Genomic DNA, 57,671 nt, shown 5'->3' on the forward strand with positions numbered 1-57,671 from the left:
GCGTTTGCCACCCATTTGCTGAACCATGGTGCCGATCTCCGTGTCGTACAGATGTTATTGGGGCATAGCGACCTCTCAACAACACAAATTTATACGCATGTAGCGACTGAAAGACTGAAACAGCTACATCAACAGCACCACCCGCGTGCCTGACACGCCGGGTTCAAAAGGATTGGAAGAATGAAGAAAGGTTTAATGCTGCTCTCCCTGCTGGTGGCGTCTGTGACTGGCGCGGCCCATGCTGACGATGCGGCAATCCAAAAAGCACTCGGCAGCCTGGGTATTCAGCAGGCAGACGTACAGCCTTCACCGGTCAATGGCCTGAAAACCGTGCTGACCGATAACGGCGTATTGTACGTGACAGAAGACGGCAAACACATTCTGCAAGGCCCGCTGTACGACGTTAGTGGCAAAGAGCCAGTGAACGTCACCAACCAGTTGCTGACCACCAAGCTGGAAGCGTTGAAAGATCAAATGATCGTTTACAAAGCGCCGAAGCAAAAACACGTGATCACCGTGTTTACCGACATCACTTGCGGCTACTGCCACAAGCTGCATCAACAGATTAAAGAGTATAACGATCTGGGTATCACCGTTCGTTATCTGGCCTTCCCGCGCCAGGGACTGAATTCCCAGGCTGAGAAAGACATGCAATCTATCTGGTGTACCGCTGACAAAGCCAAGGCCTTTGACTTGGCAATGAAAGGCGACGCAGTTTCACCTGCGACCTGTAAGACCGACATTAGCAAACACTATGCGCTTGGCGTGCAGTTCGGTATTCAGGGCACCCCCGCCATCATTCTGGAAAATGGCATGATGATCCCTGGCTATCAGGGGCCGAAAGAGATGGCCGCTATGCTGGACGCACATCAGACTGCAACCAAAACCGGTGGTTAATCGCCGGTGAGCATCAAAACACAACTACGCCGCCGTGCGGTGACGGACGATAGCCATTTGCCTGCCAGCCTGCACCCGCTGCTGCGCCGTTTATATGCGCTGCGCGGCGTTCAGGCCGAGCAGGAGTTGGAGCGCAGCGTGAAAGGTATGCTGCCCTGGCAGCAGTTGGATGGCATTGATGACGCTGTTGGCATTCTGCAGCAGGCGCTGGCTGATCATCGCCGCATCATGGTGGTAGGCGATTTCGATGCTGATGGTGCCACCAGTACCGCGCTGACAGTGCTGGCATTACGCAGTATGGGTGGCAGTGCGGTCGACTACCTGGTACCGAACCGTTTCGAAGATGGCTACGGCCTGAGCCCTGAAGTCGTGGAGCAGGCGGATGCACGTGGTGCGGAATTGATCTTGACCGTGGATAACGGCATCTCTTCTCATGCGGGCGTCGATGTGGCACACGCCAAGGGCATGCAGGTGCTGGTGACAGATCACCACCTGCCAGGGGAAACCCTGCCGGCGGCGGAAGCGATCGTCAACCCTAACCTACGTGGCTGCGCATTCCCGTCCAAGTCTTTGGCGGGGGTCGGTGTGGCTTTCTATTTGATGCTGGCACTGCGTGCACGGCTACGTGAAAGTGGCTGGTTTGAACAACGTGCACTGGCGATGCCGAATTTGGCTGAGCTGTTGGATCTGGTGGCGCTCGGTACGGTTGCTGACGTGGTACCGCTCGACGCAAACAACCGCATTTTGGTGTATCAGGGCCTGAACCGTATTCGCGCCGGCAAGTGTCGGCCTGGCATCCGGGCACTGTTGGAAGTGGCTAATCGCGACGCGCGTCAATTGGCGGCTAACGATCTCGGCTTTGCGCTGGGGCCGCGCCTCAATGCTGCCGGACGATTGGATGATATGTCGATCGGTGTAGCGTTATTGCTGAGCGATGACATTGCGCAGGCACGTATGCTGGCCAATGATCTTGATGCGCTCAATCTGACGCGACGTGAGATTGAACAGGGTATGCAGGTTGAAGCGCTGCAACTGTGTGACGAGCTTGAACGCAGCAGCACCACGTTGCCGTATGGGTTGGCAATGTATCACCCTGAGTGGCATCAGGGGGTCGTGGGTATTCTGGCGTCGCGTATTAAAGAACGTTTCCACCGACCGGTGATCGCATTTGCGCCTGCAGGCGATGGCATACTGAAAGGCTCCGGGCGTTCGATAGCCGGTTTGCACATGCGTGATGCGCTGGAACGGCTGGATACGCTGAATCCGGGATTGATGATGAAGTTTGGTGGCCATGCGATGGCCGCTGGCCTGTCGCTGGAAGAGGCAAAATTCGACGAGTTTCGCCAGCGCTTTGGCGAACTGGTGGGCGAATGGCTCGATCCGGCGATGCTGGAAGGGGTAATTTGGTCTGACGGCGAATTGGCGCAGCAGGAACTCTCATTGGAAACGGCTGAACTGTTGCGGGAAGGCGGGCCCTGGGGACAAGCATTCCCTGAGCCGACGTTTGACGGAACATTCCGTATTTTACAGCAGCGGCTGGTGGGTGAGAAACACCTGAAGCTGATGGTGGAACCGCTCGGTGGCGGCCCGCTGTTGGACGGCATCGCTTTCAATGTAGATACCACTCTGTGGCCCGACAGCAGCGTGCGTGAAGTGGAACTGGCATACAAACTGGACGTTAACGAGTTCCGCGGTAACCGCAACGTGCAGTTACTGATCCAACACCTCTGGCCACGTTAATATACGGCGGTCCTAATCCGGGGTTTGCTCTGCCAAACCCCGGCATGTTTTCTTCCCCCACAAAAACTAACCAACTCGCTATAAACTGACGGCTGGATCCGCTAGAATTACCGGTTCTAATGGCATTTCGCCATCGACGCCATCAACGAAAAAGAACGCTAAAAACATGTTTGAAATTAACCCGGTAAAAAACCGAATTCAGGACCTGTCCGCGCGGACTGCCGTTCTTAGGGGGTATCTTTGACTATGATGCCAAGAAAGAACGCCTAGAAGAAGTCAACGCAGAACTGGAACAGCCTGACGTTTGGAACGAACCTGAGCGCGCACAGGCGCTGGGTAAAGAGCGCGCTGCGCTCGAAGCCATCGTTGAAACCATTGACCAACTGGTACAGGGCGGCGAAGACGTCACTGGCCTATTGGAATTGGCGATTGAAGCCGACGATGAAGAAACCTTTAACGAAGCGGTCGTTGAGCTTGATCAACTGTCTGCCAAGCTGGAGCAATTAGAATTTCGTCGTATGTTCTCTGGTGAATACGACAGTGCTGATTGCTACCTGGATATCCAGGCCGGTTCCGGCGGTACAGAGGCACAGGACTGGGCGAGCATGTTGCTGCGCATGTACCTGCGCTGGGCCGAAGCCAAAGGCTTCAAGACCGAAGTCATTGAAGAGTCCGACGGCGATGTGGCTGGGCTGAAATCCGCCACCATCAAGATCATCGGCGACTACGCGTTTGGCTGGTTGCGTACTGAAACCGGCGTACATCGCCTGGTGCGCAAGAGCCCATTCGACTCCGGCGGTCGTCGTCATACTTCGTTCAGTTCGGTGTTTATCTACCCGGAAGTGGACGATGATATTGATATCGATATCAACCCGGCGGACCTGCGTATCGACGTTTACCGCGCCTCGGGTGCGGGTGGTCAGCACGTGAACAAAACTGAGTCGGCGGTGCGTATTACCCACTTACCGACCAACATCGTAGTGCAGTGCCAGAACGACCGTTCTCAGCATAAGAACAAGGATCAAGCGTTTAAACAGCTGCGAGCCAAGCTGTACGAGTTTGAGATGCAAAAGAAAAATGCTGATAAACAGATGATGGAAGACAACAAGTCCGATATCGGTTGGGGCAGCCAAATCCGCTCTTACGTGCTGGATGACTCCCGTATCAAGGATTTGCGCACTAACGTTGAAACGCGCAACACGCAGGCCGTATTAGATGGCGACCTGGATAAATTCATTGAGGCAAGTTTGAAAGCCGGGTTATAAGGAACAGAAATGTCTGAGCAACAACCACAAGGCGCCGATCAGGCGCTGGATCTCAATAACGAGTTGCAGTCACGCCGTGAGAAATTGGCCGCGCTGCGCGAGAACGGTATTGCGTTCCCGAATGATTTCCGTCGTGACACCACGTCCGACAAGCTGCACGCTGCATACGGCGATAAAGACAATGAAGAGCTGGAAGCGCTGGGTGTAGAAGTCACCGTTGCCGGCCGTATGATGACCCGCCGTATCATGGGTAAAGCGTCATTTGTTACGCTGCAGGACGTTGGCGGCCGTATTCAGCTGTACGTTGCGCGCGACGATCTGGCGGAAGGCGTTTATAACGAAGAATTCAAGAAGTGGGACCTGGGTGACATCCTGGGTGCACGCGGTAAGCTGTTCAAAACCAAGACCGGCGAATTGTCTATCCACTGTACCGAACTGCGTCTGCTGACCAAGGCTCTGCGCCCGTTGCCGGACAAGTTCCACGGTCTGGCGGATCAGGAAACCCGTTATCGTCAGCGCTACCTGGATTTGATCGCTAACGAAGAATCGCGCAAGACTTTTAAAGTGCGTTCTCAGATCATGGCGGCAATGCGTAACTTCATGGTAGAACGCGGCTTCATGGAAGTCGAAACACCAATGATGCAGGTGATTCCGGGTGGGGCTTCCGCGCGTCCATTCGTGACTCACCACAATGCGCTGGACATTGATATGTACCTGCGTATTGCCCCAGAGCTGTACCTGAAGCGTCTGGTCGTTGGTGGGTTCGAGCGTGTGTTCGAAATCAACCGTAACTTCCGTAACGAAGGCGTTTCTCCGCGTCATAACCCAGAGTTCACCATGATGGAACTCTATATGGCTTACGCGGATTACAAAGACCTGATTGAACTGACCGAGTCACTGTTCCGCACCCTGACCCAGAACGTACTGGGCAATACTCAGGTGCAGTACGGTGATGAAGTGTTCGATTTCGGCAAGCCGTTTGTGAAGCTGACCATGACCGAGGCGATCAAAAAGTATCGTCCTGAAACCGATCTGGCCGATCTGGCTGATATGGATAAAGCGGTTGCGATCGCTGAATCCATCGGTATCAAGATTGAGAAGAGCTGGGGTCTGGGCCGTGTAGTGACCGAGATCTTCGAAGAAGTGGCCGAAAGTCATCTGATTCAGCCGACCTTCATTACTGAATATCCGGCGGAAGTATCTCCACTGGCGCGCCGCAACGACGTTAACCCAGAGATCACTGACCGCTTCGAGTTCTTCATCGGTGGTCGCGAAATCGGTAACGGCTTCTCCGAGCTGAATGATGCAGAAGACCAGGCACAGCGCTTTGCTGACCAGGCTAATGCGAAAGACGCTGGCGATGACGAAGCGATGTTCTACGACGAAGACTACGTGACTGCACTGGAACACGGTCTGCCACCGACCGCAGGTCTGGGTATCGGTATCGACCGTATGGTCATGCTGTTCACCAACAGCCATACTATTCGTGATGTGATCCTGTTCCCGGCAATGCGCCCGCAGAAATAAGATCACATACCGAAGAAACTTCCAACCGCAGGAAGGCATAACCAACGCCCCTGTGGCTTGAAAGAGAAAGGGTATTCATATCAACCGGCACAGGTCACTGTGCCGGTTTTTTTTTGTCTGATGGGTCAGCAGAGAGGAAAGCGATAGCTAACTGCCTAAAACATCAGCAGTTACACGTTATCTCCGCTTGCCCAGCGGGGATAACCGGTTATAATGACAGCCGCACACCGATGCGGGTGTAGTTCAATGGTAGAACGGCAGCTTCCCAAGCTGCATACGAGGGTTCGATTCCCTTCACCCGCTCCAATCCAATCTGTTCCAAACCAAACCAAACCAAACCAAACCAAACCAAACCAAACTGTTCCTTAAGTACCTTTCGCTAACACATCACAAGTCACGACGTATTTGAACGTGTATATGCCGACAACAGCATTGTGGGAAAGACCGTCCGTCTTGCGGTTTGGTATTTTTTCGCCTTCATACTGCTATGAAGGCGTTTTTGGTTACTTGGATAGGTGCCGTTTGCCTGGCAGGGGGGGTTATTCCTGAAGACATTCCCGCTGATTGGGCACAGAGACCAGCACGATGGTGTTAGCGATGCTGGAAAACAGCAGCAGGATAATCAGCATATTCACTGCGCTTACACCGAGCATCCCCATTATCCAGATATAACCGGCAGAGAACGCGATCTGGCAAATGGCAAGCACGGAACTTGCCAAGCCGGCATTTTGCTTAAACGGGTTCAAGGCTTGGCTCATCAGTATCCCGAACCCCATAGCAAAACCAACACCTATCATAGCGAACCCTACGAGGTTTAAATACGCATTTAGGCCCAGCGTTTGTGTGAGTGCAAATATAATTGCGCAGGATAAAAATAGAATCTGTGATAACAGGAGAACCGTTTTTTGCCCAAGTTTTGACAGGAGGTAGGGCGTTAAAAATGAAGTAATCATGCTAAAACTAGCCAGTCCGGTCATCGATATTGAATACTGTCCCGTAGATAACCCCATTTGACTCATTAAGATGATTGGCGAGGTATTTACATAGGTCAATATTGCTGTGATAGACAAACAGGTAATGAATAAGCGGCTGATGAATAATGGTGAGAGTAAACTTTCATTGTCGCTTATTTCTCTATTTGGATGTGTCTCTTTATTATTATGGTACGTTTCATCAAGCCAGAATATGCAAACTAAGCATGAAATTCCTGCGAAGATAGCCATGCCGGTGAAGAGGCTTGGCCATTCAAACCTCATTAATAGTAAATAGCCAAGAACTGGCGCAATAACAGGAACGATGCAGGTAATACCATTAATCACTGATAACACTTTTGAGCGTTTATCGTCATCCAGAGTATCCCTCAGAATGGCAAAGGTAACAACATAGCAGAAGCCGGCGCCGACACCTTGCCAGAACCGCGCAAAAAGAAATTGCTCGGCAGAAACAGTCAATGCGGCACCATATGAAGCACAAACAAAAATTAATGCACCTAATAATGCGATGGGCTTCCGGCCAAATCGGTCAGAGACAAGTCCTGCGATAATCATGGTCGATGCCATGCCGGCCAAATAAATAGAAAAAGCAGTATGAAGGTCTACGGCAGTGGCATTTAAGTCTTTGGCAATATCGGGTAAGCCAACAAGATATAAGTCCACTCCCAAGGGATAAATGAGTACTAACATAAAGCAACATGCGAGGTATTTGAACATACGAGCTTCCTGCAGAGTTCAGATCATAAAAGATAAAAACACTTAACTAATAACAACCGACTGCTAAATATTATTACTTGTTGCACCTGAAATATTTTTCCTTTGGTATTTCATGCTCAATGACGATGAGCATGATTTGAATTTATAGATAAATCAAGGTTTTTTTAATTCATTGCCAATATATTTTTAATAAAAATAATATCAATTATTATAGTTTCAAATTAAAGGTGCTTTATATATACCTGCCGCATAGGCGGCTATAGGGCTTTTTGACGCCTGTATGGGCGTGTTTTTGTGTCATGTTCAATCCCACGGCTGAGGACATCGTCGGGACATCTGTTAAAATTAACTGATTGATGTGACATGCCCTGAGGTTTCAGCAGCGATGATGTTATAAGATCTGTGGGGTATTCTTTTATCTTGAAATTTAGTGTGATTGATGCGGATATTAACAATGAGCGAAATAGAATTAAGTAGTTTATTGCAGGGAGTTAAACAGATTGCGTTATCTTCCTTCGCTATCATAGAAGGCAGAAAAAATGAAGTGACGTTTTTTGAAAAAAAAGACTTAAGCATTGTTAGTGAAGCCGATATTGAAACTGAAAAATATATCAGGGATAGTTTACAGGCGCTGACGCCTGACATTCCTGTTTATGGCGAAGAGTTAGGTTGTGATATTGCTGATGATTGCCAATTATACTGGTTGATAGATCCCATTGATGGCACTACATGGTACAAATTAGGTATGCCAGTATACGGGTCCCTTATTGCTTTAATCCAAAACGGTGAGCCAATACTGGGTTCAATTGGTCTTCCAGCAATAAATACGTTGGTGTATGCAGGAAAGGACCTTGGCTGTTTTATACATTCTGGCAAAAATAATGGTAGGCAGCTGTTGAGTAAGCCTGTTCAAACAGCACCAATGTGTGTAGAGCAAGCGACCATAACCGCTTCAGGGATGCATGGTACCTCTACATGGATTGAAAATGGCGATACGCCATGGAGTCTTATTTCTGTTCTCGACAGAGCAAAGCTGTTTAAATTCTCTGCCGATTGTATTCAACACGTCTCAGTGTTAAATGGGGCGTCAGATGCGGCTATTGATACGATAATGAAACCTTGGGATAGCGCAGCTATCATTATCTGTGCCAGAGAGGCGGGGTTAACCGTTATGGATCTGAATGGCAATCAGCGTGGGATATTAAAAAGCGGTAATTTATTAACCGCCAAAAGCGAACATTTAGCCAAATCGCTGGTTAAATTATTAACGCCCTTATGATGAGCCACTCGGTTTATATTTGGTCAGCAGGTGCTGTGCAGTAAGTGCCCTGAGCCTTTATACGCATCCATCTCGTCGTAAAAGCCCCTGTTTCCAGGGGCTTGTGATGACAATACGTTGATTTTCTGGATTTAGGATATTCAGGTACTTATAACCCAGAAGTCTCTTTGTGTGCGATTCTCCGTTACCCTGCGCTAGCGAGCACTTCAAACAGCATGTCAATTTCTTGCTGAGTATTGTAATGCATCATCCCGACGCGCAGCACGCCGCCGCTGTCCTGCAGCCCCAACTGTTGAATTAAACCCAGAGCATAGAAGTGCCCGCTGCCGACGCAGATATTATGTTGGCCTAAGCGGCGAGCAACCTGTTCCGGGGCGTGTTCCTTGAAGGTTAACGCAAAGGTCGGCGTGCGGCGTTGGGTATCAGCGAAAGGTGAACCATAGAGTTGGATAGTGTCTATGTGTTGTAAGCGCTGCAAAAAATACCGGCACAAACTCTCTTCATGTTGGTGATAACCGGCAAAGCTTTCCTGTAAACGTTGCCTTAGTGGCGCGCCCGACGTGCCCCATTGTGCCAGGTAGTCAATGGCTGCCGTCACACCGGCGAGCCCTTCGAAGCTCTGTGTCCCCGTTTCAAAACGTCCAGGCCCGATGTCGGTAGCCGGCTCGACTTTATACGGTTGTAGGTGCTGCAACCACTGCGGTGCGATATAGGCCATGCCGATATGCGGGCCGAAGAATTTATAGGCGGAACAGACTAAAAAGTCACAGCCAAGCGCTTGCACATCGATCAGGTTATGCGGGGCGTAGTGCACTGCGTCGACATAAACCTGCGCGCCGACACGGTGGGCGGCTTCGGTGATGGTTTTAATGTCGGCGATGCTGCCGGTCACGTTGGACGCATAGCTGACCGCAACCAGCCTAGTCTTGGCGGTGATGCGTTCACACAGCCGGGCAGCGTTCAACGAACAATCCGCGCTCTCCAGCGGTATTTGATGCACGATGACCTGTTTGTCAGCGGCAGCCTGCTGCCAGCTAGAGACGTTGGCGTAGTGATCTAACGCAGTGACGATAATTTCATCACCGGCTTGCCAATTACGGCTAATGATGCGGCTGAGGTGAAACGTCAGCGAGGTCATGTTCATGCCAAAAACGATATTGTCAGGCGAGGGCGCATTTAAAAAAGCGCGTACTGATTCTCGCGCCTGGTTCATCACCTCGGTTGTCTTATGGCTGGAGAAATAGTGCCCGCCCAGATTGGCGTTATATTTCCCCAGATAATCCGTCATTTTTTCCAGCACGGTTTGCGAAACCTGGGAACCTCCCGGCCCATCGAAAAAGATCACGGGCTTATCATTATGACGCTGGGATAGCGCACTAAACTGGGCTCGGGCGAGTTCGGGCGTAAAGGTCATGCTTTTTCTCCCCGCGCTGTCAGGACAAAGAGATCAAGATATCCGTCTTCGTCCGGGACAATAGCGCTGATCGGCGTAGCGTTATGCCATAGTTTGCTGTCCGCCAGTAAAACGGCTTCGCCATCTGCCAGGACTTTTTTGAAGAACGGGGGCTGGTGACTATCGGCGTATAGCATGATTTCGCCGCCGACAATATTCTGCCTGTGGATAGCAATCATCGCGATATGATCAAAACCATCCTGATGAATACCTTCCGGTGCCACCTGCGTTTCCTTATGAATGGCAACAACACGCATCTGATGAATTTCAATCTCGGCACCTTCTGGTAGATCGTTGCTCTCTGCGAACAGATTGCACATTTCCTCCATCCCGGCGCTTTGCAGCACGGCACTGTCAATCGGCTCGAAGTGGCGTACAACGTTACCCTGGAAATGGTTGATCTCATCAGACTGAACGAAATTGCGTGGCCCAATCTCGCTCACCTGGCCATTGGCATGCTTGACTACGGAGTAGCGCCGTAAGCGGTACTTGCCGTCCGCGTGTGTTGTGTGGGGCAATGTGGAAAACGAAGGCATTAATTGTCGGGTGGCTTGATGGCTAAGCATAGTCATACTTATTACGTTTTCGTGTTTCTGCAACATAATCACCTCTAATATGAATCAATCTTGTTTTTGTAGGGAGGTATTTCGATTGAATTGTAGTCGACACTATAGCTAGCGCAATTTTTAGTCGGTGCTGATCGTGGCCGTACTGTTGCAGCTGTAAACAGCGGTGAACACAAGATGGGTATAATCAGGGAAGAGTGGGGGCAGAGTGGCTTGCTCAGCTTCACAAAATGATAAATTTGAGACGGTCATATGATTGAGATACGCGAGATAGATCGTGAAAATGTTTTTGATGTCTGTGAGCTGACGTCGAATAAAGATGGTGTCGGTACGCTATTTGAGGCGTTTATTTGCTGCAATGCGATTTCCATTTCTGAGGCGGCTTATTTTCCTGAATGCCACCCCAGAGCGTTATACCGTGACGGGGAGTTAATCGGTTTTTTTCTGTACAAGCGCTGGGAGCACCAACTGGCCGAGGTTGAGATCTGTCGCTATATGCTCGACCACAAATTTATCGGTCAGGGGCTGGGGCGCGCTTCCTTCGAGGCAATGCTGAGCTACTTCAGAAAGAGTGGCGTAAAGCAGATAACGCTGATGATTGATGAGCACAACCGGGTCGCGAAAAAGATGTATCTCACTTTCGGGTTCACCTTTACCGGCAAAATAGACAAAGATGAACATTACTACAGCCTAAGCATCTAGCGCTCTGCCATCAGGTGTCCTCAAACCGCTCGTACGAGCCGCGGATGACGTCCGCAGTATCAATCAACCAAGTTAGTACCTACTGCCGGCGATACCGGCAGTGATACCAACGTTGCTCTCATAAGGTAGGGAATCGCGGTGTTATCCATCGGTTGAGCGACTGACATCTTCCCAGGCATCGATATCGGTATTCATCTGATGCAGTTTTTCTCTGACATACATAACGGCGTCGCTGCCAAGCAGTAATGATGCCGGTGGCGCAGGGCTATCGAGGAGTTGCAGAATGACTCTGGCGGCCTTAACCGGATTACCAGGTTGATAGCCACTGCGTTTCTCACGTGTCTCACGAATCGGCGCAAAACTCTGATCGTAATCACTGATGCTGCGTGGCGAGCGAACCATTGAACGCCCGGCCCAGTCCGTCCGGAAAGAGCCCGGTTGAATAGCGGTGACTGCAATATTAAAGGGTTTAAGCTCTTTGGTCAGGGTTTCGGATATACCTTGCAAGGCGAATTTACTGCCACAATAGTAGCTGATCCCCGGTAAGGTAATGAATCCACCCATTGAGGTGATATTGAGAATATGGCCGGCGCGACGTGCGCGGAAATAGGGCAGGAAAGCCTTAATGACGGCCACTGCACCAAACACGTTGACTTCAAATTGGTGGATGGCGTCACTCATGGGGGATTCTTCCATAATCCCTTCATGACCATAACCGGCATTATTTACCAGCACGTCAATGGCGCCAATCTCTTGTTCTACGGCATCAACCAGCGGCCCAACTGCGGTAAAATTTGTGACATCAAGAATACGACCGAAACAACGGCCTGGTGCCAAAGCGTCGAATTCATCCTTGTCTTGCTGATTGCGCAGTGTTCCCACCACGCGGTGACCCGCTTTCAGTGCTTCTTCTGCCAGCGCACGGCCAAATCCGCTGCTGACACCGGTGATAAAAAATAATTTTGATGTGTGCATGACATTATCCTCAGTAGGGGGGATAAGCAGCATAGGGCGGGCAGGACAAAATCCGTAGACATGATCCTCTGTGATGTTTGCCTATTCCTCTGAGCGCTCTGGACGGTCCCGACACTGAGTGTCACACTTAAATCACCCTCTGCATCTCTTTATAGGTGTGTATGACAATCTCTTCTTCTGTCGTTACCGACCAGATGGTCGAGCTCTTGGATAGGCTGACACCGCATGAAGGCTATAATCTCACGGCGTTGGCTGACGTGCGTTTTTTGCGTTCCAATCGTCCGTTGATGCGCACGCCAGTATTATATGAGCCGGGGATCGTCATTGTCGTGCAGGGAAGAAAGCGCGGTTTTTTGGGAAATGATGTCTATTTATATGATGCGCAACATTATCTGATGGTCTCAATTCCGGTGCCGTTTACGATGGAAACGGATGCCAGCGCTTTAGAGCCTATGCTGGCAATTTATATGCGATTGGACTTCACTGTCGCAGCTGATCTGCTGTTGCACCTTGCCGATCGTGGGCAGAGTGCCAGTGTACCGCCACGCAGTATGGTGTCGAGTCCGATGGATGATGCCATGAGCCATTCAGTTTTACGTTTCTTGCAGATAATGGCTTCACCGCTGGATGCGGAAATATTAGGGCAGGCAATGGTGCGGGAAATCTATTACCGTGTTCTGACGGGCGTACAGGGACAGACGCTACGCAGTGCACTGACCTTGCAGGGGCAATTTGGGAAAGTGGCAAAAGCGTTGCGCAAGTTGCATGCGGAGTATGACTCGTATCTGGATGTGAATGCATTGGCGAAAGAGGCGGGCATGAGCCTGGCCACGTTTCATAGTCACTTTAAAACCATTACGGAAACGTCGCCCATGCAGTACCTTAAATCCACGCGACTGCATCAGGCCAGATTGCTGATGCTGCGCAATAACCTCACCGCTTCAGCGGCAAGTGCACGGGTTGGGTATGAAAGTGTTTCGCAATTCAGTCGTGAATTTAAACGTTTGTTCGGGCTAACGCCGATCAGTGAAGTGGCGCGAATGAAACAGAATTTTTCATTGCCTGCGCCGGTTACGCCTTCTGATTTTATTTCTTCCCACTGATCAGCTTCTGAGTATCCGCCATGCTTATTTTCGCTAACATCTTATCTATGACGTTATGGTCGGACATCGCTTTGTACGGTGAGTGTATAACGTTCACGATATTGCGATCAGAATACCGATGATGCTGATTATCACGACCCAAAACCATTTAGAGGTTTTTTCCGGTTTCCACTCCTCACCATACTCAACCTGATAACCGGGTTTACGATCCTTATTATTCATCCTATTCCTTGGGATCCTACATCCATAAACACTTCGCATTTATTTTAAGATAATTCTTAACGTGATTGAATCGAATCTGCTTTTTTGGGTAAAAATCCTAATAGTGGGTGACGATAAAATGGTCTAGTCGAGGGTAGATGTCGACATAAGGCTGCGATAATTATCGTTGCATTATCAATGTAGTGCTTTTTGTCTCAATAGATTGAAAACCTTTTTCTCCATGTTCGTTCACACCGAGTGATCGCACCTGTTAAATTAATGCTGTCTATTTTTTAAATTATTGTGTTGATGATGCATGCCAGATGTCGTTTTAATTATTTATTTAATCACCGACATTACGTCGCATTAATATTTTTATCGGGCCTGATGCTGATGTGTTTTTACAGAGTGGTATAGGTTTTTGTATCCGTTCTTTTACATGGTAAACATAATGATAACCTTATTAAAACAATCTTGTTTCCACCTGATTTTGTTGGGCTTTTTTAATTATAAAAACTAACTATCTGTGATCCTAATCCCTCAATGAAAATGAAAAGAAGTGAATTATTAATCATCTTAACAATAAAATGAGGTTCACATGTTATTTACGATTCAACTTATTGTCATACTGATCTGCCTCTTTTACGGAGCCAGAAAGGGTGGGATTGCACTGGGGTTACTCGGCGGTATTGGATTAATCATACTGGTTTTCGTTTTTCATTTGCCCCCAGGGAAACCACCGGTTGATGTGATGCTGGTTATCATCGCCGTGGTGGCTGCGTCAGCGACGCTACAAGCATCAGGGGGACTTGATGTGATGTTGCAAATTGCAGAGCGTTTACTGCGACGTAACCCTAAGTATGTCTCCATTGTTGCGCCGTTTGTTACCTGCATTTTGACCATTCTCTGTGGTACAGGGCACGTGGTATACACGATATTGCCCATCATCTATGACGTGGCAATCAAGAACAACATTCGCCCGGAAAGGCCGATGGCTGCCAGTTCTATTGGTGCGCAGATGGGGATTATTGCCAGCCCGGTGTCAGTGGCCGTTGTATCGCTGGTTGCCATGTTGGGCAATTTTACCTTTAATGGTAAACATCTGGAGTTCCTTGATCTACTGGCGATTACGATACCATCTACCCTGTGCGGCATTCTTGCTATTGGTATCTTCAGTTGGTTCCGGGGTAAAGATCTGGATAAAGATGAGAAATTCCAGAGCTTCATTTCTGATCCGGAAAACTACAAATACGTATACGGTGATACAGCAACCTTATTGGATAAAAAGCTCCCGACCAGTAACTGGGTGGCGATGTGGATTTTCTTGGCTACCATCGTTATTGTCGCGCTATTAGGTGCTTTCTCTGAACTGCGTCCATTAATTAATGGAAAACCACTCTCTATGGTGTTGGTTATCCAGATGTTTATGTTGTGTTCAGGTGCAGTAATCATTATTGCTACTAAAACAAACCCCGCGACTATCTCTAAAAACGAGGTTTTCCGTTCAGGGATGATTGCCATAGTGGCTGTTTATGGTATCGCCTGGATGGCAGAAACAATGTTTGGCGCCCATTTGAAAGAAATTGAGTCGGTGCTGGGCACCATCGTCAAAGAATATCCTTGGGCCTATGCCATCGTTTTACTTATCGTTTCCAAGTTTGTTAATTCGCAGGCTGCTGCACTTGCTGCGATTGTTCCTGTAGCACTGGCCATCGGTGTTGATCCTGCTTACATCGTTGCTTCTGCACCGGCTTGTTATGGTTACTACATTTTACCGACCTACCCAAGCGATCTGGCCGCCATTCAGTTCGACCGTTCGGGAACGACAAATATCGGACGGTTTGTGATTAACCACAGTTTCATCATGGTAGGCCTCATCGGGGTGTCTGTATCGTGCGTAATGGGGTGGGTCTTGGCTGCTGCATACGGGTTCCTATAACGGATCTGTCGCAGCGATTGGTTATGTGGGGAGAACCTCACGGTCGATGAGATCGTGGGGTGAGGGCACGGGGTGTTCTCTGCTCAGGGTACGGCCTTCATCGCCATGTGATTGGTGTATCGATATAAAAGATAAAAGCCCTGACAATTGCTGCCAGGGCTTTTATGGTACTATTGACTTCAAATTTAACATTAATAAACTTACTAATTTCTTACTGCTAAGGTTCTATCGTTAAATGTACACGTTTAACACAGATAATATTGGGTTAACTCAATCCTCCCTCTATTTACCAGTTTAGATTCTCGCCAATCTCAATACTCGAAGATTTGGCATATTAAACAAGTACATCTCCCCTCGCGATATAGACTCTTTGATGCGTGGCCTCACTTCCGTTGCGATCCTGTTGCACTAACTCGAAAAATGATCGCAAACAAACAACAATAAAAACATGGCCTTACATCATCGCGTTTTGGTTCACACCCTGCGATTGTAGATACTGACTACGTGGCCTTAAAGCGTCATAAAATGTGAGTATTGTTTTCTCTACATTAATGGCCCATACAAAAATCACTTCGTGGCCTTTATCGCAAAAATAACTTTATCAACTTAACTTTAATACTTTCACTATTAACAGCAAGCTATTGTTTCGCTGCTGATGATTACTAATCTACTTGTTTTCGAATGGGTGTCAATACTGTTTTTAATAACATGTTTTTAATGACATGTCTTTATTAACAGTATCTATAGTAATCATCAGTTAAGCGTCGCTGAGTACATATTTTTTTATCAATAGTATCTGTTCCGATGGTATTTATTATGCTGGTTTTCTGTGCGGAAGGGGGCAGTCGTAGGGCCGTTTTTCTGTTTCCTTAGTGAGGCAAAATGATGACGGTGGAAGTGAGAGGGCCATTGGGGAGCGATATGTTTCGCAGATGTAAGCTGTTGGTGTCTGAGGCAGCCCATTGCAGGTGCAATGGGCTGTTTCACCACATCAGGGCTTGGTGATAAACCGCGCCAGCCGTTGATGCAACTGGTTGTTCTCTTTACGTAAATGTTCGATCTCTTCCAACAGTGTCAGCGTAACCGCAATACCGGGCCAGTCGAGCGCCAGCTCGCGATGCAATTGCTCGGCACGATGGAAAGTGATCAGTGCGCGATCGTCGAAGATCCACTCTTCAGTTGTGAGATCACGCGGTTGAATCATGCCTAACCCCACGATTTCCGTGAGTTCATCTTGTGAAACGCCGGTATGCAGGCAAAACTCGGTAATGGTGAAAGTTACTTTTACGTTAGCCATTTTGCTTACTCCACTCTTTACGTGGATCAAAGGTCTTCTGCGCTTCTGCCAGCTGTTGCCACAGTGCAGCGCTTTTCTCGTCCGGTTTTGGTGGCATCATGACTTTGATCACTGCGTATAAATCCCCGGTTTCTTTTTTTCCGACCAGGCCTTTTCCCTTGATGCGTAAACGCTGTCCGGTTTGGCTCCCGGCAGGGATGGTCAACAGAATACTGTCTTTCAGGGTCGGTACGGGGACCTTGGCACCTAACGCCGCTTCCCAAGGCGTTACTGGCAGAACGATCTCAAGGTTGTGGCCGACAATGTCGAACAGCGGATGGGGAGCAATGCGGATAATCAGGTAGAGATCACCGTTAGCGCCGCCGTCAGTGCCTGGCGCACCCTGGCCCTTCAGGCGAATACGCTCACCATCGCCAACGCCGGCGGGAATTTTCACATTAAGGGTTTTAGGAATTTCCTGCTCTACCATGCCGAAAGCGTTATACACCGGCAGGCTATAGCGAATAGTACGGGTTTGCTCCGCTTGTGTTTCTTCCAGGAAGATGGCGACTTCCATTTCAATATCTTGGCCGCGCATGCCTTGGCGCCTTTGGCGATGTTGCTGAGCACGTGCATGTTCACCGAACATAGAGGAAAAGATATCGGAAAAATCTTCAGCACTATGGGCATTGCCATGACTATGTTGCGTCTGGCGGCCAAAGTTGGGGTCGTTACGGTGTTGCAGAAGTTGATCGTATTCAGCGCGTCGTTCGTCGTCTTTCAGAACTTCATAGGCTTCGGCGACCTGTTTGAATTGTTCTTCGGCATCTGATTCGGTGCTGACGTCGGGGTGATACTTTCGCGCCAGCCGGCGATAGGCGGTTTTGATTGCCTTAAGATCGTCTGACGGCTTAACCCCTAAAATGGCATAGTAGTCCTTGAATTCCATAGCGTTATCATCTCACTTCAATTTTTCGTCAGGGGAAATCGTTGAGCCTGCATTGGGTGAAACTTTACTTATAGTAGGGCAGTTGGCTGCCGAAGTACCGGCCTAATTGTGTGGCCTGGCAGCCAAATGTCAGAGAAAGCGGAGCGGGGTAGCTCCGCTGATAGGTCATGCGCGTTTCAGCTGACGGGCAACCTGGAATAAGCTGAACGAGCTGAACAGCATTTCGATACCAACGATGGTGGTCACCAGCACCACGGATGTCATTGGGTCAGCGCTGAACAACAGCCAGGCAATGGCCAAATCCAAAATACCAATCACAAATTGCAACCAGCTTCCTGGAACATCGCGCAGTTTATATCCGGCGACCAGGCGTACAATCCCTCCCAGTGCAAACAAGACCGCGAGATAAACCGCCATGGCGAAAATGCCGACTGCAGGGTTGGTGATAAATACATAGCCGATAATAAGGTAAGCCACCCCGAGCAGAATACCGCCGATCATTGGCCAGGTATTTTGCACTCGGTTGGCAATCATACCGAAAATAAGCGCGACGCCGCTCAGCAGCAAGAAAATGCCCACGACCATGCTGATTGCCGCGCCGGAGGCAAAGGGGCTGAACAGACAGAAAAGACCGCCCAATAGCAACAATATTGAGATGATTAACAGCGGGGTGCGTTGTTTCTTTAAGCTCTGTTCGTCGATAATCAACGAATGACGATGGCCCATATTTAGCATGATATAACTCCCTTGTTTTGAATGTCCTGTACAGTTTCACTGACTATTATAGTGGAACACTCCACTTTGGGGATGATGCTTCGATGCGGCGTATTTTTTGTCGGTATCCAAAAGAGCTGTGCAGGTGGATTACATAAGGTTTTTCATGGCAGACGTGCCAGAATAGATAAAAGCCAATGCGGCTATGTTGACTGAGATAATAGATACCCAATGATAGACCGCTCCCGCTTACTGAAATTTTTGCTGCCTTATCTCTGGCCCAAAGATAACCCGAAGTTACGTTACTACTTGGTTATCGCCTTTATTTTCATGGTGATATCTAAGGTAAGTACGACGTTAGTGCCGCTGGCGTACAAAGCTATGATCGACGCTTTGAGCGGTGAAACTGCCAAAATGCTGGCGATACCCATTGGTTTGATCCTGGCTTATGGCGTTGCGCGCGTCGGTGCGGCGTTATTTGAAGAACTGCGCAACGTGATGTTTGTGCACGTCAGCCAGAATGCTACCCGGTTGTTAGGGCTGCGTGTGTTTAGGCAATTACATGCGCTGAGCCTACGCTTCCATCTGGAGCGCCAGACTGGTGGGTTATCTTTATCGATTGAGCGTGGTACTCAGGCCGTTGCGACGGTACTTTCACGGCTGTTATTTTCTATTTTCCCCATCCTGTTCGAAATCACCCTGGTGTCGGTGATTATGTGGCATCTGTTAAACGGCTGGTTTGCTCTGGCAATTTTAGCAACGGTCGGCTGCTATATTCTGTTCACCGTGATGGCGGTCAGTTGGCGTACTCGCTTTAGACGCGAACTCAACCAAGCCAATGCTGACGCCAATACCAAATCTATCGACAGCCTGTTGAATTATGAGACGGTTAAATACTTCGGTAACGAAGACTTTGAGGCTGACCGTTTCAACATGTCACGCCGCTTGTATGAATATGCCGCGATTAAGAACCAGTTCAGTTTTACCGCCCTCAACCTCGGGCAAACCGCCATTATCTCTATCGGGTTGATCGTGATGATGGCGATGGCAGCGCAGGGCATCGTACAGGGGCGGATGACGGTCGGTGACTTTGTGTTGGTGAATGCCTATCTATTACAACTCTACCAGCCGCTCAATTTCTTCGGCTTTATTTATGCTGAAGTCAGGCAGGCGTTGATCGACATGGAAAACATGTTCGATTTGCTACAGGAAGAGCAGGAAATTGTCGATAAGCCAGATGCGGTGGCGCTGCAATTGAATGCCGGTGAAGTGTGCTTTGATTCGGTCAGTTTTGGCTATGATGCGCGCCGACCCATTCTGAAAAATGTCAGCTTTACCATTCCGGCGGGCAACACGGTAGCCGTCGTGGGAGCCTCGGGTGCCGGCAAGTCTACGCTGTCCCGGTTACTGTTTCGCTTCTATGATGTGAACAGCGGGACTATCTCGATTGACGGTCAGGATATCCGCAGTTTGAAGCAGGCCAGCCTGCGTGGGGCGATTGGTATCGTGCCGCAGGACACTGTACTATTCAACGATACTCTGGGCTACAACATCGGGTATGGTAAAACGGGCTCAAGCCAGGAAGAGATCGAACGGGCAGCCAGGTTAGCGCATATTCACGACTTTATCGTCAGTCTGCCTGACGGGTATGAAACCCGCGTGGGCGAGCGTGGGCTTAAGCTGTCGGGTGGTGAAAAGCAGCGGGTGGCGATTGCACGCACTATCCTGAAAAACCCGGCGATTCTGGTGTTTGATGAGGCAACCAGTGCACTGGATACCCAGACCGAACGCGAAATTCAGTCCCACTTGCGCGAGGTGAGCCGTGATCATACGACGTTGGTTATTGCGCACCGCCTGTCAACGGTCGTCGATGCTGATGAAATTATCGTGTTAGAGGCGGGGGAAATCGTGGAGCGTGGACGGCATGAGGCCTTGCTGGCCAGCAATGGCCGCTATGCTGCCATGTGGCAAAACCAATATAACGACGAACAGCCGTCCTGACGATACACATCCCCAGGCGGTCCCACCTGGGGAGTCACGCGGTTAAAGATCGCCGGTCAGGTACTGTGCCACGCCGTTACCGAAACTCCAGTCACCTTTACCGTTAGTGATAATCGACACCATCAAATCACTGCCTTCAATCCCGCAGCTTTCCTGTAACTCACGGCTGAGTTCAGCATAAAATTGCTGTTTCTGTTCTTCAGGCCGCGGGCTGGTAATCACCCGAACGACCACCAGATTGCGAGTGCGGATCAGATCAAGGCCAGTGTCTTCTATCACCATATGGTGCGCTTTGTTTTCATGAACAATCTGGTAGCGATCACGCTGCGGCACCTTAAAGGCGCTGAGTACTGCACGATGGGCTGCGTCGAGCAGCGTTTTCAGTTCGGCTTCGTTGCGACCCTCGATAACGTCAAAGATAAGTAATGGCATTTTCATAATCCTGTCAGTGAGTTAATGATTTCATGGATGTGCAGGGCAGCGTTTTGTCATCGCCTTTTAGGTTCCATCTTAGCCATGCTCCCGTGTGGGAAGAAGCGCTATACTTGAATTCATTGTTTATATAAATGAACAGTCATGATGAAAAATCCCAGAATAGATACCTTGTGGACCCATTTGCACTGGCTCACCGTGTTGGCTGAACAGGGGAGCTTTACACGTGCGGCAGAGCGGCTGGATGTCAGCAAAGCCGCAATGAGCCAAAAAATTAAAGAGATCGAAACGTTAGCCGGGGTGCCATTGGTACAGCGCACCACGCGCAGTGTCAGACTGACCGAGGCGGGATTGAGGTTGGTGGAGGAGTTGCGTCAGCCTTTTGCGCAAATAAAGCAGAGTTTCTCTGGTATTTGTGATTCAGGCGGGCCGCTGCGTGGCACTGTACGCGTGACAGCGCCCGTGGCATTTTCTCGCCAGCAACTGGTACCGCGTATTACCGGTTTTCTGCGTGCGAATCCAGAGGTGCGGGTGCAGCTTGAGGTTTCTGATCGGCTGGTGTCATTAACCACCGAAGGGTTTGATTTGGCTATCCGCCACAGTGATAACCTGCCCGAAACACATGTCGCTTGGCGGCTTTGCCGGACTGAAACACTGGCGGTGGCGTCGGCAGACTATGTGAAACGTCATGGGATGCCGCTATCGCCGAGCGATCTGCAAGAACATCAATGCCTTTACTACCCTCGTCAGGGTGAACAGCCCGGCTGGAGTTTTGTCACCAAACATATGCAACAAGGCAACGAGGAAAAGGTTCACGTGCCTGTCAGTGGCCCGTTTGCGACCAATAATAGTGAATCGATAAGGGATGCGGCTACTGAAGGCTTGGGGATTGCCTTGCTGCCTGACTTCAGTGCACAGCAGGCGCTTGCAGACGGAAGGTTGATCGAAGTACTGCCGGATTGGCGGCCGGTCGATTCCTTTGCTGACAGTCTTTATGTCGTAAGGCCCTATGCGCCCCAGGTTTCGCGCGTGGTGACGGAGTTCAGTCACTATTTGCGTGGTGTTTTTGCCGACGGCTTTTCCTAGGTTGATAATCTAACCACGATTTGCGGTTTTGCGGATGGTTGAATATTTATAGGGCGCGATAAACCGTCCCGATCGTTATTCAAAGCAGGGTGGTCTGGTGTATTGCTGTGATTCACATCACGCTACACGTATTTTTACGATTCAGTCGCGTTAATGTAATTGTCAGAGAGTGACTTCCCCAATGGAGTTAATAAGTAACGTTATTTCTGGATAAATGGCATAAATTCAATGGATAAAAATGCTTCAAAATATCGATATGTTAAATGCAATAATAAATAAATCTAACATGTGAAACGTTAATATATTTATGAAAACGACGAATTAAAGCAATTCGATGGCGTAAAGAGTACCTGGCGAAAGAAGTTAATATATAAATAACAGCGCAGTAAAATAAGCAGTGTTAATAATAACCCACCTGTAATGTACCCGATGTCAAGATTTCCTGGTGACCGCTACGGCCCAGTTGACAGCCTGTTCGCTTACGATAAATTTAAATCGTTAACATGTTAATAACATCCTGGTGAAATGAAAGGCTCGCTAATTTGGCTTGTCATCCAGGGGTTGTGAACAAGGATATCGTCATTGATGAGCTTACTAACAGGCAGATCACACTATGAAAAAATCGGCGGGATATGGTTCGGCAGTAAATGAGGAAAACAGATTACTGGTGATTCTCTTTTTCGTTTTTGGCTGCGTTTTTGTTGATCGTTTAACCATATCTTTCTTATTCCCCATGATAGCTGCCGATTTGCAACTGAGTAATGTGCATCTTGGCACCTTGTCTGCCGTCTTGGCGCTAACCTGGGCATTGTCGGGGGCAGGATTAGGGGCAATTGCCGACCGTTTTAATATCCGTAAACCCATGCTCATTGCCTCTATTGTGGTGTTTTCTCTATTTTCTGCCTTGTCGGGGTGGGTCAATGGTTTCGCCATGTTGCTGATATTCCGCGCGTTGATGGGGATTGCTGAAGGGCCTGTATTGCCGATTGCACAGTCATTAATGGTGGAAAAGTCGCAACCACAACGGCGTGGATTCAATATGGGCTTGATTCAAGGCGCCGCACCAGGGTTATTGGGGGGCATTATTGCGCCACCACTTATTATTTACTTGGCACAAAAGTGGGGATGGAGCATGGCTTTCCATCTGACAGCCTTACCGGGGATTATTTTGGCCTGGTTAATTTATAAATATGTTGATGGCAAAAAGAATCCGTCTTTTGCTGTGGAACCAACAGCAAAGAATCAGTCGGAAAAGGCCGCTTACACTGAGCTATTCAAAATTAAAAATGTGGTGCTTTGCATCCTGATTTCTTGCGTATTCGTCACCTGGTTTATGGTCATTATTACCTTTACGCCGAGCTTTTTGGTGACCGCTCGTGGCTTCAGCGAGCGGTCAATGGGCGGCATCATGAGCGCTATAGGTGTGGCGTGGGTTTTCTGGGGGGTTGCGGTACCGGCAATTTCAGATCGCATCGGTCGTAAGCCGACATTGATTTTTTTCTCACTGCTGGCGATTTGCTGCCCACTGTTTCTGAGTTACGTCGATAACCTGTGGCTTTTGGGCGGGTTGGTGTTTCTGTCTTATACCGGTTTGGGATGTTTCACATTGTTTATGGCGACAATTCCTTCGGAAACCGTATCGAAGGCCCGCATCGCCACTGCGCTGGGACTGGTGATGGGCATTGGTGAAGTCATTGGTGGCTGCCTGGCACCTTTTACCGCAGGTTTTATCGCCGATCGTTACGGCTTGGTCAGTGTGATGTGGCTGGCAGCCATTGGGGCTGCTTGTGCCGTGGTATTAAGTTGTTTTCTCGATGAAACGGCCCCCGCAGTGGTTAGCCGAAAAACGTTGAAAAGTCAGGGTATCGCCGACGTCTGAAACGGTTTTTTACCCCTATGTACTCAAGGAGAACGAGCATGTCTTTAAATCCGTCAGTATTGAATCAGAACGCCGAGCCAGAGTGGAAGAACTATGACGATTTTGCCAGGGGGATTGATACTAACCGCCTGCCGCCGACCCAGGACTGGCGCGGAAAAACGTTGCAGATGGTGTTTGAACATGGTGAAGAGATGACGTTGCGTTTCAGTGCTGATCAGCAACGGCTGCACTGGACTTGGCAGGGAGAGCAGGGGGAAGACGCGTACGAGGAGGTCCGTACTTCTCCTTCACAATACTTCTTTAATATTCCTTTGCAGATACCAGGCAATGAATGCCTGACATTCGTGCTCAACGTGGATAGCGGACGAGTACTGATGGTGCGTAGCACGCTGTTGCCTGAACAACAGGTGACGAATGGCTCCCGCCTGGGGCAAACATTCAATGTTGGTCAGAGGGTGGGTATTACGCCGAGCGGCTTGGCTCCTCACTTGACCCGTGAGCTGCTGGGCTACCGCACGTTGAATATTTACAGCCCTAATCATTATTACGAACATTTCTACGTTAATACCGAACGTTATGCCTGGCAGAACCTGCGCGGTGAGCAGTTTGGCCACGGTGATATGGATTACGCCACATACTATAAATTTGCGGAGGACCAGTATTTATTCACCTTCCGGGAAAAGATTATCCCGGTTTGCTCGGTGTTCTTTTTCGACTTTACCCTTGGCCGCTGTACAGGGATATTTCTTGGACTGGATGCTGCCGGCAAGGTGTTAGTGTCCCCCGCCGGCGCTTTCATTCACAAGATGAGTTACAACACCTATCCCGACGGGGTACAACCCCTGTAATCAGCGGTTATTAACCAGAGCGTCGGAGTTGATGTCCGCGATAGTTTTCGCACCGATCAGCGTCATGGCGACGCGCATTTCTTTATCAATCAGTTCGAGCAGGTTGGCGACGCCAGCCTGCCCGGCTGCCGCGAGCGCATAGGCAAAGGCGCGTCCCAGCAATACACCGTCTGCACCCAGCGCAATCATACGCACCACGTCCAGCCCATTGCGAATGCCAGAGTCGGCGAGGAGGGTAATGTCACCTTTCACCGCGTCGGCAATCGCCGGCAATGCATGGGCGGTTGATAACACGCCGTCGAGTTGCCGGCCACCGTGGTTGGAAACCACAATGCCATCGGCACCGAATCGCACCGCATCCTTGGCATCTTCCGGATCCAGAATGCCTTTGATGATCATTGGGCCTTGCCAGAATTCACGGATCCAATCCAAATCTTTCCAAGAGATAGAGGGATCGAAGTTGGTGCCTAACCAGCCAATATAATCTTCGAGGTTGGTCGGTTTACCACGGTACGCCGAGACATTGCCCAAATCATGCGGTTTGCCGCACAACCCGACGTCCCAAGCCCATTGTGGATGTGTCACGGCTTGCAGTATGCGTCGCACGGCAGCGTTAGGGCCACTCATACCTGAGTGTGCATCACGGTAACGTGCACCGGGCACGGGCATATCGACAGTGAATACCAAGGTTTTTACCCCAGCGGCTTTAGCGCGTTCTAACGCGTTACGCATAAACCCCCGGTCTTTCAGTACGTACAACTGGAACCACATCGGTCGATCGATTGCCGGTGCCACTTCTTCAATTGGGCAGACTGAAACCGTAGACAAGGTAAAAGGGATGCCTTTCTGCGCAGCGGCTTTGGCTGCCTGCACTTCACCGCGGCGGGCGTACATCCCCGTCAGACCGACGGGACCGAGGATCACTGGCATTGCCAGTTTTTCACCGAACAGACTGGTTTCCAGGCTGAGGTCTGACATATTACGCAGTATGCGCTGGCGCAGGGCAATACCTGCCAGATCTTCTGTATTGCGTCGTAGCGTATGCTCCGCGTAGGCCCCGCCGTCAATGTAATGGAACAGAAAAGGCGGAAGCTTAGCCTGTGCTGCGGCCCGGTAATCGGTTGATGCGGAGATGATCATATTTTTACCTTATTTCGATAACGTGCTTTTACATTCATAAAGTCAGGATCTGCGCCATAACGGCGGCGATCCCCCCGTACACCAGCAAGGGCAACACGGTCTTTCTTATAATTTTTCCTTCAGCATTGCTGATCCCAAGGATTGAGCAGACGGCGATAATATTATTCAGGCACACCATATTGCCCATGGCCCCGCCCACGGATTGCAGAGCCAGCGTCAGGTTGACGTTTAGCCCGCTGCTCAAGGCGATAGAATGCTGAATGCCGCCAAATGTCAGATTGGAAACGGTATTGGATCCTGAAAAGAACGAACCCAGTGCACCGAGGAACGAAGAGAACAGCAGCCAGCTTTCCCCGGTGAGCGATGCCAGCGCTTTGCCAATGAGGATCACCGGAGCATTGTCGCCACCTTGCATCATCAGATTGACCATCACTAAAGCGCCAAAAAGGGCGATAAAGGGTTTAGCTATGCGCCCTCCGGTTTCTGTAAACATCTGCTTTACCTGTTTGCGGTTTAGCTGAAACAGGGGAATACACAGCAAGACCACCAGTAAAAAAGGGATCAGTGCGGGTACATACAACGTTTTGTAGCTCGCAGCAGCAGACGTGCCTAATACCTGCTGTAATTCAATGATCAGGGCATCACTGATGCGCAGCTCGCCCAGACCACCGAGTTTGCCATTCCATAAAGGTGTATTGCTGTTGAGCAGCGCTTTAATACCCAGCTGATGAATACGCGTTACTATCAAAATAGCAATCAGCAGCAGAGTTGGGGTCATTGCTTTGATCACGTGAACGAATGGCACCGGTTGAGAGGATGTTTTGCTTTCGCTGCGTGTCAGACCAACTCCGGCGCGTGCCAAGAGTACTGACAGCATCAGGCCAATGGCACCGCCAACCAGAGCGGGAAATTCATAGTTAACCTGTGCCAACAGCAAATAAGGCAGAGTGCAGCTCAAGACGCTGAGCAAAATAAAGGGCAGGTTGCGACGAATCTCATGCCAGGACACGATAAAACGGAGTGCCAGTAATGGAATAACAAACCCAGCGACAAAGTGGATCAACGCGGTTTGACGACCAATGTCCAGCAAGTCGGCATCGGGAAGCCCCAGATTGGCGAAGCCGAACCAGGTGGGCGTGCCGACGGCACCGAATGACACAGGTACAGAGTTCATGACCAGCGTTAGCAGAGCCACGCGCAGTGGGTTAAAACCTAACCCGACGAGGATGGGGGCCGCAATGGCGGCGGGAGTACCAAAACCACTGGCTCCCTCAATCATAAAGGCAAATGCCCATCCGATGATCATCAACTGTGCGACTGGGTTAGGGCTGATATTTTCCAGCCAGTTCCGTACAACATTTTCCGCTCCGCTGATCTGCATCAGTTTATTGAGCAAAATAGCGCCAGCGATGATGGTAATTGGCGTGAAAACTGAAACCAATGCGGTAATGATATTGGCGTGCAACAACAGTGGCAGGCCATTGAACCAAAACATTTGTACGGCATACACGGCAGCCGCTGTCAGCGGGAGCGCGATATAGGAAGGAACACCGTTCTTTTTGGTCATCATCCAGATCAGCAGGACGATGGGCGCAATACTGAAAAGCAGGGACATAAAAGCCTCAGGGTTATTATTGTTATTTGTAGAGGTATGTAGCCGAAAGGTTAATTACCGCAACATTTTCATTCTAATCACAACCTTGGCCGATGTTCCATTCGGCAATTATCCGGTATTGAAAAGTAGGGCGGTATCGTCACTTTGTTGGCGGCGGTGTTCATATTGATGGGTTGATTATTTTATTAAAAATCAAAGTGATAATTTTATTTTTTATATGATGAATGTGTTGGGTCACATTAATTACACAATAATCATCAATAGATTATATTCAAAAGTGGCGTAATCCCTGACGGGCGCTACGGGCCCGTTCGGAATAATAATGTGATCTGGTTCAAAAATAGTGGCTGATACTTTGGTAGGACGCGATGATATGTTCAATCAGCAGTCGGGTTTTTAGCGGTAAATTACGGGTATAGGGATAGACTGCGTAAATGCCTAATACTTTGCCGCAGTGACCAGCCAAAATTTCCACCAGCTTTCCATCCTGTAAATCCTCATACACCATGCAGCGTGGCACCATAGCAATACCATAACCGCCGATCACGGCCTTGCGGATTGCTCTGGCATTATTGGCAGACAGGTTGCCATTAACCTGCAACTCATAAATTTTGCTGCTGCCTGGCTGTTTCATCAACCAGTTGTCGGTACCGCTTTCCTGATAGGTGTAGGTCAGGCAATTATGCTGGAGTAGGTCATCGGCCGAGTGAGGCTCGGGATGTTGCTGCAAATAGCCGGGCGAGCAGACGATCACCCAGCGCGAATCCAGAATCGGTCGGGCAATCAGGCTTGAGTCTGGCAGGGTACCGGTACGGATTGCCAAATCAATCCCTTCATTGACCAGATCGACGAAGCGATTTTCGAGCCGCATCTCAACCTTCAGATTGGGATGGCGGGCGCAGAATTCTGCCACGCTCTCACTTAGCAGCAATTCGCCTGAAATGGTCGGGACTGACATACGGATCACGCCGGTCAGTTCATCGCTTTTTTCACTGACAACGTTCAGGGCTTGCTGAATTTGAGCGCCAATCTCCTTGGCCTGGTGGTATAGGCTTTGGCCGTTTTCAGTCAGCGTCAGGCTACGGGTGGTGCGGTACAGCAGGCGTGCGCCAAGGGATTTCTCCAGTCGGCCGATACGTTTACTGACCACCGAACTGGTAATTCCGGCTGTTTCAGCGGCTTTGCTGAAGGAACCGCAATCAACAATCAGGGCAAACAGGATCAGGTCGTTGGCATATTCATGTGTGGGCAGCATCAGTTGGTGTTTTCCTCGTCCCAGAGCAACCGTCAGTGTATACCCGTCATACTGCAAGCTGCATCTTTGTTGGCAAGTTTGTGCGCCTTGGTCGACGCGCTATCTATGCCCCTGAAACTCATCCGCTGCGGTTGGGCGAAAATTTCGCGGCCAGAGAGCCATCACCAGTGCCAAAATGAGAATTGTTATTGATATCACTTTTAGGCCGCTTACAATGCCTGCCATCTCAAGATTTAGGGTAAGGGTTCTTCATGGAGTTGCTACGGGTGGTGTACCACCAGTATCGCTGGCCGTTTTTGGCGGTAATGGCGTTAACCATGGCCAGCGCGGCGTTGGGCATAGGTATCATCGCCTTTATAAATTTGCGGCTGATGACGGTAGCGGGCAACCCTTTGGCCGTATTACCCGAATTCCTCGGGCTGTTGGCATTGCTGATGGCGGTAACGCTGGGCTCACAGTTAGCGCTGACCACGCTCGGCCATCATTTTGTGTTCCGGCTACGTGGCCAACTGGTTAAGCGCATCCTGGATACGCATATTGAGCGAATAGAACAATTGGGCAGCGCTTCGCTGCTGGCAAGTCTGTCCAGTGATATTCGTAATATCACGGTTGCTTTTGTGCGCTTGCCGGAGCTGGTGCAAGGGGTGATATTAACTGTAGGATCGGCGGCCTATCTGGGTTGGCTGTCACCACAGATGCTGCTGGTAACCGCGATTTGGGTTGCCATCACAGTGGTGGGTAGCGGTTGTCTGGTGTCTCGTGTTTATCGCCATCTGACCCGTGTGCGTGAAGCGGAAGAACGTCTGTATGAACATTACCAATCTGCGATTGATGGCCGTAAAGAGTTAGCGCTGAACCGCGATCGTGCCAAGGCGTTGTACCAGCAGGCCTACCAACCCGATGCTGAAGATTATCGACATCACATTATCCGCGCGGATACCTACCATCTCAGTGCCGTCAATTGGTCGAATATCATGATGTTGGGTGCGATTGGTTTGGTGTTTTATATGGCAAATAGCCTGGGCTGGGCCGATACCGCTGTTGCGGCGACGTATTCACTGACGTTGTTGTTCCTGCGTACGCCATTGTTGCAGGCGGTAGGGGCATTCCCGACGCTGATTAGCGCTGAGGTGGCTTTCGGCAAGGTCAAAGCGTTGCAGCTTGCAGATTATCAACCCACGTTTCCTACGGTAAGCTCCAAAGCCTGGCAAACCCTGGAGCTGCGTGATGTGATGTTCCACTATGGCGCGGCGGAGCAAAAAGCCGGGTTCGCAGTTGGGCCTATTAACCTGACGCTGCGCCGTGGTGAACTGGTCTTCCTGATTGGCGGCAACGGCAGTGGAAAATCAACGCTCGCGATGCTGTTAACTGGGTTATATCAGCCGGTTAGTGGGCAAATTATGCTGGATGGTGTGCCACAGACTCCGGCAGATATGCATGATTATCGCCGTTTGTTCTCCGCTATTTTTACCGATTTTCACCCGTTCCACCATCTGCAAGGGCCTGAGGGGGAGCAGCCAGATACTGCGCTGGTAGAAAGCTGGCTTAACCGATTGAACATGAAAGACAAGTTGAAGTTCGATGGCCTACGAGTGACCAATCCGCAGCTATCGCAAGGACAGCGTAAACGTCTGGCGTTACTGCTGGCAGTGGCTGAAAAGCGGGATATCCTGCTATTGGACGAATGGGCGGCGGATCAGGATCCGCAATTTCGGCGTATCTTCTATCGTGAGTTGCTACCGCAGCTACGCGCACTGGGAAAAACGGTTTTCGCCATCAGCCATGATGACCATTACTTTGAACATGCCGATAGGCTGTTGCAAATGCGTGATGGGCATCTGAGCGAATTGACCGGCAATGACCGTGAGCGTGCCAGTCGGGACTCGATTTCGCAGATTGACTGACCCTTGTCATTTGGGCCGCATCGGCGGTCCGAATAACTGTGTGTGAGCGCAGGGTACTATCCGATAAATACAGCATATCACGTCACCTCTCCTGCAAATATCCAGTCTAACCTGCCGCCAATTCCCCTTACCTAAAGTCAATTAATTGAGTATTGATTTATTTACTGGTGGTTTAATTTTGATCTGTTGTGTTGTGTCACACTGCGCCATCGTTCACCAATGCAGCATGCATTCATCGCCTATGACGCACCGTCCAGACTGTTTCTCTGTAGCTACCTCGCCTCAGGTGTCTGGGTAGCAGTTATTTTTTAAATTACTAGGGTAACAAAACACTTTATTGATCGTTTAAATAGATCAATAATTGGATTTTAATTGATTTAATCTATTATGCGAGGCGGCTGTGATAAGCAAGGATGACGCGGATATCAAACGTAAAGCTTGACTGTGCGTGTTTATCGGCTGCGGGGTGTTTTGGTTGGCCGTCGCCGCTGTGATTTATTGGCTGCTTATTTAGGAAATGTGTCGATGGACAAAAAACGCGTAAAGAATACGGGGGGCGCCCGGGATGATAGCCCGGCCAAGATCCCCCCTTCCTGGCAGTTGACTCGTGAGCAACGGGCGTTTATCAACGACCTATGGCAAGACGACGCCGTAGAGTCTACATCGGAGCAGCCTGCGCAGCCCGATGTTAATGAATAACCCGATTGCGTCCGGCCAACATGCCGAACAGCATTTGCAGCAGCGTCAATCCCAGCAAAATGGCCAGCGGTAACCGCCAGCCTTGCGTTAGATCGTGCAGCAGACCGAACAACGTTGGCCCTAGCGCCGCCAGAAGATAGCCTACCGATTGCGCCATACCCGACAATTGTGTGGCCTGGTGATGATGGCTACTGCGTAGGCCAAAGAAGGACAGTGCCAGCACCAGAGAGCTTCCCGCCCCCAATCCGGCAAAAATCAACCACACCAGCGAATTTTCCGGCCTCAATAACAGACCGGCAACGCCGATAAAAATCAGCAGCGAACTGCACAGTGCGATAGCCCGCTGATCCCGTGCACGCGGCAGAATAAATACCATGACGAAGTTAGCAACGATCGCCACCAGTTGATAAATAAACAGCTCAAAACCCGCCTGTTGCGGCGAGGTGCCGTGGCTGGCGGCAAAGGCACTGAACCAACCGATAATGGTGTAGAAGGTAATGGACTGTAAGCCCATAAACAGCGCGACTTGCCAACCAAGCGCACTGCCCCAAGGGGAGCGGGATGGCACAGGTTGAACGACGGGAGTGGTGCTGCGCATGGACGTGGCGGGGCGGCGCAGTTGCGGCAGCCAGACAATCAACGCCAATAAAGCCGGTAGGCTCCAACACAGCAAGGAAAAACGCCAGCCTAGATTGTTCAGTGCTGCCAGCGGTACGGCCAGGCCAGAAGCGGTAGCCGCGACCAGCGACATCACGGCGGCATAGCCTGCAATCATCGCGGCGGCCCGTTGCGGGAAGTCGCGTTTCACCAATGTCGGCAACACCACGTTGGCAAATGCGATAGCGGCGCCAATCAAAACACTGCCCAGCCACAGCATGCCGGTTTGCGGCAGGGAACGTAGCACAATGCCGGTAACCAACAGTAATAGCGCCATACCCAGAGTGCGTTCAATACCCATACGTTTGGCCAGGCCGGGTGTCACTGGTGATAACACAGCGAACAGGATCAGCGGCAGTGAGTTAAGCAGGCCAGCCGAGGTAGCGGACAGGGCCAACTGCTGTTGGATTTGTTCCAGTAATGGGCCAACGCTGGTCAGTGCGGCCCGCAGGTTGGCCGCAACCAACATAATGCCGCAGATCAGTAATAAGGGATGGCGTAACCGGCTGCGTTTTATAGCGGCAGACGTTTGGGGTAAGGCAGAATGGGGCATGAGTTCCTCGCACCAGGGCATGCAGTCAATCAATGCTGCACGGCATGATGCGTTGATTGACGTTAACGCTTACGTACCGACAGTTGGCCGATATCTGCGCGCAAGTGTAGGGGAAGATCCCCCGGCCTGACAAGGGGGCGCTGAAACGGCAGAGACGCAATTCTGGTGTTTGCGAGGAAAGGTTAAGGAAGCATAATTGCTATTATGTGATCCCGATCACCTGATGAATTAAAAGTCAGCCAGGTAGACGGTTACACCACCGCTTTCGTTTTCTGCATATCGTCGGGCTCTTCATCCCGGCAACTGCGCCCGCTCTGATTTTTCACTTTGCCTTTCTCTGTCCTTAAAAATTTTCACTTCATTTCGATTCGAAAGGTTTTTAGCCAATTTTTCTGCTAAAACAGCGCTGTAGCCCCGATCACAATTTCATTGCTTTCGCTTTGCTGTAATGCCAGCGCAGTAGAGCGAAAGCCATCTTCTCCCCGGCCCGGCCGGAAACCTGAGGACCGCAGCTCATGCCAGTGAATACCGCAAAACGACGTGAACACATTATTGATCTGTTATGCGAACACGGAAGCGTGCGCGTGGAGCAGCTCAGCAAACAATTTGCAGTATCCACGGTGACGATCCGCAACGATCTGCGCTTTCTGGAACGAAAAGGGTGTGCGCTGCGGGCTTACGGCGGCGCGATGCTCAATCAACAATTCGCCTTCGATCGTCCGTTACATGACAAGGGGCGGTTAAACCGCGACGTGAAGTCGCAGATCGCGAGCGTAGCGGCAAGCTATGTGCGTGATGGTGATGCGCTGATCCTCGATTCCGGTTCCACCACCACTCAGATAGTGCCGTTCCTGAAAGGGCGACGCGATTTGGTGGTGATGACCAATGCGCTGAACATTGCTTATGAGCTTTCAGGTAACGATGGGGTGGAGGTGATGGTGCTGGGTGGCAGTGTGCGCCGTAACTCCTACTCGCTCTACGGTCCAGCTGCCGAGCAGCAATTGCGCCAGTACCGTTTCGACAAATTGTTTTTGGGGGTCGACGGTTTCGATCTGGCTGCCGGTATTACCACGCCTCACCCCGGTGAGGCACACCTTAACCGTGTGATGTGTGAGGTGGCGCGCGAGATCATCGCCGTGGCGGATGCCAGCAAGTTTGGTCGCAAGAGCTTTTGCATGATTCGTGAAGCTGGACAAATTCATCGGCTGATTACCGACAGCCTTCTTCCGTACGATTACGAGCGGGCGTTAACCGAGTTGGGCGTGGAGGTTGTCATCGCCGATCGGTAGTACGGCGCCTGCGTGGGGGATTCATGCAGCAGTTGTTACAGCTTATTGAGCAGCACAAGGCCGGAAAACCGGTTGGGATATTTTCCGTTTGTTCCGCTCACCCCTGGGTGCTGAAAGCAGCCCTGCGGCAGGCCAAAGAGCGTGGTACGCCAGTGCTGGTTGAGGCCACATCGAATCAGGTCAATCAATTTGGCGGCTACACTGGCCAAACCGCGGAGCAATTCCGCGATGCCCTGTGGCTGTTGGCAGATGAGGTAGGGCTGGCGCGTGATCGTCTCTGGTTAGGGGGCGACCATCTCGGCCCGAATGCCTGGCAGGATCGCCCGGCAGAAGAGGCGATGATGCTGGCAGAAACACTAATCGATGATTATGTCCGTGCCGGCTTTCGTAAAATTCACCTTGATTGCTCCATGTCTTGCGCTGGCGACCCTTTCCCTTTGAATGATGAAACGGTGGCCACTCGCGCAGCGCGATTGTGTGCCGTTGCAGAACGTGCCTGGCAGGAAAGCGGCGGTGAGGCACCGGTGTATGTCATCGGCACTGAAGTACCGGTGCCAGGTGGCGCACAGGAAGCGCTGGAAGGTATGCAGGTCACTACGCCACAAGCCGTACAGCAAACGCTTGACGTTCACCGGCAGGCTTGGCAACAAGCAGAATTGGTCGATGCCTGGACGCGAACCATTGCGCTGGTGGTGCAGCCGGGTGTCGAGTTTGATCATCACAGCGTGGAACACTACCAACCGCAGCGTGCCCATGCGCTAAGCCGTTTTATCGAACGGCAACCGGGTATGGTTTACGAGGCACACTCAACGGATTACCAACCCCCACAGGCCTACCGGCAGCTGGTGAGCGACCATTTCGCCATCCTGAAAGTCGGCCCAGCGCTGACTTTTGCCCTGCGCGAGGCGCTGTTCGCCCTGGATCATATTGAACGTGAATGGTTGGGCGAGCATCAGTCGGCACAGCTGTGTGCCACGCTGGAACAGGTGATGCGCGAGCAACCACAGCAGTGGAGCCGTTATTACCACGGCAATCCGCATCAACAATATCTCGACCGCCACTACAGTCTGAGTGACCGGGTACGTTACTACTGGCCGCAACCGCAGGTCCAGCAGGCAGTGGAACAGCTGGTAGACAATTTGCGTCGTCATCCCGTCCCGTTGGCGCTGTTGAGTCAATATCTGCCCGATCAGGCCCGTGCAATGAATGCAGGTGAGCTAAGCGAGGATCCCCAGGATTGGGTGATGCACAAGGTGACGCAGGTGCTCAATGATTACCATGCCGCCTGTTATCCGGAGGTGCATTGAAATGCCAAATATCCTGATGACGCGTATCGATAACCGCCTGGTGCACGGCCAGGTCGGCGTGACCTGGACCAATACCTTGGGTGCCAATCTGGTGGTTGTCGCCAACGATGAAGCTGCCGCCGATCCCGTGCAACAAAACCTGATGGACATGGTGGTGGCTGAAGGGGTGCAGACGCGCTATTTCACGCTGCAGAAAACCATCGACGTGATCCACAAAGCGGCAGATCGGCAGAAAATCTTTTTGGTATGTAAAACGCCGCAGGATGTTTTGCAACTGGTGCAGGGTGGGGTGCCGATCCGTTTCGTGAACGTCGGCAACATGCATTTCGCCGAGGGTAAGCGACAGGTGCATAAAACGGTCTCACTGGATGACGATGACGTTGCCGCTTTTCGCGAGTTGGCTGCGCTTGGTGTCGAGTGTGAGGTACGCCGGGTGCCGGATGAAGCGGGTGAGGCGATCGGCAAACTGTTGTTTTGAGGTCGGGGGTAATCATGTTGACTGATGCATTATTGATTGCGCTATTGGCAGGATTGGCAGGGGTCGATCTGTTTGATGGTCTGACCCACTTCCATCGTCCGGTAGTGCTGGGGCCGCTGGTCGGTCTGATTCTGGGGGACGTTTACACCGGCCTGTTGGTCGGGGGCACGTTGGAATTGGTGTGGATGGGTATGGTGCCGCTGGCGGGAGCTCAGCCCCCGAATGTGGTGATTGGCGGGGTGATTGGCACAGCATTCGCCATTCTGACCAAGGCAGATCCTAAGGTAGCGATCGGCGTTGCAGTGCCGTTTTCGATTGCAGTACAGGGCTGTATTACGCTGTTGTTCACCTTGTTTTCGCCAATGATGCACCGTTGCGACCGTATGGTGAAAGAACTGAACTGGCGCGGTATCGAACGGGTGAATTATCTCGGTATTGCCATCCTGTTTACGTTCTATTTTGTGGTGGCGTTTTTGCCGATTTATTTCGGTGCCGACGCGGCCAGCGCCATGGTGCAAAAGGCGCCGGTTTGGCTGTTGGATGGCCTGGCGGTAGCGGGCGGTATGATGCCGGCGATTGGTTTCTCATTACTGATGAAAGTGATGATGAAAAAAACCTACGTGGCCTACTTCATCCTTGGTTTTATTTCCGTCACCTTCCTGAAATTGCCCATTCTGGCAGTAGCGCTGGGCGCGCTGGCGATCGCATTGATCGATTTCTTTAACAGTCAACGGGCCGGTGCGGATTCGCCCAAACAGCCTGTACAACAGGAGGATGCTGAAGATGGCATTTAATGATTCCGACGACGTGCTGGCACAAAAAGCGGAGAAGCGTTTAGCACAGGCACTGGCCACCAGCCAGGTCGAGCAGGATGACTACGTCGATAGTCAACCCGCGGAGGCGTTGACCCGTGGAGATATCAACCGCATGGCTTGGCGTTCGTTGCTGTTGCAGGCGTCGTTTAACTATGAACGTATGCAGGCCGGTGGCTGGCTGTATCAGTTGATCCCGGCGTTGCGCAAGATTCACCGCAATCCGCAGGATCTGTCCAACTCGATGAAAATGCACATGGAGTTTATCAATGTGCACCCGTTTGACGTCACCTTCCTCTCCGGATTGGTGTTGGCAATGGAACAAAATAAGGAGAAAATTTCCACCATTCGCGCAGTAAAAGTGGCGCTGATGGGGCCACTGGGGGGCATTGGCGACGCGCTGTTTTGGCTGACGCTACTGCCGATCTGTGCCGGGATTGGTGCCTCACTGGCGCTGGAGGGGAGCCTGTTCGGGCCGATCGTATTCCTCCTGTTGTTTAACGTTTTCCATTTCGGTTTGCGCTTCGGGCTTGCGCATTACGGTTATCAGGCTGGTACCAGTGCGTTGGCGCTGCTGAAAACGCACACCCGACGAATATCCCACGCTGCTTCGATTGTCGGCATGACGGTGATCGGTGCGTTGGTGGCCTCATACGTTCATCTTTCCACCCCGCTGGTGATGCATGCCGGCAAGGCCAGTGTGGCGTTACAGACCGACGTGCTGGACAAGCTGATGCCCAACCTGTTGCCTCTGTGCTTTACGCTGCTGATTTTCTTCCTGATGAAGCGTGGTTTTTCACCCGTGAAATTGATTGGTGTGACGGTGGTGATTGGGGTTGTGGGCAAGTTTATCGGTTTATTGTGAGGAAAGGGTTATGCCAGGCATTGTGATTACCGGCCATGGCGGCTTCGCCAGCGGGCTGTTGCAGGCGGTTGAGCAAGTGGTGGGGCCGCAGGAGAATTGCGTCGCGGTCAATTTTCCCGAACAGATGAACACCACCCAGTTAAAAGCGGCGCTGAGCGCCGCGCTGGCTGAGGTGACGCAACCGGACGGTGTGGTATTTCTCACTGACATGCTCGGCGGTTCACCGTTCCGCTGTGCCAGTGAACTGGCTGACGTGCACGGGGATTGTGAGGTGTTGACGGGAGTGAATATGCAGTTGGCGGCAGAAATGATGCTGGAACGGGAAGGGTTGAGTCTGGATGAGTTTCGTGAAGTGGCACTGGCATGCGGCAAACGCGGCCTGACCAGTCTATGGCATGAAAGACGCCGGGTAAAATGCGAGGACGTGCAAACTGACGGCATCTGAGGAAAACGGGACGCCGCCAGTGGGCGGCGTCCGGTAGGTTAATCTGCCACAGGCAGTGGGCTCAGTGACATGCGGGCCGGTTGGTTTTCTTCTGCGCGGCTAAAACGCCAACAGCTTTGATGATATTTCGCCACGCTGTTGCGGTGCGCCACGCTGACCAGTGTCACCTGCGGTAACTCATCCACCAATAAACAATACATCAGTTGTTCTGTCTCATCGTCTAGCGCGCTGGTGGCTTCGTCGAGGAATAAAATGTCTGGACGGGTCAGAATGGCGCGGGCGAATGCTAGCCGTTGTTGTTCACCCGGCGACAGGCGGTGACTCCAGTTAGCGCTGGTATCCAGCCAGCGTTGCAGATGCTTCAGACGGCAATTTTCCAAGACTTTCAACAATTGCTCATCACTGTATTCGGCTGCAAGGTGCGGATAACTCAGTGCTTCCCGCAGCGTACCGATCGGAATATAACTGCGCTGTGGCAGAAATAGGGTACTACTGGCGGCGTCGCGACCAATCGCACCGGAGCCATATGGCCAGATACCGGCGATAGCGCGCAGCAGCGTGGATTTACCGCAGCCCGATGGACCGACGATCAGTACGCGCTCGCCGCGTTTCAGTGTCATCGAGGTTGGGTCCAGTAAACTCTGGCCGTCTGGCAACTGTAGACTGAGACGATCGAGGATCACCGGTTGACCGTTTTCCTGCTGCAATTGAATGCCACGTTGCTGATAGTGCACCTGTTCCACCGCAGCGTTAAAACCGGCAAGACGGTTAACACAGGCTTTCCAGGTTGCCAAATCGCTGAAGGCATCAATAAACCACGACAACGCTCCCTGGACCTGACCAAAGGCGGAGGCGATCTGCATCATGCCACCCATTTGGATGGCCCCGGAGAAATAGCGCGGAGCGGCTACTAACATTGGGAAAACAATGGCGAATTGACTGTAGAAGTTAGAGGCGATATTGAGCCGTCGGGTAATGCGCATAATTGACCACCAGTTGGCGCGAATGGTGTCAAAGCGGTCGCCCAGCTGCTGTGCTTCGCGCGGTTCACCCTGATACAGCGCAATCGCATCGTTGTTTTCACGGATGCGGATCAGGCCGAAACGAAAGTTTGCCTCATAACGCTCCTGATTAAAGCCGAGTTGGACCAATGGTTTGCCGACCCACCAGATTAATAGTGAACCCAGCACCGCATACAAGAGGGCAAACCACACCATGTAACCAGGCAGGGTAATAGCATGCTGGTGAATGATAAATGTCATTGGCCCACTGACGTGCCAGAGAATGGTGATAAAAGAAAACAGGGTCACCAGACTGGAAAGCAGCCCGAGAGACAACGACAGTGTGTATTGTGTCAGGACGTTGAGATCCTCGGCGATACGTTGGTCGGGGTTATCAACGATCTGCTGTTGCTCGGTATGGTAATAGGCCTGATGTGCCAACCATTTTCCCATGAACTTCTCTGTCATCCAGCGCCGCCAGCGCATTTGCAGGCCTTGCGTCAGATAAATTTTATACACCGCCAGTACGATGAAAATGAGCGCCAGATAGGTAAAGCGCCAAAGCTGTGCCTTGAATACCGGGTAGTTTTTATTTTGCAGCGCGTCATAGAACACTTGGTTCCATTGGTTGATCAATACGCTGATATACACCAACCCGAGCGACAGGACGATGATGGCGATCAGCATCGACCAGGCCCGCCATTTTTCTTCCGAAATCCAGAATGGCTTTATCAATTGCCAGACGGCATGTTTAGAGGTAGGGGTAGTGTTCATGGGATCCCATAAATTATGCATTTTCTTCAGCATGGGCCGGGGGCAAGTAACAAACAAACCTGGACTGTAAGCAGTTTTAACGCAGCTAACCGTTTGAAATATTGCGACTGAATCGTCAAGGGTGATGCCATGCACGATGACGGTTATACTGGCGCCGAAATTTGGGTTGTTTATTGCGGAAAGGATAAGTGATGAAGGCGTTGGTTCCCCTGCTATTGGCCTATGGCGTGCTTGCCAGCGATCAGGCTATGGCACAGATTGATGAGCCGGATATTAATGCCGATTGTCACAAGGTGGCGAGCTACGCTGAACTTGGGAAAAGCGCGTATAAGCGTGGCGATTATTCGCGTGCCGCTGATATTTTCCGCGATCAGGCTGCCTGGAGCGAGTTTTGTGGTCTGGACGAGCAGGCGACGGCCACGGCCTACAATAACGTGGCATTGGCACTGATGCATGCCGGTGAACTGCTCAAGGCCCGCGCTTATTTAGAACTGGCACCGCAAGACAGTAAATCCCAACATAACCTAAAGCTGTTGCAACAGCGGTTAGCGAAGCAGCCGCCGTTGGATGGGCCTGGTGGTATCTACTGGCAATACGCCGGGCGTGGCGTCTGGAGTGAAGTGGACATCAAACCGCAGGATGGACACTGGTTGATTAACTATTCCGGGTATTACATGCCACAGATGGGGCTGTATTACGGACCGAATATGGGGGAATTCGCCGAGGTGCTGCCGATTGAGCATGGCAAAGCGGTATACCATCAGCGGGAACCGGAGGACGCAATGGCATGTGATGTGTCTATGCAGTTCAGGGCTGACTCGTTGGACATGCACACCCATGGTGACTGCGGTTTTGGTTTTAACGTACGGGCTGAAGGGCGCTTTGTGCGGGTTGAATAGTTAGCACCGGGCATTCAACAGAATGAATGCCCGGTGTTGTTGCAGGTTTAAGCCCAGGTGGCGGCACCACTCAGCAACTCTTTCCAGGCCTCAACGTTACCCAGATAGTTACCCGCAGGAATCTGGCGCAGGTGGCCTTCGCTGTCTTCCAACGCAAAGGTTGGGAACCCTTGCCCGTGAATTTTGGCAAGAAGTGCCCGGCTTTGAGCAATGTGCTGTGCGGTCGGTGCGCCAGCATTAAAGCGCATTTCGGCGATGAATGGGGCAGAAGGCAGGCCCAGCTCTTTTGCCAATGCTTCCAGTACTGGCGTATCGGCAATGCGGCGGCCTTCCTTATAATGCGCCTCTTGAATGCGGTGCAGCATATCCAGCCCACGACCACCCAGTGCCTGGGCTGCCAGTATTGCAGTGATTGGCGGCTCAGAATCCATGACTGCGGTGGTATCACGCAGTAGCCCATTGAAATAGGCTTCACCAAAAGTCTGCCCGGTTAACTCCGCAATACGTTTATCGTGCGGAATGACATAGTTGCGCCATTCATCCGTGATCTGACGGCGATTGTTGCCGGTCATCATGCCGCCAGCGTGCAGGGCGATGGTCAGCCCTGGAATAGTTTTGGCCGCTTTTACCAGTGGGGCAGCGCCATAGCACCAGCCACACAGCGGATCGAAAATGTAATGCAGAGTCGTGCCGGTCATGTTTATTCCTCGTTATACCTACTGTCCTTCAGGCGACAGCATTGCCGCCTGAAGGAGTTTGGGTACTTCACTGTGCAATCTCAGTAACGCCTTAGCCTGCTTTTTGCTGCACGCTTATTGAGGCCACTTCATTTCGCCCTTCAGCACCTTGGCGCTCAGTTCCAGGCTCGATTCGTCTTTCAGGTTCGGGTAATGCTTTTTCATTGCCGCAATCAGTTCTGCAGAATTTTTGGTCTTCGGCAGCTCGGCTTCCAGCGTGGTCAGATAATTCTGGGTAAAGGTGACGGACTTAAGCGTCTGATCGGCACCTGGCAGGAAGTGACCCGGAACAACGACTTTTGGCTTCAATGCCTTGATGCCTTCCAGCGTTTGTTGCCAGTGTGCGCGTGATTCAACGGTCTGGTTATCGGCTACCCACGGATGGATATTGTCACCGGCCACTGGAACACCGCCCACGACGGCTTTCAGTGCTGGGATCCACACATAGGTGCGTTCTGGTGTTGGGCCCGTCAAACCTTTCACTTCCACTTTCTGACCGTCAACGGTGAAGCTGTCACCCTGTAGCGCCTGAGGTACAACGACCGCTTTTGGTGCGTTATCTTTCAGGATCGGGCCCCAGTACGCGACTTTGCCGTCTTTGGTTGCATTGATTTCTTCGATAGTGCCTGGTGACGCGATGATTTTCGCCTGTGGGAAAGCGGCTTTAATGACGTCCAGACCGAAGTAGAAATCAGGGTCTGAATGGCTGATGTAGACGGTGGTCAGCTTTTTGCCGGTTGCTTTAATCTTTTTCACCAGTTCTTCAGCGTCATTGCGCTGGAACTGAGCATCGATCAACGCTACTTCGTGTTTGCCACTGATGATCTCAGATGACACCGGGAACACGCTTTTCTCGCCTGGATTGTACACTTCCATGGTCAGGGTATTGGCCGCAGTGGCGTAAGCGCTGAAGGTAGTGATGCCGGCGAAGGCCAGAGTCAATAATGATTTGTTAAACATGGGTAGAGGTCCTTGAGTAGCGATTAATGTTGTATAGATGTTAGGTTGCATAAAGCGATAGAAAAACCGGATAATAAGCAATTATTCATTGCGTAAATCGGACGAATCATGGATCGCATTACCGCAGCTGAGGTTTTTATCACCATTGTTGACCGTGGCAGCATGATTGCCGCAGCGGAAACGTTGGAAATGTCGCGAGCTATGGTGACGCGTTATCTGGCCCAAATGGAGCAATGGGCCGGCGCACGTTTACTGCACCGTACTACCCGTAAGCTTAGTCTGACTGACGCTGGAGAGCGCACATTGGAGCGTTGCCGACAGATGCTGGCGCTGGCAGGTGAGATTGATTTGGTTGAAGGTGAACAGAGCGACGAACTGCGTGGTCTGTTGCGTATCACTTGTTCGCAGTCTTTGGGCCAGACGGCATTGGTGGGGGCGGTAGCGCAATACCTAAAGCGCCATCCGCAGGTTGCAGTGGATCTGCAAATGAATAATCGCACGGTGAATTTGGTGGAAGAACGTATTGATTTGGCGCTGCGTATCACGAATGAACTGGATCCCAATTTAATCGCTCGGCCCTTGTCATCGTGTGCATCTGTAGTCTGTGCATCACCGGCTTATCTGGCGGTGCACGGTACACCACGTCATCCACAAGATTTGGCATTGCACAACTGCCTGACGTATTCCTACTTCGGTAAAAGCCTGTGGCATTTTGATCACCAAGGGGTGAAATCGGCGGTTGCGGTCAGCGGCAACCTCAGCGCAAACGAGTCTGTGGTGTTAATGGCGGGTACCGTACAGGGTGCCGGTATTTCCATGCAGCCTTACTATTCAGCAGCGCCGTTGCTGGCCAGTGGTGAGCTGATTGAGCTGATGCCAGATTATCGGCCCCAATCTATGGGGATTTACGGTATTTACACCTCACGCCGACAGATGCCGGCCACTTTACGCACCATGTTGGACTTTCTGGTGGAGTGGTTTGCCAACGATGTCGGTTGGCGAGCGACGCTGCGCTGATATCGTTAACACGGCCGTAATATTTGTACACATTTTTCATCATCAGCGCATTCAAGCGGTTAGACGGTTCATGGGATCTTTTTGTGCGCTGTCACGGCCTTGTCACTGGTTCTTATACTGAACGTCATGTTATTTCTGTCCTGTGAGAAGGGTGAATAAGACTTAATAATTATAGGGTTAAGCAGATTCCCTGGCTCTTTGCACTCCACTTCTGATTTTTCACGGGTAGCCTGCCAGGTTGCCCGGCGATTTTTTGTGTTTTTATCTGCCTCGTGCGACCGCCGCCGGGGCTTTGTTGATTGGGAGCGTTACACATGCCTGTTTCTCTGCTCGCACTGGCATTAAGTGCATTTGCTATCGGCACGACCGAATTCGTTATTATGGGGTTGTTGCCTGAAGTTGCCAGGGATCTGCAGGTCTCTATTCCTTCTGCTGGCTGGTTGATCAGTGGTTATGCACTTGGCGTGGCTATCGGCGCGCCGATTATGGCATTGCTGACTGCCAGGTTGCCGCGTAAAAAGACCTTGTTGCTGCTGATGGTGATTTTCATCTTCGGCAATATTATGTGCGCCTTGGGTTACAGCTACGATTTCCTGATGCTGGCGCGCATTATCACTGCATTGTGCCACGGTGCGTTCTTCGGTATCGGGGCGGTTGTGGCGGCTAATCTGGTGGCACCCAATCGCCGTGCCTCTGCTGTCGCACTGATGTTCACCGGCCTGACGTTGGCTAACGTGCTGGGTGTGCCGCTAGGCACTGCCTTGGGGCAGGCATTGGGCTGGCGCTCGACGTTCTGGGCGGTGGCGGTGATCGGTGTGTTATCCCTGATGGCGCTGTACAGCAAGTTGCCAACGGTGAAGGATGAAACACCCACCGATCTGAAAAAAGAGTTGGCGGCACTGCGCGGCGGCGGTATCTGGCTTTCGCTACTGATGACTGTGGCCTTTGCCGCATCGATGTTCGCGCTGTTTACCTATATTGCGCCGTTGTTGACTGAAGTGACCGGCGTTTCGTCGCACGGCGTGAGTTGGACGCTGCTGTTGATGGGCGTGGGCCTGACGCTGGGCAATATCCTGGGCGGCCGTCTGGCAGACTGGCGTTTGCCGTTGACGCTGACCTGTACTTTCCTGGTGATTGCTTGCTTCGCTGCGCTATTTAGCTGGACCAGCCATTCGATGGTGCAGGCAGAAATCACGCTGTTCCTGTGGGCGGCGGCGGCATTTGCCGCAGTGCCTGCATTGCAGATCAACGTAGTGACTTACGGTAAAAAAGCCCCCAACCTGGTGTCTACGTTGAATATTGCCGCGTTTAACGTCGGCAATGCCATTGGTGCCTGGGTAGGCGGCGTGGTGATCGCTCAAGGACTAGGCTTGACCAGTGTCCCTCTGGCTGCTGCGGGGATCGCACTACTGGGGTTGGTACTATGTCTGGTCACCTTTAGCCGTGCCAAGCGCCCGGCTAGCGTGTAATTACCGCGGCCAAGCGGGCGGGGAGAGACTCCGCCTGCTGTTGCAAATGCTCGGTAAAGGCGGTGACCAGCGCCGAGGCAGGACGATGCAGCGGCCGGATCAAACTGACGGTGAAGGGGACTTCAACGCTGAATGGGCGAACGTGAACGCCGTTGTGGGCATAATCAAGCGCCGTCAGCGGGTTCACGATCGACACGCCTACACCTGCTTTAACCATAGCGCAGACCGATGCGGCGCTGTGGGTTTCCATCACCAGACGGCGATTAACACCCTCCTCACTGAACAGCGAGTCCAGCAGTTGGCGATAACTGTCGGTGTTTGACAGGCTGATAAAGTGTTGCCCAGCAAAGTCCTGCGGTGTCAGCACCGATTTTGCCAGCAAGGGATGTCCCGCCGGTAGCACGCACACTTCGTTCAATGTCATCAGCGTCATGCGCTCGGTTCCCGCCGGTGTCAGCGTATTTTCCGTCAGGCCTAAATCGTGACGCTGTGCCGATAACCACTCTTCCAGTAACGGTGATTCCTGCGGGATTACGCTGAAGCTCACTTCTGGATAGCGATCAATAAAGGGTTTGCACACGGCGGGCAGCAGTGACTGCGAGAACACCGGCAGGCAGGCGATCGAAAGCTGTGCTTGCTGAAACTGGCGAATGCCTGCGGCGGCGTTGACGATGCGCTCCAGGCCATAATAAGAACGCTGAACTTCCTCCAACAACCTCAAGCCTTGAACCGTCGGGGATAAACGACCTCGCACCCGCTCGAATAATTGCAATTGAATCAGTTTTTCAAAGCGTGCCAGCTCGCGGCTGACGGTGGGTTGCGAGGTCTGCAACAGCGCAGCGGCCTCGGTCAGATTGCCGGTAGTCATCACCGCATAGAAGATTTCAATCTGGCGCAGGGTTATTGCGTGCATCGACAGGTTCCATAATGAGCAAATCCATATCATAGATGAATAGCCTAAGACTAAATAGATATTTTCCATCCAAGAAAGCGTGCGGCAATATTGGGGTATTCAACCATACCCTATGGATTTCAAGTTGCAGCTAGGCGACCAGCTCGCTCATCCCCAGGCGCTTACTTAAGTAGCTGGGGTGAGCGACAAATCTGCGACTTGAAATTCGACGGGTAAGCAAATTTTGATTCGGGGATACCACCATGCCACGCGCTTTACACGACACAACGACCGCCCTTAATGCCGCTAACCTATTGGCCTTGCCTGGGCGTTTTGGTTGCCCGGTATGGGCCTATGACGCCACTATCATTAGCGAACGCATTGGCCAATTGCGTCATTTTGATGTGATTCGTTTTGCCCAGAAGGCCTGCTCGAATATTCATATTCTGCGTCTGATGCGTGAGCAGGGCGTCAAGGTGGACTCGGTGTCATTGGGAGAGATTGAGCGTGCATTGCAGGCCGGTTTTCAGCCGGGTGGTGAGCCAAGTGAGATCGTGTTTACTGCTGACGTGCTGGATCATGCGACGCTGGCGCGCGTCAGTGAATTGAAAATCCCAGTCAATGTCGGTTCGATCGACATGTTGGAGCAATTAGGTCAGGTGTCTGTAGAGCATCCGGTGTGGTTGCGTATCAACCCAGGCTTTGGGCATGGTCATAGCCAGAAAACCAATACCGGCGGAGAGAACAGCAAGCATGGCATTTGGTATGCCGATTTACCGCAGGCAGTGGCAAAAATTCAACAGTACGGCCTGAAACTGATCGGCGTGCATATGCATATTGGTTCTGGCGTAGATTATCAACATCTGGAACGGGTGTGTGACGCCATGGTGCAGCAGGTGATCGATCTCGGTCAGGATATCAGCGCTATTTCCGCTGGTGGCGGTCTGTCGATCCCGTATCAATACGGCGAAGAGGCGATTGATACCGAACACTATTTTGGCCTGTGGAACCGCGCCCGTGAGCGTATTGCCGCCCATCTTGGTCACCCGATAAGCCTGGAGATTGAGCCTGGCCGTTTCTTGATGGCGGAAGCTGGGGTGCTGGTCGCTGAAGTACGGGCGGTGAAAGATATGGGCAGTCGTCACTTCGTGCTGGTAGACGCCGGTTTTAACGACTTGATGCGCCCGGCGATGTACGGCAGCTACCACCATATTTCTCTGTTGCCGGCTGATGGCCGCGATACTGCCAACCAGCCGCTACGCGATACTGTGATTGCCGGGCCGCTCTGTGAGTCCGGTGACGTCTTTACCCAGCAGGCCGGGGGGGGGATTGAAACCCGTGAACTGCCGCCGGTGCAGGTCGGCGACTATCTGGTATTCCATGATACGGGGGCTTATGGCGCATCAATGTCTTCGAACTACAATAGCCGTCCGCTGTTGCCGGAAGTACTGTTTGAGAACGGTGAGCCGCGCTTGATTCGCCGTCGCCAGACTATTGAAGAGCTGATTGCGCTGGAATTGATCTGATGAATTGGGCGCAGTTCGGTGCTGCGCCCAGATAAGTCAGTTGGCGTAGGGGCCGGGTACCACGGATTCCCGCAGCCGAAGTTCACCGGTAAAAGGTGAGAGCGGCTGAATGTTTTCTCTGTTAATCAAGCGGAAAGCCTGGCTGATAGCGGCTTCAATCATGACGTCGATCGGCAGATAAACGGTAGATAACGCAGGTTGTAAATAAGCGGCGCTGGGTTCGTCGTCGAAGCCGAACAGTGAGACATCCTGCGGCAGGCGTTTGCCCACATCGTGCAATGCTTTCATTGCCCCCACCGCCATGTCATCGTTGCAGGCAAACAGCGCACTGAAATTGCTATTTTCATCCAGTAACCGGCGCACCCCTTGATAACCACTTTGTACGCTGCTGTCGCCATAGGCGACACGAGAGGCATCGAAGGCAATCTTGTGATGCTCAAGCGCCTGTTGATAACCTGCCAGTCGCGCTTGAGCGGTAGGCGTTCTTATGGGGCCGGTAATACAGGCGATCTCGCGATGCCCTTGTTGAATCAGATAATCAACAGCATGAAAGGCGGCTTGTTGTTGTTCGAAGAACACGCAGCGTGCTCGTGCTTGCGGCAAATCGCGGTTGATCACCATGATCGGGACTGGCAGTCTGTCCAGTAAATCCATCAGTGCAGATTCGGACATAAAGCGGGTATAGAGAATAATGGCATCACAGCGCCGATCGGCCAGCAACTGCACTGCCTGGAGCTCATCTTCCGGTGTGTCGTGGCCGTCGGTGACAATCAGGTGCTTGCCGCTGGCTTCAATCAACTTAGCGGCACGGCGGAGCAGGCGGCCGAAGTAGGGGCCATCGAAGTTGGACACGACCAACCCGATGCTATTAGAGCTTTTATTCGCCAATGACTGGGCGAGGAAATTTGGGCGGTAACCCAATTCGTCCATCGCTTTGAACACGGCTTCTCGGGTACTCCCTTTCACCTGGCCGGTGCCATTTAACACGCGTGAAACTGTGGCTTTAGATACCCCCGCGCGAATGGAAACATCCAACATGGTGATCATCAGTGGCTTACCCCTTTCAACATCCGCTGGCGGCAAATAATGCTCAGTCTAGCATAGGGTTAGCTGTTGGCTGTGTGGCTTTTTATCGTGGTGATAGTGTGGCAGTTAAACGTGTGTAAATGAGAATCAGGCAATGAAAAAAGCGGACGGAATGACGAGCATTGTGCTTTTGGCTGACTTTCCTCAGTACCGTGAGCAGGTGATTGACTGGCAATGGCGGGCGTTCGGCAGTGAGAGCAGTCGAGCATTTTTCGCCAGTGTGGTAGACAGCAGCCTGCGTGGGGCAGATTTGCCCGTCACTTTTATCGCTCTGCTGGAGGGGAAACTGGTTGGCACTGTCGGTTTATGGCGCTGCGATCTGATTAGCCGCCAAGATTTAACGCCTTGGTTGGCGGCGTTGTACGTAGACGAAAGCCAGCGCGGCAGTGGTCTGGGTCTGCGGTTACAGCAACACGTGCAGGATTACAGCCAGCAGCTCGGTTTCAGCAAGCTGTATCTCTACAGTGACTTCAGCGGTTATTACGAACGCCACGGCTGGCATTATATCGGCGACGCGCTGGATTATCCCGACCGCCCGGTACGGTTGTATCACCGGGCGTTGGGTTAGTTTTGCTCATACACGTTATTGATGCTGGACACCGAGTGGCGGCGCACCAGCGTCGGACTAAACATGTTGGTAATCTCCGGCAGCGGCAGATTATTGGCCAGCGCCAGGGCTAGTTCAGCCGCCTGGGTCGCCATGGCCACGACAGGATAGCGAATGGTGGTCAGGCGTGGTCGCAGGTAGCGTGAAATCAGCACGTCATCAAAGCCAATCAATGACATCTGGCCCGGCACGTCGACGCTGTTGTCGCTGAGCACCGATAGCGCACCCGCAGCCATCGAATCGTTATAGCAGGTCACCGCGGTAAAGTTTTTACCCCGACCAAGCAACTCGGTCATGGCTTGCTCACCACCAATTTCGTCAGGTTCACCGTAGGCAATCAGCTTTTCATCCACCGGGATGCCATGTTCCTGCAATGCATCGAGATAGCCTTGCAGACGGTCGGCTGCGTCAGAAATCTGGTGGGTGGAACAAATGATGGCAATACGCTGATGCCCCTGCTGGATCAAGTGGCGGGTTGCCAGCCAGGCACCGTAGCGGTCGTCGAGTGCAACGCAACGGGCTTCAAAACCCGGGAGTGTACGGTTAATCAGCACCATGCCCGGGATTTGCTGCATCCAACCGCTTAATTCACGATCGGTCAGTTTTTTCGCATGTACCACCAGCGCAGCACAGCGATGGCGCACCAGTTGTTCGATCGCCTGACGTTCTTTTTCAGCATCGTGATAGCCGTTGCCTATCAGCAGGAAATTGTGGGTCGCGTAGGCCACCTGTTCTACCGCTTTGACCATGGCGCCAAAGAAAGGATCCGATACATCAGAGACAATCAACCCGAGCGTTTCTGTCGATTGCTGCGCCAGTGCACGGGCGTTAGCGTTTGGGTGGTATTGCAATTGTTCCATCGCGGCTTGCACGGCAGTGCGTGAGCCTTCGCTGGCTTTTGGGGAATTGTTTATTACACGGGATACCGTGGCCACGGAAACACCCGCCAGCCTGGCAACATCCTTTATGGTAGCCATATCTGTCATACATCCTGGGTAATCGCTTACATTCCTCAGTTTTGCGGAAAAAGTCCGGTGCTGCAAGCGCTGGCGATCGCAACTTGTGGTGGCTGTTGCAGATATGTGCGATTTATCGTGCGCTTAGGCTTACGGTGCGCATTAATAGCGCAATTTGTGCTTTGGATCCGCGTACCGGCTAATGTTACTTTTGTGCATCTATTCTTGTTTGAGAACCGCATGTCGATTAAACGTTATCCGCAACTTGCGCATTGGGGGGCATATACCGCCGTGGTTGAAGACGGCAGGCTTATCCGTTGTGAGCCTTTTGCCGATGATCCGGATCCTTCCCTGCTGCTCGACTCCATTGCGCCAATGGCCTATTCCGATAAACGTATCCGCAAGCCGGCAGTGCGCCGTTCCTGGCTGAAAAAGCGTGAAGGCAGTGATCGCACGTTGCGTGGTCGTGAGGATTTTGTTGAGGTTGACTGGGATCTGGCACTCGATCTGGTGGCGGAAGAAAATCGCCGTGTGCGCGATCGCTATGGCCCTTCAGGCCTGTTTACCGGTTCCTACGGTTGGTCATCCGCCGGTCGTTTGCATCATGCGCGTTCGTTGGTGCGGCGCTTTTATTTCAGCGGCGGTGGTGGCGTTGATCAGTTGGGTAATTACAGCTGGGGTTCGGCGCAGTTTTTCCTGCCGTATGTGATTGGCACCTTCACCCCATTGACCGGGCGTGTGACCAGTTGGCCCAGTGTGGTCGAGCACTGTGAGCTGTTTGTCGCTTTCGGCGGGCTGGCGTTAAAGAATGCCCAAGTGTCCTCTGGCGGCGCTGCGGAACATTCACTCAAACCGTGGTTGCAGAAGCTGGTACAGAAAGGTACCCCAGTGATCAACATCAGCCCGATGCGTGATGACTGCCCAGCATTTGTTAATGCCGAGTGGATCCCTATCCGCCCGAACACTGACGTGGCGTTAATGTTGGCGTTGGCGTATGAAATTCAGCGTCGAGGGGCGCAGGATGAAGCGTTCCTTTATAGCCACTGTGCCGGTTACGACCAACTGGCGAATTATCTGCGGGGCGTGGATGACGGCGTGGCGAAAACGCCAGAATGGGCCAGCGCCATCACCGGCATTCCGGCGGCGCGCATAGCGTTGCTGGCGCAGCAATTGATTGGTGTGCGCAGTTTTATCACTTGTTCTTATTCAGTGCAGCGAGCCCACCGCGGCGAACAGCCCTACTGGATGATGATAGCGCTGTCGGCGATGCTTGGTCAGGTTGGGCTGCCCGGCGGTGGCTTCTCGTTTGGGCATGGCTCCATGAACGGCGTTGGCAACCCGCGAGTGGATACGCCGGGGCCAATGATGCCGGTGGGGGCGAATCCCTGCGGGTTGGCGATCCCGGTTGCGCGTATCTGCGACATGCTGTTGCAACCCGGTGAATCCTATCAGTTCCGTGGTGAAACATTGCACTATCCGGATATTCATTTGGTGCATTGGGCCGGTGGCAATCCGTTCCATCACCACCAGCAGTTAAACCGTCTGGTGGAGGGCTGGCAGAAGCCGGATACGGTGATTGTGCAAGATATCTGGTGGACGCCAGCGGCAAAGATGGCAGATATCGTCTTGCCGGTCACGACTTCGCTGGAACGTAACGATATTGGCGGTTCATCGCGCGATCGCTATGTGTTAGCGATGCATCAGGCCATTGCACCACTGCATCAGGCGCGCAACGATTTTGATATTTTTGCCGATTTGGCGGAGCGATTAGGTTATCGCGAGCAATTTACTGAAAATCGTGATGAACGGACCTGGATCGAATCTATTTATCAACAGTGCGGGCAGGCACAGGCAGGGACCGGTGTGGAATGGCCCGAATTCGACGATTTCTGGCGTAAAGGTTACGTCGAGCTGCCGGCACCGGCGAAGGAATTTGTGTTCTTTGACGACTTCCGTGCCGATCCAAAAGCTAACCCGCTGCAAACGCCGAGCGGCAAGATCGAGCTGTTCAGCGAGAAAATCGCCGGTTATCGCTATGCTGATTTTGCACCGCATCCACAGTGGCAACCACCGGTTGAATGGCTGGGGTCGCCGCAGGCCAAAGAGTGGCCACTGCACCTGATTTCTATCCAGCCGAGCGACCGCTTGCATAGCCAGATGGATCCTGCACCACTGGCTCAGGGCAATAAAACCGCCGGCCGCGAGACACTGTATATGCACCCTGAGGATGCAGAAAAACGAGGTATTGCCAATGGCACTGAAGTGCAGGTCAGCAATGCGCGTGGCAGTTGTCTGGCGGGTGTTGCTATTACTGATGGTGTCACGCGTGGCGTGGTATTGATGGCTACGGGTGCCTGGTTTGATCCGGGGTTTGGTGCCCAACAGTTGCAGGTAGAACAGTCTGGCAACCCCAACGTATTAACGCTGGATATCGGCACCTCGCCGTTAACTCAGGGGCCGAATGCCATGAGCTGCCTGGTCGAGGTGAGCGCCCGATAAACAGCTGCTTACACTTTGCGCCTTAATGTTGCGATTGCCTGCTGGCTGGTATTTGGCAGCACAGGGTAAATTGAACGTCCCAGAGGTATTGATTGGTGAGTCTCAGCAACTTGTTTGTTGAACCCATATTAATTTGCACCAACCTACGCAGATGCGTAGGTTTTTTTTTTGCCTGAAGCTCAACCCACCCACCTACACAAAATCCTATTTTGTATTTTTCTCGCACAGGATTGTTTAGCTTTCATTGAGTTATTTCCACTGAACGCGGGAAATTTACAGCTGGTTGCATTTAGAGCAAAACTCTTGCGATTGATCGGTAGTTTCTTAATCGGCACCTCTCTAGAGTAGGTGATCCCAGAGGTATTGATTGGTGAGAAATCAGCATACTCTGTATGTTGAAGCCATTTTCAATTGCACCAACCTACGCGGATGCGTAGGTTTTTTTTTGCCTGCCATATAGTATTCTTTTCCCTACAACCATTTACGCTCATCTTGGCCAAAGGGAGAAGGGCATGATTTTTTCTATGCTGCGGGTGTTGTTCCGCCTGTTGTATCGGGTACGCGTCGAGGGTGACGTCCGGCATTTTGATCAGCAAAAACTGCTAATTACGCCCAATCATATCTCCTTCCTTGATGGCATTTTGTTGGCGTTGTTCTTACCGATCAAACCGGTGTTTGCTGTTTATGCCAGCATTGGCGATCGCTGGTTTATGCGCTGGCTGCGACCTTATATCGATTTTGTCTCGCTCGATCCTACCAAACCTATGGCTATCAAGCAGTTGGTGCGCATGGTGGAACAGGGGCGGCCGATTGTGGTTTTTCCTGAAGGGCGAATTACCGTTACCGGCTCGTTGATGAAGGTTTACGATGGTGCGGCCTTTATTGCCGCCAAATCGGGGGCGACCCTGGTGCCCATTCGGCTCGATGGCGCTGAGTTCAGCCCCTTTGGTCGTATGGCTGGGGTGTTTAAGATTCGTTGGTTCCCACAGATAAGCATCCGTATCTTACCCCCAACGTCACTGCCGATGCCGGTTGCACCACGTGCCCGCGATCGCCGTGCGCTAGCTGGGGACCGTTTGCATCAGATTATGATGCAGGCGCGCATGGATACCCGTGAACCACAGACTTTGTTTCAGGGCCTGCTGGCGGCACAGCACCGTTACGGTAGCGGTAAGCCGTGCATCGAGGATATTAACTTTAAGGAAGACAGCTACCAGACTTTGATCAAAAAGGCACTGGGTGTCAGCCGTATCCTGCAACGCTTTACAGCCGAGGCTGAGCATGTCGGCATGTTATTGCCGAATGCCACTATCACCGTCGCGGCGATTTTTGGCGCTTCGCTGCGTAACCGCATTCCGGCGATGCTCAATTACACAGCCGGATCCAATGGCCTGAAAAGTGCCATGACCGCCGCCAATATCAAAACTATTGTCACTTCGCGCCAGTTTCTGGAGAAGGGCAAACTGACACATTTGCCGCAGCAGGTACCTGAAGCTAACTGGGTGTACCTGGAGGATCTGAAAGACACCGTTACTCTGACAGACAAGCTGTGGATCCTGCGTCATCTGTTCCAACCGGCACGGGCCATGCTGCCGCAGCAACCGAACGATGCAGCACTGATCCTGTTTACCTCGGGGTCGGAAGGCAATCCGAAAGGCGTGGTGCATTCTCACGCCAGCCTGTTGGCCAACGTAGAACAGATCCGGACCATCGCCGATTTCACCCCGCGTGACCGCTTTATGTCATCGCTGCCGTTATTCCACTCGTTCGGCCTGACGGTCGGTCTGCTGACCCCCCTGATGACCGGCAGCCGTATTTTCCTTTACCCCAGCCCGCTGCATTACCGTGTGGTGCCGGAGCTGGTGTACGACCGTAACTGCACCGTACTGTTCGGCACAGCGACCTTCCTCAATAACTATGCGCGTTTCGCTCACCCCTATGATTTTGCCCGTTTGCGCTATGTGGTTGCCGGTGCGGAAAAGCTGGCGGACAGCACCAAACAGATTTATCAGGACAAATACGGCATCCGTATTCTGGAAGGTTATGGGGTGACTGAATGCGCACCGGTGGTGTCGATCAACGTGCCGCTGGCGGCCAAAGTGGGTACCGTCGGCCGTATTATGCCGAACATGGAGGCGCGGCTGATAAAGGTGCCAGGTATTGATAACGGCGGGCGTCTACAGTTGAAGGGGCCGAATATCATGAAAGGCTATCTGCGGGTGGAGCGTCCGGGCGAACTGGAACCACCGGCGGCAGAAGATGAACAGGGTAACCTGCAACCGGGTTGGTACGATACCGGCGATATCGTCACATTAGACGACCAAGGTTACTGCGTGATCCGTGGCCGGGTGAAGCGTTTTGCCAAACTGGCGGGCGAAATGGTTTCGCTAGAGAGCGTTGAACTGTTGGCACAACGCGTCGCGCCAGAAGGGCAGCACGCTGCCACGGTGAAAAGCGACAGCAGCAAGGGTGAAGCGCTGGTTCTGTTTACCACAGCAACTGGCATGACCCGCGAAGCTTTGCTGCGGGTGGCACGTGAATTGGGCAGCCCTGAACTGACGGTACCGCGTGATATCCGTATTTTGAAAACCTTACCGGTGCTGGGCAGCGGTAAGCCGGATTTTGTGACTCTGCGTAACATGGCTGAACAGCCGGAGACTGTCTGATGAACCCGACGTTGAATACTGATTCACCCTTGCTTTCGCGCAGTATGATTGCTGTGATTTGCGCCCAGTTTCTGTCCGCTTTTGGCGACAATGCGTTGCTGTTCGCCACGCTGGCGTTGATCAAGCAACAGCTTTACCCCGACTGGAGCCAGCCGATTTTGCAGATGGCATTTGTTGCCACCTATATAATCCTGGCGCCCTTTGTCGGCCAGGTCGCAGACAGTTTCGCCAAGGGCCGGGTGATGATGGTGGCCAATGGATTGAAGCTGGCCGGCGCACTGGTCATCTGTTTTGGGCTTAATCCGTTCCTCGGCTATACCCTGGTGGGTGTAGGTGCCGCAGCCTATTCGCCGGCCAAGTACGGCATTCTGGGGGAGATCACCAGCGGCGAAAAGTTGGTCAAGGCTAACGGCCTGATGGAGGCTTCTACCATCGCAGCCATCCTGACTGGCTCAGTGGCCGGCGGCATATTGGCCGACTGGCACATTGTGGCGGCGCTGGCGGTGTGTGCGGTGGTTTACGCGGCGGCGGTGATCGCCAATCTGTATATTCCTCGCTTGCCGGCGGCACATCCGGCGGTTTCCTGGACGCCGCGTGCCATGACGCAGGCTTTCTTCAACGCCTGTGTGGTGTTGTGGCGCGACGGTCAGACACGTTTCTCTTTGATCGGTACCAGCCTGTTTTGGGGGGCTGGGGTCACGCTGCGCTTCCTGTTAGTGCTGTGGGTGCCGGTGGCACTCGGTATCGCCGACAACGCTACGCCGACGTTGCTCAATGCGATGGTGGCGGTCGGGATAGTGATAGGGGCCGGTGCGGCTGCACGCTTTGTCACGCTGGAAACGGTGAAACGCTGCATGCCTGCCGGGATCCTGATCGGTGTCGCTGTAGCGGTATTTGCACTGCAAACGACGCTGTTTAACGCCTATGCGGTACTGTTGATTATCGGCGTTTTGGGCGGCTTCTTTGTGGTGCCGCTGAATGCGCTATTACAGGAGCGGGGCAAAAACTCGGTGGGCGCAGGCAATGCGATCGCGGTACAGAATTTAGGGGAAAACACCGCAATGTTGCTGATGCTCGGCCTGTATTCTCTGGCGGTGAAAGTTAGTGTGCCGGTGGTTGGCGTAGGGATAGGTTTTGGCGTGGTGTTTGCGCTGGCGATAAGTGCGTTGTGGTTGTCGCAACGGCGGGAAAAATAACAGATGGGGCGCGGTTTACGCGCCCCACATGATTTATGGTGCAGGAATAGTAAAGCGGGTATGGATTTCTTCCAGCCCTTGAAGAACGTCTTCATTCAACACCACGTCGAAACTGTCGATGTTGGTTTTCAATTGTTCCAGCGTGGTGGCACCCAGCAGGGTGCTGGCAACAAAGGGTTGCTGACGTACAAACGCCAGCGCCATTTGCGACGGATCCAGCCCATGCTTTTTGGCTAATGCGACATACTCGGCAATTGCCAACTGCGTTTGCGGTGCAGAATAGCGGTTAAAACGACTAAATAGCGTATTACGCGCTCCAGCCGGCTTGGCGCCGTTCAGATATTTGCCGCTGAGTGTACCGAACGCCAGGCTGGAATAGGCCAGCAGTTCGACGCCCTCATGCTGGCTGATCTCGGCCAGGGCTATCTCAAAACTGCGGTTCAGCAAGCTGTAGGGGTTCTGAATAGAGACGATGCGCGGCAACTCGTGCTTTTCAGCCAATTGCAGATAACGCATCACGCCCCATGGCGTTTCATTAGACACCCCGATATAGCGGATTTTACCGGCACGCACCTGTTCGGTCAGGGCTTCCAGCGTTTCCAGCAAGGTAACAGTGGCTTTATCTTCGGTGTATTGGTAATTGAGCTTACCGAAGAAATTGGTCGCACGCTGCGGCCAATGCAGTTGGTAGAGATCGAGATAATCTGTGTTTAGTCGCTTCAGGCTGGCATCCAGCGCGGCGCGGATATTTTTTCGGTCTAATGCCTGCTGTGGGCGAATGCTGCTATCGGTGCCACGCACCGGCCCGGCGATCTTGCTGGCCAGCACGATTTTCTCACGATTGCCGCGTGCCTTGATCCAACTGCCGATATATTGCTCAGTCAGCCCCTGGGTTTCTGGACGGGGCGGTACCGGATACATCTCTGCGGTGTCGATCAGGTTGACGCCAGCGGCTAATGCATAGTCGAGTTGCGCATGGGCATCGGCTTCACTGTTCTGTTCGCCAAAGGTCATGGTGCCCAGTCCCAGCACGCTCACTTCTAAAGAACTGTGGGGAATACGGTGGTATTGCATTAACGGCCTTCCTTTCATGTTAGCGCTTACGGGCTGTACCGCCCGGTGAAACAGGAGCCAAAGGGCAGGCTGTGGCAAACAACCTGCAAGGCGGTATACCGCCTTTCTCGACTATAACCAAGCGGAGAAGATGGGGGAAGTGGATTCAGCGCGAGGGGAGGCTATCGCGCACCATAGGGGGACAGACCGTACATTCTTGACGCTGCATCTGTATTGGCTGTTGGCAGCCTTGATGCAGCGCCAATAATTTAAGAGATAGCGAGGGAATTAACGCTCAATAACCTGTGAAACCTGATCACCGTTGATTTGGCGGTGGTTACCTTTTTCATCTTTATAGCTGATCAGGCCGGTATCTTTGTCGATTTCCGGTTTACCCTGGGTCAGGATCATATTGCCGTCTTTAGTTGCCATGACGTAATCGCTGGAACATCCCGCCAACCCGGCGGCGATAACCAGTGCAGAAACTGCCATTACCCACTTTTTCATCCTGCCGATCCTCGTTTATGTATGCAGAAAAGAAGTCTCTTCTTAGATTAGCAAACTATAGATGTGCCGTGTTTCGGATAAGTCCTTATCTCTGTAAGAGAAAGTAGGGTGGAACGGTAGGGAGGAAGGCAGACAGTATTGCGGGAGCGGCTTTTGCACGCTCCCGCAGAGGAATTACTCAGATACCTGCTTTTTCTTGCTGCGCATCAAATTGAGCGCTTCGACCGACATTGAGAAGAACATCGCAAAGTAAATGTAGCCTTTAG

The 57,671-nt window shown here is 51.9% G+C and carries 52 protein-coding genes and 1 tRNA gene (2 of these 53 only partly in view); 31 read left to right on the top strand and 22 right to left on the bottom strand.

Annotated elements, in window-relative coordinates; all coding sequences use genetic code 11:
• From xerD to SGR01S_RS20305, 6 genes are all read left to right on the top strand, one after another.
• Positions 1–153 carry the final stretch of a site-specific tyrosine recombinase XerD gene (xerD, locus tag SGR01S_RS20280; RefSeq protein WP_037418297.1) on the top strand. Its footprint begins 747 nt before the window's first position, so 153 of the gene's 900 nt are visible here — the last part of the coding sequence; the start codon falls outside the window, past its left edge; it ends in the stop codon at positions 151–153.
• A 27-nt stretch (positions 154–180) separates the two neighbouring features.
• On the top strand, positions 181–897 hold the full coding sequence (gene dsbC, locus SGR01S_RS20285) for a bifunctional protein-disulfide isomerase/oxidoreductase DsbC (RefSeq protein WP_037418300.1): 717 nt from the start codon (positions 181–183) through the stop codon (positions 895–897).
• A gap of 6 nt (positions 898–903) precedes the next feature.
• The gene (recJ, locus tag SGR01S_RS20290) at positions 904–2,637 is read left to right on the top strand and encodes a single-stranded-DNA-specific exonuclease RecJ (RefSeq protein WP_061808419.1); all 1,734 of its coding nucleotides are present in this window, start codon (positions 904–906) and stop codon (positions 2,635–2,637) included.
• A 166-nt stretch (positions 2,638–2,803) separates the two neighbouring features.
• A protein-coding gene (prfB, locus tag SGR01S_RS20295; protein WP_115185178.1) for a peptide chain release factor 2 occupies positions 2,804–3,902 on the top strand; the annotation gives its coding sequence in 2 pieces (ribosomal slippage) (positions 2,804–2,878 and positions 2,880–3,902; 1,098 coding nt in all).
• Positions 3,903–3,911: 9 nt separating this feature from the next.
• Positions 3,912–5,429 (top strand): lysine--tRNA ligase, encoded by a 1,518-nt coding sequence (gene lysS / locus SGR01S_RS20300; RefSeq protein WP_061808420.1) that lies wholly within the window; start codon positions 3,912–3,914, stop codon positions 5,427–5,429.
• Between the two features lie 232 nt (positions 5,430–5,661).
• Positions 5,662–5,735, top strand: a tRNA-Gly gene (locus SGR01S_RS20305).
• A 233-nt stretch (positions 5,736–5,968) separates the two neighbouring features.
• Here SGR01S_RS20305 and SGR01S_RS20310 read toward each other — a convergent pair.
• Positions 5,969–7,138, bottom strand: coding sequence for an MFS transporter (locus SGR01S_RS20310; RefSeq protein ID WP_061808421.1), 1,170 nt, complete (start codon positions 7,136–7,138; stop codon positions 5,969–5,971).
• A 454-nt stretch (positions 7,139–7,592) separates the two neighbouring features.
• Between SGR01S_RS20310 and SGR01S_RS20315 the strand changes: the two genes are divergently transcribed.
• Positions 7,593–8,417, top strand: a complete 825-nt coding sequence (locus SGR01S_RS20315; protein ID WP_061808422.1) for an inositol monophosphatase family protein — start codon at positions 7,593–7,595, stop codon at positions 8,415–8,417.
• Positions 8,418–8,601: 184 nt separating this feature from the next.
• Here SGR01S_RS20315 and SGR01S_RS20320 read toward each other — a convergent pair whose 3' ends face one another.
• Complete coding sequence (locus tag SGR01S_RS20320) at positions 8,602–9,831, bottom strand: cysteine desulfurase-like protein (RefSeq protein WP_037418320.1); 1,230 nt, start codon at positions 9,829–9,831, stop codon at positions 8,602–8,604.
• The gene (locus SGR01S_RS20325) at positions 9,828–10,406 is read right to left on the bottom strand and encodes a 2OG-Fe dioxygenase family protein (protein WP_115185226.1); all 579 of its coding nucleotides are present in this window, start codon (positions 10,404–10,406) and stop codon (positions 9,828–9,830) included. Before SGR01S_RS20325 ends, SGR01S_RS20320 begins: the two co-directional genes overlap by 4 nt.
• A gap of 282 nt (positions 10,407–10,688) precedes the next feature.
• On the opposite strand from SGR01S_RS20325, the gene SGR01S_RS20330 reads away from it, so the two are divergent.
• Positions 10,689–11,138, top strand: a complete 450-nt coding sequence (locus tag SGR01S_RS20330) for a GNAT family N-acetyltransferase (protein WP_061808424.1) — start codon at positions 10,689–10,691, stop codon at positions 11,136–11,138.
• Positions 11,139–11,279: 141 nt separating this feature from the next.
• Here SGR01S_RS20330 and SGR01S_RS20335 read toward each other — a convergent pair whose 3' ends face one another.
• On the bottom strand, positions 11,280–12,113 hold the full coding sequence (locus SGR01S_RS20335) for an oxidoreductase (protein WP_061808425.1): 834 nt from the start codon (positions 12,111–12,113) through the stop codon (positions 11,280–11,282).
• A gap of 161 nt (positions 12,114–12,274) precedes the next feature.
• Between SGR01S_RS20335 and SGR01S_RS20340 the strand changes: the two genes are divergently transcribed.
• Positions 12,275–13,216 (top strand): AraC family transcriptional regulator, encoded by a 942-nt coding sequence (locus SGR01S_RS20340; RefSeq protein ID WP_061808426.1) that lies wholly within the window; start codon positions 12,275–12,277, stop codon positions 13,214–13,216.
• A gap of 93 nt (positions 13,217–13,309) precedes the next feature.
• Here the strand turns inward: SGR01S_RS20340 and SGR01S_RS24575 are convergent, their stop codons facing one another.
• Positions 13,310–13,438, bottom strand: a complete 129-nt coding sequence (locus SGR01S_RS24575) for a hypothetical protein (RefSeq protein ID WP_255212243.1) — start codon at positions 13,436–13,438, stop codon at positions 13,310–13,312.
• 577 nt (positions 13,439–14,015) lie between these two features.
• Between SGR01S_RS24575 and SGR01S_RS20345 the strand changes: the two genes are divergently transcribed.
• Entirely contained in the window at positions 14,016–15,356 is a 1,341-nt protein-coding gene (locus tag SGR01S_RS20345; protein ID WP_061808427.1) for an anaerobic C4-dicarboxylate transporter, read from the top strand.
• A 991-nt stretch (positions 15,357–16,347) separates the two neighbouring features.
• Here the strand turns inward: SGR01S_RS20345 and cbpM are convergent.
• The 3 genes from cbpM to SGR01S_RS20360 all read right to left on the bottom strand — a co-directional run bounded on the left by cbpM (position 16,348) and on the right by SGR01S_RS20360 (position 18,316).
• Positions 16,348–16,653 (bottom strand): chaperone modulator CbpM, encoded by a 306-nt coding sequence (gene cbpM, locus SGR01S_RS20350; protein WP_037418335.1) that lies wholly within the window; start codon positions 16,651–16,653, stop codon positions 16,348–16,350.
• Entirely contained in the window at positions 16,646–17,581 is a 936-nt protein-coding gene (gene cbpA / locus SGR01S_RS20355; RefSeq protein ID WP_037418338.1) for a curved DNA-binding protein, read from the bottom strand. Before cbpA ends, cbpM begins: the two co-directional genes overlap by 8 nt.
• Positions 17,582–17,746: 165 nt before the next feature.
• The gene (locus SGR01S_RS20360) at positions 17,747–18,316 is read right to left on the bottom strand and encodes an HdeD family acid-resistance protein (protein WP_037418340.1); all 570 of its coding nucleotides are present in this window, start codon (positions 18,314–18,316) and stop codon (positions 17,747–17,749) included.
• A gap of 213 nt (positions 18,317–18,529) precedes the next feature.
• Between SGR01S_RS20360 and SGR01S_RS20365 the strand changes: the two genes are divergently transcribed.
• A complete protein-coding gene (locus tag SGR01S_RS20365) occupies positions 18,530–20,296 on the top strand; it encodes an ABCB family ABC transporter ATP-binding protein/permease (protein ID WP_061808461.1) in 1,767 nt (588 codons plus the stop codon).
• A 42-nt stretch (positions 20,297–20,338) separates the two neighbouring features.
• On the opposite strand, the gene SGR01S_RS20370 is transcribed toward SGR01S_RS20365, so the two are convergent.
• Complete coding sequence (locus SGR01S_RS20370) at positions 20,339–20,728, bottom strand: tautomerase family protein (protein ID WP_037418342.1); 390 nt, start codon at positions 20,726–20,728, stop codon at positions 20,339–20,341.
• A gap of 147 nt (positions 20,729–20,875) precedes the next feature.
• Here SGR01S_RS20370 and SGR01S_RS20375 point away from each other — a divergent pair, with 147 nt between their 5' ends.
• From SGR01S_RS20375 to SGR01S_RS20385, 3 genes are all read left to right on the top strand, one after another.
• Positions 20,876–21,814, top strand: coding sequence for a LysR family transcriptional regulator (locus SGR01S_RS20375; RefSeq protein WP_061808462.1), 939 nt, complete (start codon positions 20,876–20,878; stop codon positions 21,812–21,814).
• Positions 21,815–22,427: 613 nt separating this feature from the next.
• A complete protein-coding gene (locus SGR01S_RS20380; protein WP_037418344.1) occupies positions 22,428–23,693 on the top strand; it encodes an MFS transporter in 1,266 nt (421 codons plus the stop codon).
• A 38-nt stretch (positions 23,694–23,731) separates the two neighbouring features.
• The gene (locus tag SGR01S_RS20385; protein ID WP_037418348.1) at positions 23,732–24,541 is read left to right on the top strand and encodes a MoaF C-terminal domain-containing protein; all 810 of its coding nucleotides are present in this window, start codon (positions 23,732–23,734) and stop codon (positions 24,539–24,541) included.
• On the opposite strand, the gene lldD is transcribed toward SGR01S_RS20385, so the two are convergent.
• The 3 genes from lldD to SGR01S_RS20400 form a co-directional block, all read right to left on the bottom strand.
• Positions 24,542–25,681 carry an FMN-dependent L-lactate dehydrogenase LldD gene (lldD, locus tag SGR01S_RS20390; RefSeq protein ID WP_061808428.1) on the bottom strand — a complete coding sequence of 380 codons (1,140 nt, stop codon included), beginning with the start codon at positions 25,679–25,681 and terminating at the stop codon, positions 24,542–24,544.
• A 34-nt stretch (positions 25,682–25,715) separates the two neighbouring features.
• Positions 25,716–27,296, bottom strand: coding sequence for an L-lactate permease (locus SGR01S_RS20395; protein ID WP_061808429.1), 1,581 nt, complete (start codon positions 27,294–27,296; stop codon positions 25,716–25,718).
• 334 nt (positions 27,297–27,630) lie between these two features.
• Positions 27,631–28,551, bottom strand: a complete 921-nt coding sequence (locus SGR01S_RS20400; RefSeq protein WP_037418357.1) for a LysR family transcriptional regulator — start codon at positions 28,549–28,551, stop codon at positions 27,631–27,633.
• 251 nt (positions 28,552–28,802) lie between these two features.
• Between SGR01S_RS20400 and SGR01S_RS20405 the strand changes: the two genes are divergently transcribed.
• Positions 28,803–30,455, top strand: a complete 1,653-nt coding sequence (locus tag SGR01S_RS20405; RefSeq protein ID WP_061808430.1) for a multidrug ABC transporter permease/ATP-binding protein — start codon at positions 28,803–28,805, stop codon at positions 30,453–30,455.
• A gap of 525 nt (positions 30,456–30,980) precedes the next feature.
• The gene (locus tag SGR01S_RS24390; protein WP_167348764.1) at positions 30,981–31,154 is read left to right on the top strand and encodes a YciX family protein; all 174 of its coding nucleotides are present in this window, start codon (positions 30,981–30,983) and stop codon (positions 31,152–31,154) included.
• On the opposite strand, the gene SGR01S_RS20410 is transcribed toward SGR01S_RS24390, so the two are convergent.
• Positions 31,144–32,364, bottom strand: coding sequence for a CynX/NimT family MFS transporter (locus SGR01S_RS20410; RefSeq protein WP_061808431.1), 1,221 nt, complete (start codon positions 32,362–32,364; stop codon positions 31,144–31,146). The genes SGR01S_RS24390 and SGR01S_RS20410 overlap by 11 nt on opposite strands.
• Here SGR01S_RS20410 and SGR01S_RS24580 point away from each other — a divergent pair.
• From SGR01S_RS24580 to agaF, 7 genes are all read left to right on the top strand, one after another.
• On the top strand, positions 32,363–32,494 hold the full coding sequence (locus SGR01S_RS24580; RefSeq protein ID WP_255212244.1) for a hypothetical protein: 132 nt from the start codon (positions 32,363–32,365) through the stop codon (positions 32,492–32,494). The two genes, SGR01S_RS20410 and SGR01S_RS24580, sit on opposite strands and share 2 nt — an antisense overlap.
• 385 nt (positions 32,495–32,879) lie before the next feature.
• Positions 32,880–33,653: a transcriptional repressor AgaR gene (gene agaR / locus SGR01S_RS20415; protein WP_061808432.1), complete on the top strand. Its 774-nt coding sequence runs from the start codon at positions 32,880–32,882 to the stop codon at positions 33,651–33,653.
• Positions 33,654–33,676: 23 nt separating this feature from the next.
• Positions 33,677–34,960 carry a D-tagatose-bisphosphate aldolase, class II, non-catalytic subunit gene (locus tag SGR01S_RS20420; protein ID WP_061808433.1) on the top strand — a complete coding sequence of 428 codons (1,284 nt, stop codon included), beginning with the start codon at positions 33,677–33,679 and terminating at the stop codon, positions 34,958–34,960.
• Position 34,961: 1 nt separating this feature from the next.
• Positions 34,962–35,438 (top strand): PTS N-acetylgalactosamine transporter subunit IIB, encoded by a 477-nt coding sequence (gene agaV / locus SGR01S_RS20425; RefSeq protein WP_037418370.1) that lies wholly within the window; start codon positions 34,962–34,964, stop codon positions 35,436–35,438.
• A 14-nt stretch (positions 35,439–35,452) separates the two neighbouring features.
• Complete coding sequence (gene agaW, locus SGR01S_RS20430; protein WP_061808434.1) at positions 35,453–36,232, top strand: PTS N-acetylgalactosamine transporter subunit IIC; 780 nt, start codon at positions 35,453–35,455, stop codon at positions 36,230–36,232.
• Positions 36,222–37,115, top strand: coding sequence for a PTS system mannose/fructose/sorbose family transporter subunit IID (locus tag SGR01S_RS20435; RefSeq protein ID WP_061808435.1), 894 nt, complete (start codon positions 36,222–36,224; stop codon positions 37,113–37,115). The genes agaW and SGR01S_RS20435 overlap by 11 nt, the downstream gene beginning before the upstream one ends.
• 10 nt (positions 37,116–37,125) lie before the next feature.
• On the top strand, positions 37,126–37,560 hold the full coding sequence (agaF, locus tag SGR01S_RS20440; RefSeq protein ID WP_037418374.1) for a PTS galactosamine/N-acetylgalactosamine transporter subunit IIA: 435 nt from the start codon (positions 37,126–37,128) through the stop codon (positions 37,558–37,560).
• Between the two features lie 38 nt (positions 37,561–37,598).
• Here the strand turns inward: agaF and SGR01S_RS20445 are convergent, their stop codons facing one another.
• Positions 37,599–39,335 (bottom strand): ABC transporter ATP-binding protein/permease, encoded by a 1,737-nt coding sequence (locus SGR01S_RS20445; RefSeq protein ID WP_061808436.1) that lies wholly within the window; start codon positions 39,333–39,335, stop codon positions 37,599–37,601.
• A 191-nt stretch (positions 39,336–39,526) separates the two neighbouring features.
• On the opposite strand from SGR01S_RS20445, the gene SGR01S_RS20450 reads away from it, so the two are divergent.
• Positions 39,527–40,234: a hypothetical protein gene (locus SGR01S_RS20450; RefSeq protein WP_061808437.1), complete on the top strand. Its 708-nt coding sequence runs from the start codon at positions 39,527–39,529 to the stop codon at positions 40,232–40,234.
• A 47-nt stretch (positions 40,235–40,281) separates the two neighbouring features.
• On the opposite strand, the gene SGR01S_RS20455 is transcribed toward SGR01S_RS20450, so the two are convergent.
• Complete coding sequence (locus SGR01S_RS20455; protein WP_037418381.1) at positions 40,282–40,932, bottom strand: DsbA family protein; 651 nt, start codon at positions 40,930–40,932, stop codon at positions 40,282–40,284.
• Between the two features lie 114 nt (positions 40,933–41,046).
• Positions 41,047–41,931, bottom strand: coding sequence for an MBL fold metallo-hydrolase (locus SGR01S_RS20460; protein WP_061808438.1), 885 nt, complete (start codon positions 41,929–41,931; stop codon positions 41,047–41,049).
• Between the two features lie 108 nt (positions 41,932–42,039).
• Between SGR01S_RS20460 and SGR01S_RS20465 the strand changes: the two genes are divergently transcribed.
• Together SGR01S_RS20465 and SGR01S_RS20470 are read left to right on the top strand one after the other, a co-directional pair.
• On the top strand, positions 42,040–42,948 hold the full coding sequence (locus SGR01S_RS20465; protein ID WP_061808439.1) for a LysR family transcriptional regulator: 909 nt from the start codon (positions 42,040–42,042) through the stop codon (positions 42,946–42,948).
• A gap of 314 nt (positions 42,949–43,262) precedes the next feature.
• A complete protein-coding gene (locus SGR01S_RS20470; RefSeq protein WP_037418389.1) occupies positions 43,263–44,417 on the top strand; it encodes an MFS transporter in 1,155 nt (384 codons plus the stop codon).
• On the opposite strand, the gene SGR01S_RS20475 is transcribed toward SGR01S_RS20470, so the two are convergent.
• Positions 44,407–45,330 carry a LysR family transcriptional regulator gene (locus SGR01S_RS20475; protein ID WP_061808440.1) on the bottom strand — a complete coding sequence of 308 codons (924 nt, stop codon included), beginning with the start codon at positions 45,328–45,330 and terminating at the stop codon, positions 44,407–44,409. The genes SGR01S_RS20470 and SGR01S_RS20475 overlap by 11 nt on opposite strands.
• A 242-nt stretch (positions 45,331–45,572) precedes the next feature.
• On the opposite strand from SGR01S_RS20475, the gene lysA reads away from it, so the two are divergent.
• Positions 45,573–46,835, top strand: coding sequence for a diaminopimelate decarboxylase (lysA, locus tag SGR01S_RS20480; RefSeq protein WP_061808441.1), 1,263 nt, complete (start codon positions 45,573–45,575; stop codon positions 46,833–46,835).
• 36 nt (positions 46,836–46,871) lie between these two features.
• Here the strand turns inward: lysA and SGR01S_RS20485 are convergent, their stop codons facing one another.
• Entirely contained in the window at positions 46,872–47,882 is a 1,011-nt protein-coding gene (locus SGR01S_RS20485) for a LacI family DNA-binding transcriptional regulator (RefSeq protein WP_061808442.1), read from the bottom strand.
• Between the two features lie 151 nt (positions 47,883–48,033).
• On the opposite strand from SGR01S_RS20485, the gene SGR01S_RS20490 reads away from it, so the two are divergent.
• Entirely contained in the window at positions 48,034–48,489 is a 456-nt protein-coding gene (locus tag SGR01S_RS20490) for a GNAT family N-acetyltransferase (protein ID WP_037418489.1), read from the top strand.
• Here SGR01S_RS20490 and galR read toward each other — a convergent pair.
• On the bottom strand, positions 48,486–49,505 hold the full coding sequence (gene galR / locus SGR01S_RS20495) for an HTH-type transcriptional regulator GalR (protein WP_037418395.1): 1,020 nt from the start codon (positions 49,503–49,505) through the stop codon (positions 48,486–48,488). The genes SGR01S_RS20490 and galR overlap by 4 nt on opposite strands.
• A 219-nt stretch (positions 49,506–49,724) precedes the next feature.
• Between galR and SGR01S_RS20500 the strand changes: the two genes are divergently transcribed.
• The 3 genes from SGR01S_RS20500 to lplT all read left to right on the top strand — a co-directional run bounded on the left by SGR01S_RS20500 (position 49,725) and on the right by lplT (position 55,845).
• Complete coding sequence (locus SGR01S_RS20500; RefSeq protein ID WP_061808443.1) at positions 49,725–51,983, top strand: molybdopterin guanine dinucleotide-containing S/N-oxide reductase; 2,259 nt, start codon at positions 49,725–49,727, stop codon at positions 51,981–51,983.
• A gap of 512 nt (positions 51,984–52,495) precedes the next feature.
• Positions 52,496–54,649, top strand: a complete 2,154-nt coding sequence (gene aas / locus SGR01S_RS20505; RefSeq protein ID WP_061808444.1) for a bifunctional acyl-ACP--phospholipid O-acyltransferase/long-chain-fatty-acid--ACP ligase — start codon at positions 52,496–52,498, stop codon at positions 54,647–54,649.
• Positions 54,649–55,845, top strand: coding sequence for a lysophospholipid transporter LplT (gene lplT / locus SGR01S_RS20510; RefSeq protein WP_061808445.1), 1,197 nt, complete (start codon positions 54,649–54,651; stop codon positions 55,843–55,845). Before aas ends, lplT begins: the two co-directional genes overlap by 1 nt.
• 33 nt (positions 55,846–55,878) lie before the next feature.
• On the opposite strand, the gene SGR01S_RS20515 is transcribed toward lplT, so the two are convergent.
• From SGR01S_RS20515 to SGR01S_RS20525, 3 genes are all read right to left on the bottom strand, one after another.
• Positions 55,879–56,919 (bottom strand): NADP(H)-dependent aldo-keto reductase, encoded by a 1,041-nt coding sequence (locus SGR01S_RS20515; protein ID WP_037418402.1) that lies wholly within the window; start codon positions 56,917–56,919, stop codon positions 55,879–55,881.
• 267 nt (positions 56,920–57,186) lie between these two features.
• Positions 57,187–57,405 carry a YgdI/YgdR family lipoprotein gene (locus SGR01S_RS20520; RefSeq protein ID WP_037418405.1) on the bottom strand — a complete coding sequence of 73 codons (219 nt, stop codon included), beginning with the start codon at positions 57,403–57,405 and terminating at the stop codon, positions 57,187–57,189.
• Positions 57,406–57,579: 174 nt separating this feature from the next.
• Positions 57,580–57,671, bottom strand: the 3' portion of a protein-coding gene (locus SGR01S_RS20525; RefSeq protein WP_061808446.1) for a TerC family protein. It continues 625 nt past the right edge of the window; only the last 92 of its 717 coding nucleotides appear in the window; the start codon falls outside the window, past its right edge; the stop codon is at positions 57,580–57,582.

The organism is Serratia grimesii NBRC 13537, from assembly GCF_001590905.1.
GTDB lineage: Bacteria > Pseudomonadota > Gammaproteobacteria > Enterobacterales > Enterobacteriaceae > Serratia > Serratia grimesii.

Bases quoted from the DNA above. Each gene is read 5' to 3' on its own strand.
- SGR01S_RS20370 (WP_037418342.1), bottom strand. From the start codon at position 20,728: ATGCCATTACTTATCTTTGACGTTATCGAGGGTCGCAACGAAGCCGAA.
- SGR01S_RS20515 (WP_037418402.1), bottom strand. From the start codon at position 56,919: ATGCAATACCACCGTATTCCCCACAGTTCTTTAGAAGTGAGCGTGCTG.
- cbpA (WP_037418338.1), bottom strand. From the start codon at position 17,581: ATGGAATTCAAGGACTACTATGCCATTTTAGGGGTTAAGCCGTCAGAC.
- SGR01S_RS20360 (WP_037418340.1), bottom strand. From the start codon at position 18,316: ATGCTAAATATGGGCCATCGTCATTCGTTGATTATCGACGAACAGAGC.
- lysA (WP_061808441.1), top strand. From the start codon at position 45,573: ATGCCACGCGCTTTACACGACACAACGACCGCCCTTAATGCCGCTAAC.
- aas (WP_061808444.1), top strand. From the start codon at position 52,496: ATGATTTTTTCTATGCTGCGGGTGTTGTTCCGCCTGTTGTATCGGGTA.
- SGR01S_RS20465 (WP_061808439.1), top strand. From the start codon at position 42,040: ATGGATCGCATTACCGCAGCTGAGGTTTTTATCACCATTGTTGACCGT.
- SGR01S_RS20380 (WP_037418344.1), top strand. From the start codon at position 22,428: ATGAAAAAATCGGCGGGATATGGTTCGGCAGTAAATGAGGAAAACAGA.
- SGR01S_RS20395 (WP_061808429.1), bottom strand. From the start codon at position 27,296: ATGTCCCTGCTTTTCAGTATTGCGCCCATCGTCCTGCTGATCTGGATG.
- SGR01S_RS24575 (WP_255212243.1), bottom strand. From the start codon at position 13,438: ATGAATAATAAGGATCGTAAACCCGGTTATCAGGTTGAGTATGGTGAG.
- SGR01S_RS20490 (WP_037418489.1), top strand. From the start codon at position 48,034: ATGACGAGCATTGTGCTTTTGGCTGACTTTCCTCAGTACCGTGAGCAG.
- SGR01S_RS20445 (WP_061808436.1), bottom strand. From the start codon at position 39,335: ATGAACACTACCCCTACCTCTAAACATGCCGTCTGGCAATTGATAAAG.
- SGR01S_RS20485 (WP_061808442.1), bottom strand. From the start codon at position 47,882: ATGATCACCATGTTGGATGTTTCCATTCGCGCGGGGGTATCTAAAGCC.
- SGR01S_RS20375 (WP_061808462.1), top strand. From the start codon at position 20,876: ATGAAAAATCCCAGAATAGATACCTTGTGGACCCATTTGCACTGGCTC.
- cbpM (WP_037418335.1), bottom strand. From the start codon at position 16,653: ATGGCTAACGTAAAAGTAACTTTCACCATTACCGAGTTTTGCCTGCAT.
- SGR01S_RS20410 (WP_061808431.1), bottom strand. From the start codon at position 32,364: ATGCCCCATTCTGCCTTACCCCAAACGTCTGCCGCTATAAAACGCAGC.
- SGR01S_RS20405 (WP_061808430.1), top strand. From the start codon at position 28,803: ATGGAGTTGCTACGGGTGGTGTACCACCAGTATCGCTGGCCGTTTTTG.
- galR (WP_037418395.1), bottom strand. From the start codon at position 49,505: ATGGCTACCATAAAGGATGTTGCCAGGCTGGCGGGTGTTTCCGTGGCC.
- SGR01S_RS20325 (WP_115185226.1), bottom strand. From the start codon at position 10,406: ATGCCTTCGTTTTCCACATTGCCCCACACAACACACGCGGACGGCAAG.
- lysS (WP_061808420.1), top strand. From the start codon at position 3,912: ATGTCTGAGCAACAACCACAAGGCGCCGATCAGGCGCTGGATCTCAAT.
- SGR01S_RS20315 (WP_061808422.1), top strand. From the start codon at position 7,593: ATGAGCGAAATAGAATTAAGTAGTTTATTGCAGGGAGTTAAACAGATT.
- SGR01S_RS20310 (WP_061808421.1), bottom strand. From the start codon at position 7,138: ATGTTCAAATACCTCGCATGTTGCTTTATGTTAGTACTCATTTATCCC.
- SGR01S_RS20500 (WP_061808443.1), top strand. From the start codon at position 49,725: ATGTCGATTAAACGTTATCCGCAACTTGCGCATTGGGGGGCATATACC.
- SGR01S_RS20420 (WP_061808433.1), top strand. From the start codon at position 33,677: ATGCAGCAGTTGTTACAGCTTATTGAGCAGCACAAGGCCGGAAAACCG.
- SGR01S_RS20475 (WP_061808440.1), bottom strand. From the start codon at position 45,330: ATGCACGCAATAACCCTGCGCCAGATTGAAATCTTCTATGCGGTGATG.
- SGR01S_RS20400 (WP_037418357.1), bottom strand. From the start codon at position 28,551: ATGCTGCCCACACATGAATATGCCAACGACCTGATCCTGTTTGCCCTG.
- dsbC (WP_037418300.1), top strand. From the start codon at position 181: ATGAAGAAAGGTTTAATGCTGCTCTCCCTGCTGGTGGCGTCTGTGACT.
- SGR01S_RS20450 (WP_061808437.1), top strand. From the start codon at position 39,527: ATGAAGGCGTTGGTTCCCCTGCTATTGGCCTATGGCGTGCTTGCCAGC.
- SGR01S_RS20520 (WP_037418405.1), bottom strand. From the start codon at position 57,405: ATGAAAAAGTGGGTAATGGCAGTTTCTGCACTGGTTATCGCCGCCGGG.
- SGR01S_RS20385 (WP_037418348.1), top strand. From the start codon at position 23,732: ATGTCTTTAAATCCGTCAGTATTGAATCAGAACGCCGAGCCAGAGTGG.
- agaW (WP_061808434.1), top strand. From the start codon at position 35,453: ATGTTGACTGATGCATTATTGATTGCGCTATTGGCAGGATTGGCAGGG.
- lplT (WP_061808445.1), top strand. From the start codon at position 54,649: ATGAACCCGACGTTGAATACTGATTCACCCTTGCTTTCGCGCAGTATG.
- SGR01S_RS20340 (WP_061808426.1), top strand. From the start codon at position 12,275: ATGACAATCTCTTCTTCTGTCGTTACCGACCAGATGGTCGAGCTCTTG.
- SGR01S_RS24390 (WP_167348764.1), top strand. From the start codon at position 30,981: ATGGACAAAAAACGCGTAAAGAATACGGGGGGCGCCCGGGATGATAGC.
- SGR01S_RS24580 (WP_255212244.1), top strand. From the start codon at position 32,363: ATGAGTTCCTCGCACCAGGGCATGCAGTCAATCAATGCTGCACGGCAT.
- SGR01S_RS20470 (WP_037418389.1), top strand. From the start codon at position 43,263: ATGCCTGTTTCTCTGCTCGCACTGGCATTAAGTGCATTTGCTATCGGC.
- SGR01S_RS20460 (WP_061808438.1), bottom strand. From the start codon at position 41,931: ATGTTTAACAAATCATTATTGACTCTGGCCTTCGCCGGCATCACTACC.
- SGR01S_RS20455 (WP_037418381.1), bottom strand. From the start codon at position 40,932: ATGACCGGCACGACTCTGCATTACATTTTCGATCCGCTGTGTGGCTGG.
- agaR (WP_061808432.1), top strand. From the start codon at position 32,880: ATGCCAGTGAATACCGCAAAACGACGTGAACACATTATTGATCTGTTA.
- SGR01S_RS20435 (WP_061808435.1), top strand. From the start codon at position 36,222: ATGGCATTTAATGATTCCGACGACGTGCTGGCACAAAAAGCGGAGAAG.
- SGR01S_RS20335 (WP_061808425.1), bottom strand. From the start codon at position 12,113: ATGCACACATCAAAATTATTTTTTATCACCGGTGTCAGCAGCGGATTT.
- SGR01S_RS20330 (WP_061808424.1), top strand. From the start codon at position 10,689: ATGATTGAGATACGCGAGATAGATCGTGAAAATGTTTTTGATGTCTGT.
- agaF (WP_037418374.1), top strand. From the start codon at position 37,126: ATGCCAGGCATTGTGATTACCGGCCATGGCGGCTTCGCCAGCGGGCTG.
- lldD (WP_061808428.1), bottom strand. From the start codon at position 25,681: ATGATCATCTCCGCATCAACCGATTACCGGGCCGCAGCACAGGCTAAG.
- SGR01S_RS20345 (WP_061808427.1), top strand. From the start codon at position 14,016: ATGTTATTTACGATTCAACTTATTGTCATACTGATCTGCCTCTTTTAC.
- agaV (WP_037418370.1), top strand. From the start codon at position 34,962: ATGCCAAATATCCTGATGACGCGTATCGATAACCGCCTGGTGCACGGC.
- SGR01S_RS20320 (WP_037418320.1), bottom strand. From the start codon at position 9,831: ATGACCTTTACGCCCGAACTCGCCCGAGCCCAGTTTAGTGCGCTATCC.